Genomic DNA, 56,831 nt, shown 5'->3' with positions numbered 1-56,831 from the left:
AGAAACCCTATCGGGCAGGAACGGGGCCCCGCCAACAGGCGGGGGAAAATGCAGCCCGGCCAACAGGCCGGTCCGCCTGCAAGGCCGCCGCAGGCTCAGTGCGCCGTGCCGTGGCCGATCACCGCCGCGCCGGAGCAGGCATGGCCCGGGCTCTCGAATTCGAGCGTCGCATGCGCGATGCCGAACCGCTCGCTTATCCCGGTCTTGATCGCCGCCCGGATGCGGTCGGACTCGCTCCAGACGCCGGGCTCGATCACCAGATGCGCCTCGAGCGCCGCCTCGTGCTCCTGCATCTGCCAGAGATGCAGGTGATGCACGCTCCGCACGCCATCGACCCCGCGCAGCTCCGCCAGAACCTCCTCGACCGCGATCCCCGGAGGGCTCCCGAGCATGAGGATGCGGATCACCCCCCCGATCTCCGCGAAGGACTGCCAGAGGATGTAGCCCGCGATCATCAGTGTCACCGCCGGATCGATCAGCCGCCAGTCGTAGAGCAGGATCAGCGTGCCGGCGAAGATCACCGCCACCGAGCCCAGCGCGTCCGCGACATTGTGGAGAAAGGCCGCACGGATGTTCACGCTGCTCTTCGAGAGCGAATAGGTGAGCAGCGCCGTGACGAGATCGATCACCAGCGCCGCGCCCGCGATCCAGACAACGATCCAGCCATCGACCGGCTCGGGCGCGAAGAAGCGCCCGACGGCCTCGGCCGCAAGGTAAAGCCCGATCACGATCAGCGTCGTGTAGTTCACCAGCGCGGCCACCACCTCCGCGCGGGCATAGCCGAAGGTCATCTGCGCGTCCGCCGGGCGCCGCGCGATCTTGCGGGCAAAGAAGGCGATGACGAGCGAGAGCGCGTCCGAGAGATTGTGGATCGCATCCGCGATCAGCGCGAGGCTGCCAGAGACCACCCCGCCGATGATCTGGGCGACCGTCAGCAACAGGTTGACCCCGACGGCCAGCGCGACCCGCATGTCGCCCGCCTCGGGATCGACATGGTGATGATGATGGTGGTGATGGTGCCCGCCCAAGCCGCTGCCTCTCTGCCTTCGACCGCCGAAACCGCACCCTCGCCTCCTGCGCGCACCTTGGCAAGACCGCCCCGGCCGCGCGCCGCGCTGGCCGGAAATCGTATGCATGGGATGTGCATGGTTCGTGCATGGGTTGTGCAAGCCCCTCACATGGGCATAGCTACCCCCATTCCGCTGCGATCGAGGCCCCGACATGACCCGGACCATCTACATCCTCAACGGCCCGAACCTGAACCTGCTCGGGAAACGCGAGCCCGAGATCTACGGCCACGCCACCCTCGCCGACGTCGAGGCCAACTGCCGCACCGCCTGCGCCGAAGGCTTCACGGTCCGCCTGCTGCAGTCCAACCACGAGGGCGAGATCATCGACTGGATTCACGAGGCCCGCAACGCCGCCTGCGGCATCGTCATCAACCCCGCTGCCTATACCCACACCTCCGTCGCGATCCTCGATGCGCTCAACGCCTTCGAGGGCCCGGTGATCGAGGTTCATATCTCGAACGTCCACAAACGCGAGGCTTTCCGGCACAAGTCCTACGTGAGCCTGCGCGCCGACGGGGTCATCGCCGGGCTCGGAATCGAAGGCTACGAGGCCGCCGTCCGCCGGATCTGCGCGCTGCTCGGCTGAAGGTCGGGCGGCCCGCGTTCACGGCTTCTTGTACTCCGCCGTTTCGTCGCATTCCTGTCATCCACGGCCCCTAAGAGGTCGGGCGCCCCTTCCTCCGGGAGGGCGGCCAGCCAACGTGGCCATGCGTGTCCACGACGAGCCAGACGCAGCCGTAGCAACGCAGACCAGTGAGATATACCGGATGACCGACACTTCGCACCCGCGCGCCATCTTCAGAACACGCCAGCTCGAGGAAGCCGCAGGCGACGGCCACAACCCGACCGCAAACCCCACCATGGGCGAGATCATCGCCGCCCGCTTCTCGCGCCGGAGCTTCCTCAAGGGCTCCATGGCCGCGACCGCGATCTCGGCAACCGTCGCCCCGCTCGCGCTTGTCGCCGCCGATCGCGCGCGCGCCGACACCGCGCAGGGCTCGCGCTTCGGCTTCACCGAGCTCGAAGCGGGCGTCGATGCCGACCATCATGTCGCTGACGGCTACTCGGCCGATGTCCTGCTCCGCTGGGGCGATCCGGTCTTCGCCGACTCCCCGGCCTTCGATCCGGCGAACCAGACCCCGGAAGCCCAAGCCCGCCAGTTCGGCTACAACAACGATTTCATCGGCTACATCCCGATCGACGGCTCCTCCGAGCATGGCCTTCTGGTGGTGAACCACGAATACACCAACGAACACCTGATGTTTCCGGGCGTCGTGACGGTCGAGAACGGCGAGATGGTCGTGGCTCCGGCCGACCGGAACCGTGTCGATGTCGAGATGGCCGCCCATGGCGGCACGATCATCGAGATCGCGAAGCGCGACGGCAAGTGGCAGCCGGTGCTCGACGGCCCGCTCAACCGCCGCATCACCACGATGACGCCGATGGAAGTCACCGGCCCGGCCGCCGGCAGCCCCCGCCTCCGGACCGTCGCCGATCCGACCGGCACCGCGGTTTTCGGCACACTCAACAACTGCGCCGGCGGCGTCACGCCCTGGGGCACCTACGTGATGTCCGAGGAGAACTTCCACGGCTACTTCATGGGCACCCTGCCCGAAGGCCATCCGGAAGCCGCGAACTACGAGCGCTATGGCGTGCCGAACGAGAGCTATGAATGGGGCCGTTTCCACGACCGTTTCGACCTCTCGAAGGAGCCCAACGAGCCCAACCGCTTCGGCTGGGTGGTCGAGGTCGACGTGATGGACCCGACCTCCACGCCTAAGAAGCGCACCGCGCTCGGCCGCTTCAAGCATGAGGGCGCCGAGAGCATTGTCGCGCCCGACGGCCGCGTCGTCTTTTACCTCGGCGACGACGAGCGCTTCGACTATGTCTACAAGTTCGTGACCGCGGGCGCCTACAACCCCGATGACCGCGACGCGAACCGCGATCTTCTCGACGACGGCACGCTCTACGTCGCGCGCTTTGACGAGGAAGGCAGCATGGAGTGGCTGCCGCTCGTCTTCGGCGAAGGCCCGCTCACTGCGGAGAACGGCTTTGCCTCGCAGGCCGACGTGCTCATCGAAACCCGCCGCGCCGCCGACCTGCTTGGCGCGACCCCGATGGACCGCCCCGAGGACATCGAGCCCAACAGCTCGAACGGCCGCGTCTACGTGATGCTCACCAACAACACCAAGCGCACAGAGGCGAACGCGGCAAACCCGCGCGTCGATAACGCCTTCGGCCACATCATCGAGATCGCCGAGGAAAACGGCGATTTCGCGGCGACGACGGGCACGTGGGAAATCCTGCTCAAATGCGGGGATCCCTCGGTCGCGGACGTCGGGGCGACCTTCTCGACCGAAACCACCTCGAACGGCTGGTTCGGCATGCCCGACAACTGCTCGGTCGACAGCGAGGGCCGGCTCTGGGTCGCGACCGACGGCAATTCGCCCTCCGATACCGGCCGTACCGACGGGCTCTGGGCCGTCGATACCGAAGGGGATGCCCGCGGCACCTCCAAGCTCTTCTACCGCGTGCCGGTGGGCGCCGAGATGTGCGGCCCGCGCCCGACGCCGGACCTCGCGACCTTCTTCGTCGCGGTCCAGCATCCGGGCGATGGCGGCGAGGACTGGGAGGAGTTCGGCCGGGTTTCCTACTACGAGGATCTCTCGACCCGCTGGCCGGATTTCGACGATGCGATGCCGGTGCGGCCTGCGGTCGTCGCAATCACCCGGATCGACGGCGGCCCCATCGGCAGCTGAGTCTGCGCCCCGGCGGAGCGCCACCGCTCCGCCAACGGCCTCATCTCGCGGCGTGCCCGGCCCGGCGCGCCGCACGCCGTTCGGCCCAGGAGAAGGCATCATGCGCCAGCACCGCCATCGCGCCGACGACGAGGCCGCCCTGCAGGATGAAGGCGGGATTGTTCGAGAGCAGCCCCGCGATGATGACCTCGCCCAGCGTGCGCGCCGCGACAGTCGAGCCGATGGTGGCCGTGGAGATCGAGATCACCGTTGCGATGCGGATGCCCGCGAGAATGAGCGGCAGCGCCAGCGGCAGCTCAACGCGCAGGAGCCGCTGCCGCCCCGTCATGCCACTGCCCCGAGCGGCTTCCTCCACCGCCGGATCGAGGCCGGAAAGGCCGGTGAGCGTGTTCTCGAAGATCGGCAGCAGCCCGTAGAGCAGCAGCGCGACAAAGGTCGGCGCCGGGCCGAAACCGAGCGCCGGCACGGTGAGGGCGAGCACCGCAATCGGCGGAAAGGTCTGGCCGATATTGGCGATGGCGCGGGACAGCGGCAGGAAATCGGTGCCCGAGGGCCGCGTCACGAGAATGGCGAAGCCGACCGCCACGAGGCTCGCGGCGGAAACCGCCGCGGCCACCAGCGCGACATGGTTGAGCGCAAGCGAAAGCAGATCGCCTTGCGTGTAGATCGCGGGAGCATCGTTGCGGGTGAATGGCGCAAAGACCGGCGCAAAGGCCGTCGGCCGGGCCAGAAAGGCCAGGAGAAGCCCGACGAGCGCCAGCCGGATAAGGCGTCCTCCCGTCATCGCGGCCCCGCCGCACGGGCAAGCAGCGCCGAGAGCCGGACCTGGCCCAAGGGCGCGCCCTCCCGCAGGACGGGGGCCGCTTCCCGCCCCGACCAGAGCAGTTCGGAGACCGCGTCGCGGGCGGATGCCGCGGCGTCGATCGGCGTCCCCTCCGCCGTGCCCGGCTCGGCAACCTCGCCGGTCGAGATCAGCGACAGCATGCGGTAGGGCCGCTCGCCCGCGCCGACGAGCGCGCCGACGAACTCCGTGGCGGGCCGCGCGATGATCTCCGCGGGCGGGGCGTATTGCAGCAGGCGGCCCTCGTCCATCACCGCGATCGCATCGCCCAGCCGGATCGCCTCGTCCATGTCATGGGTCACGAGCACGATGGTGGTACCGATGCGGCGCTGGATCGCGGCGAGATCGTCCTGGGCCTTGAGCCGGATCACCGGATCGAGCGCGCCGAAGGGCTCGTCCATCAGCAGGACGCCCGGCTCGCCCGCGAGCGCACGCGCCACCCCCACCCGCTGCTGCTGGCCGCCCGAGAGCTCGTGGGGCATCCGGTCGCGGTATTCCGCCGGATCGAGCTGGAAGAGCTCGAGCAGCTCCCCGACACGCGCCGCGATGCGGGCCCGGTCCCAGCCCAGAAGCTCGGGGACGGTGCCGATGTTTTCCGCCACGGTGCGATGGGGGAAGAGCCCGTGACCCTGGATTGCGTAGCCGATGCGGCGGCGCAGGACATGCGGCGGAAGCGCCCGGGTATCCTCGCCATCGATGCGGATGGCGCCGGAGCTCGGCTCGACAAGCCGGTTTATCATCCTGAGGAGTGTGGTCTTGCCCGAGCCGGAGGTGCCGACGATGGCCGCGACCCGGCCTGTTTCCACGGTCAGCGACACGGCATCGACCACGGTGGTCTCGCCATAGGTCTTGGTGATGGCATCGATCTCGATCATGGCGCGGTCCTCCCGGTCATCGCGGCGCCCTGCCTCCGCTCCATTCGACGAGCGCATCGAGCAGGACGGCGGCGGCGAAGGCAAGGATCACCGTCGGCAGCGCGCCGAGCAGGATGAGATCGGTCGCGGTCTGGCCCATGCCCTGAAAGACAAACACGCCGAACCCGCCGCCGCCGATCAGCGCGGCGATGGTGGCAAGACCGATATTCTGCACGAGCACGATGCGGATGCCGGTCAGGATCACCGGAAAGGCAAGCGGCAGTTCGACGCGGAAAAGACGCTGGCGTGGGGTCATTCCCATGCCGGTCGCCGCATCGCGCACCTGGCCCGGCACGCCCTCGAGCCCCGCCACGGTGTTCGAGACGACCGGCAGCAGCGAATAGGCGAAGAGCGCCACCAGCGCCGGCGCCGCGCCGATGCCCGAGATGCCGATGTCCGACGCACCCGGCACATGCGCCGCCACCCAGGCGAGCGGCGCGATCAGGAGGCCGAAAAGCGCGATGGAGGGAATGGTCTGGATGATGTTGAGCCCGTTCAGGATCGGCCCGCGCAGCCGCGCCCGCCGCTGGCAGAAGATCCCGAGCGGGATGCCCGCGAGCGCCGCGGCGCCGAGCGAACCGAAGGCCAGCGCCACATGCCGCCGCCCTTCGCGCCAGAAGGCCTCCGCCCGGCTGCCGTATTCCTTGATGAGCGAGAGATCGTCCCAGAGGCCGGAGGCGGCAAACCCGAGCAGGACGGCAAGCGCCAGCGCGAGCAGCGCGACCCTGAGGAGCGGCCGGGGCCGGAGGCGCGTGAGGCTGTCGGCGGCAAGGAGGAGGAGCGCGAAGAGCAGGAGCCAGAAGCCGGAGGCGGGCGAAACCCGCGCATAAGGATTGTCATCGGGCGTGAGATGCCCGCCTGCGAGCCCGATGCCCGCCAGCAGCCCCGTCAGCACCGCACAGGCGACCGCAAGCCGCCAGGCGGGCGGGGGCGGCAGGAGCGCCACCGCGGCGGCAAGCGCGAGCCCGGCAAGAAGCAGCGCGGCTCCACCCCCGCCGAGCGCGGCCGGCAGGGCGTGCGGCACGCCAGGCAGGATGCGGTTCGGGCTGAGGCTCGCGAAGGGCAGCAACGCTGCGCCCGCGAGCAGAAGCGCGATCAGGAGCCCCATCCGGTCAAGCCGGAGGAGGCGGGCGGAGGCGGAGGCGCGCACCGGCCCGGGGTTACTTCAGGAAGCCGTTCGTGGAGAGAAAGTCCTTGGCGACGGCTGCGGCGGGTTCGCCACCCACCTGCACCCGGCCGTTGAGCTCCTGAAGGGTCACGAGGTCGAGCTTGCCGAAGACGGGCGCGAGCAGATCCGCGATTTCGGGATGCTCGGTGAGGACCTGGCCGCGGATGATCGGCGCGGGCTCGTAGACCGGCTGCACCCCCTGATCGTCGGCCATTACCGTGAGCCCCGAGGGAACGATGCCGCCGTCGGTACCGTAGACCATCGCGGCATTGACCCCGCTCGTGCCGCGCGCCGCCGCGGCGATGGTTGCGGCCGTGTCGCCACCCGAGAGAATGACGAGCTGGTTGGGCTTGAGGCTGAAGTCGTAGACTTCCTGGAACGCAGGAAGGGCCGCCGGCGAATTCACGAACTCGGCGGACGCCGCGAGCTTCAGGTCGCCGCCGTCGGAGACGAACATGCCGACCTCGGTCATGGTCTTCAGCGCATTTTCCATCGCGTAATCGGCCCGGAGCGCGATGGCCCAGGTGTTGTTGGCGGGCGCGGGGGCAAGCCAGATGATGTCGTTGGCTTCCTTGTCGAGCTCGGCGGCGCGCTCGTATCCGGCCTGCGCGTCCTTCCAGACCTCACTGTCGGCTTCGTTGAAGAAGAAGGCGGCGTTGCCGGTGTATTCGGGATAGATGTCGATCTCGCCCGCAAGGATCGCCTCGCGCACGATGGGCGTGCCGCCGAGCTGGAGCCGGTTTTCGGTCTCGATACCGTTCGCATCGAGCACCTCGAGGATGATGTTGCCGAGCACGCCACCTTCGGTGTCGATCTTAGACGAGACGACAACCTGGGCCGATGCGCCCGAGGCGAAGATCGCAAGCGCCGACGCCAGACCAAGAACGGTCCCAATCCCTGTCATGAAGTTTCTCCCGGTTCCGGTAGCCGCAGAGCCCCCGGCCCCGCCTTAGAGGGCATAATAGCCCGGGAGACACGGCTGTCGACCCGCGAGGCCCGATCATTCGGACCGGAGGGCTCAGGTTTCCTCCACCTCGACCCAGTCGACGCGGGGCGTGAAGACATAGCCCGCGCCATAGACGGTGCGGATGATCGTGGGCGTTCCGCTGTTGTCGCGGAGCTTCTTGCGGAGGCGCGAGACACGCACATCCATTGCCCGGTCGAAAGGCTCGAGATCGTCCTGGCTGCTGAGATCAAGGAGGAGCGCGCGGCTCAAAACCCGGCCCGGCGCCTCTATGAAGCTGCGCAGGAGCGCGGTTTCGGCCGCGGAGAGCTCCACCCGCTCACCGTCGGGCGCGAGCAGAGTGCAGGCATCGAGATCCGCCTGCCAGCCCTCGAAGAGTGCAAGCCGCCGCATGGCGCCCGGCCGTGCGCCGCGTGCATCGCCGCCCCGGCGCAGCACGGCGCGCACCCGCGCCACGAGCTCGCGCGGCTCGAAGGGCTTCACGATGTAGTCGTCGGCGCCGATCTCGAGGCCGATCAGCCGGTCGGTCAGATCGCCGCGCCCGGTGACGATGATCGCAGGGATACCCTGGCGCCGCAGGAGCTCGGAGACGAGGCTGAGCCCGTCGCCATCCGGCAGCTCGAGATCGACGAGGCAGAGGTCGGGCCGGCGCTTCTCGAGCGCGCGGGAAAGTTCGGCACGGCGCTGGAAGCGCTCGACGGTATAGCCCTGGGTCTCAAGGGCGCGGCGCATCACCTGCGCCACTTCGGCCTCATCCTCGAGCAGATAGAGGAGCTGCTTCATGCGGGCTGTCCGGTCTCCTGTCGTGCTGGCGCGGCCACTCGCCGCGCTCGTGCGATCGCGGCCTCGAGGTCGGCGCGCTCGAAGGGTTTGCGCAGAAGCGGGAACTCTCCGCCAGAGGCTTCCTGCTCGATCTCGCCGCCATGGCCGGTCATCAGCACGATGCCGACCGCGGGCGCACGGGCGCGGATCTCGCGGGCAAGCTCGATGCCGGAGAGCCCCCCCGGCATGCCCACATCGCTGAGCACGAGGCCGATCCCCTCGACATGGCCGAGAAGGGTCAGCGCATCCTCGGCATTGCCCGCCTCGATCAGCGGATGGCCGAGCGCGATGAGCTGACGGCGCAGCACCGAGCGCACATCCGGGTTGTCCTCCACCAGCATCGCAAGCGGCTGCGGCGCGTTGACCGTGCTGCCCGGCGCGGGGGCCGTCTCCTCGAGCTCCGGGGGGCGGGCGGCCTTGTCGGCGGCCGGAAGAAGGATCGTGAAGGCGCTGCCGCGGCCCGGTTCGCTCTCGACACGGATGGCGCCATTCGACTGGCGCACGAAGGCGTAGACCATGGTGAGGCCGAGGCCTGCCCCGACCCCGTCGCCCTTGGAGGTGTAGAACGGCTCGAAGATGTGGTCGCGCTGCTCGCGCGACATGCCGATGCCGGTATCGGCAATCCGCACGCGCACATAGCGGCCGGGGCGGATCTTGAAGGTTTCGGCCTCGACCGAACCGATGGTGCAGGCCTCGGTGCCGAAGCGCACCTCGCCCGCTCCGCGGATCGCATCCCGCGCGTTGATCGCGAGATTGAGGAGCGCCATCTCGAACTGCGCGGGATCCGCCCAGGCGGCGCGGGCCTGGCCGCGGGTCGAGCAGATGATCTCGACATTCTCCGGCATCGAGGAGCGCAAGAGCTTCACGATGCCCGCGATGGTTTCCTCGACCGCGATCGGTGCGGGCGCAAGGGGCTGGCGCCGGGCGAGCGCGAGCAGCCGACGGGTAAGGCTCGAGCCGCGCCGGGCCGCGGAGATCGCCGGCTCGAGAAACTCCGTGCGCAAGGCGGGATCCTCGATCCGCTCCTCCAGCGGCACGAGATTGCCGATGATGACGGTCAGGAGGTTGTTGAAATCGTGCGAGATTCCGCTCGAAAGCCGACCCAGGGCATCCATCTTGTGTGACTGGAGCAGGGCGGCGTTCGCGGCCTTCTGCCGCGTGATGTCGATCGAGAGGATGTAGAACCCGATCACGCCGCGCCGGGCGGGCTGCTCGGGGCGGAGGAAGGTGCGGATGTCCTTGCGGCGCCCGTCCGGCAGCATGATCGTCATCTCGAAATCGACGGCGACCCCGCGGCGCGCCTGCTCGAAATAGGGCGCGGCGATGCGGCTGGTCTCCTCCGCGAGAATATCCGAGCATCGCCGCCCGACGAGCTGCTCGGGCCGGTGGCCATAGGCCTTGGCAAAGCGGCTGTTGGCGTAGAGGATCACCATCGCCTCATCGAGATGGGCGATGCCGGCGGGCACGGCATTGGCGATGATCTTGAGCCGGGCCTCGCTCTGGCGCAGGGCCGCCGCCCGCTCGGCCGCCCGCTGCTCGAGCGCGGCCTCGCGCTCCTTCTGTGCGGTGACATCGGTATAGAGCGTGACGAAACCGCCGCGGTCAGGCAATGGGGCGCCCGAGACACGGATGACGGTGCCGTCGGGGCGAACCCGGTCGAAGCAATGAGGCTCGAAGCGCCAGGCATCGGCGACCCGCTGGGCCACCTGCTCCTCTGGAATGCCGGGACCATACTCGCCGCGCTCGGCATTATAGCGCACGAAATTCGCGAAATCAGCGCCGAGATGCGCGAGGTGCGGCGGAAATTCCAGCAGCTCCAAGAACTTGTTGTTCCACGCGACCATGCGCAGATCCCGATTGAAGATCGTGATCCCCTGATCGATGCGGTCAAGCCCGGCCTGGATCACCGGGTCGATCGCGCGCTGGATCTCGTCAGTCGTCATGCATCCTCAGCCGCCCGGCGCAGGCGAAAGCACTCCGCGCGCCCGCGTGATGATATCCGAACCCGCACGCCGCATTAACCCCTGTTACAATTGGCTACATTTGCGCCAACATCCTGAAACGCAGTTTTGCGAACGTCCCGCCGTCCAAGGAATATCGCAAAAAATGTCGGGGGGAAGACATGATGCACAATATCTATGAACAGGGTCTGGACAAGACGCCGGCCAACCATGTGCCGCTGACCCCCCTGAGCTTCATAGAGCGGACGGCCGCGATCTACCCCGACCGTCTCGCCGTCGTCCATGGCGCGGTGCGGCGGACCTGGGGCGAGACCTACGAGCGCACCTGCCGCCTCGCCGGCGCCCTCGCCGCACGCGGGATCGGCAAGGGTGACACGGTGTCGATCATCGCCTCCAACATTCCGGAGATGTTCGAGGCGCATTTCGGCGTACCGATGACGGGTGCGGTGCTCAACACCGTCAACACCCGGCTCGACGCCGAGGCGATCGCCTTCATCCTCAACCATGCCGAAGCGAAGGTCGTACTCGTCGATCCGGAGTTCTCCGAGGTCGTCCAGCGCGCCGTGCGCATCGCCGGGCGCAAGATGCTCGTGGTCGACATCGAGGATGCGAGCTTCGAATTTGGCGAGCGCGTCGGGCAGATGACCTATGACGAGCTTCTTGCCGAGGCGCCCGACGGCTACGACTGGAAACTCCCCGCCGACGAATGGGACGCGATCAGCCTCAACTATACCTCGGGCACGACCGGAGACCCGAAGGGCGTGGTCTACCACCACCGCGGCGCGCATCTGAACGCGCTCTCCAACATCCTCACCTGGGGCATGCCTCAGCATCCGGTCTATCTCTGGACGCTGCCGATGTTCCACTGCAACGGCTGGTGCTTCCCCTGGACCATCGCGGCGGCGGCGGGCATCTGCGTCTGCCTGCGTTCCGTCCGCGCCGAGCCGATCTACGAACTCATCCGCCAGGAAAAGGTCACCCATTTCTGCGGCGCGCCGATCGTGCTCAACATGCTCGCCAACGCGCCCGACGAACTGAAGCAGGGCATCTCGCACACGGTGAAGGTGATGACCGCCGGCGCGGCCCCGCCCGCCGCCGTCATCGGCAAGATGGAAGCGATGGGGATCGAGGTCACCCATGTCTACGGCCTCACCGAAACCTACGGGCCGTCGGTGGTCTGCGCCTGGCAGGACAAGTGGGACGGGCTCGACGGTGACGAAAAGGCGCGACTGAAGGCCCGCCAGGGCGTGAAGAACGCGGTGCTCGACGGGCTCATGGTCGCCCATCCCGGCACGATGGAGGCGCTTCCGGCTGACGGCAAGTCGATCGGCGAGATCTTCATGCGCGGCAACAACGTGATGAAGGGCTATCTGAAGAACCCCTCGGCCACCGGAAAGGCCTTCGATGGCGGCTGGTTCGCATCAGGGGATCTTGGGGTCATGCACCCGGACGGGTATGTCGAGATCAAGGACCGCTCGAAGGACATCATCATCTCCGGCGGCGAGAACATCTCCTCGATCGAGGTCGAGGATGTGCTCTACAAGCATCCGGCCGTGATGGAGGCCGCAGTGGTGGCGAAGCCCGACGAGAAATGGGGCGAGACGCCCTGCGCCTTCGTCGAGCTCAAGAAAGGCATGGATCTTCCAGAGGCGGAACTCATCGCCTTCTGCCGCGCCAACATGGCTCACTTCAAGGCGCCGAAGGCGATCATCTACGGCCCCCTCCCGAAGACCTCGACCGGCAAGATCCAGAAGTTCCTTCTGCGCCAGCAGGCGCGCGATCTCGAACCCGCGGGCTGAGAACGGGGGGTCACACCCCGCCAGCCACAAGCAGGCCGGACGGAAGCCCGTTCGGCCGCGACAACAGGGAAAACACATCACGATGACCGACCAGAACAACCACGTCCTGGAGACGCGGGGACTCACAAAGGAATTCAGGGGATTCACGGCGGTCGATGACGTGAACCTCCAGGTGCAACGCCATACGATACATGCGCTGATCGGCCCCAACGGGGCCGGAAAGACCACCGTCTTCAACCTGCTGACCAAGGTGCTGACACCGACGCGCGGCAGCGTTCTCTTCAATGGCCGCGACATCACCAGCGCCAAGCCTGCCGACATCGCGCGGATGGGGATGGTGCGCTCGTTCCAGATCTCCGCGGTCTTCCCGCACATGACGGCCCGGGAAAACGTGCGCGTCGCACTGCAGCGCGAGCTTGGCACCACCTTCCACTTCTGGCGCTCCGACCGGACGCTCAAGGTGCTGAACGAACGGGCCGATGCGCTTCTCGACATGGTGGGCCTCGCCCGCTTCTCCGACGCCACCGTCGCCGACCTGCCCTACGGCCGGAAACGCGCGCTCGAAATCGCCACCACCCTCGCACTCGAGCCCGAACTCATGCTGCTCGACGAGCCGACCCAGGGCATGGGCCGCGAGGATGTCGAACGCATCACCCAGCTCATCCTGCAGGTCTCGAAGAATCGCACGATCCTCATGGTCGAGCACAATCTCGGCGTTGTCGCGACGCTCTGCGACCGGATCACCGTGCTCCAGCGCGGTGCCATCCTGACCGAAGGCGATTACGAGACGGTCTCGAACGATCCGCGCGTCAAGGAAGCCTACATGGGGAGGGCCGCATGAGCATCGAGACCCGATCCCCCCATGTCGAGATCGGCGGCCAGTATGCCTCCGAGCGGATCGAGGAGATCCGCGTCGCCGACCTGCATGCCTTCTACGGCGAAAGCCATGTGCTGCACGGCATCGACCTCACGGTCTACCAGGGCGAACTCGTCACGCTCCTCGGCCGCAACGGCGCGGGCCGCACCACGACGCTGCGCGCCATTGTCGGGCTCATCGGCAAGCGTACCGGTTCGATCATGCTGAAGGGCGAGGAGGTCATCGGCAAGCCGCCGCATGTCATCGCCCATCTCGGCGTCGGCTACTGCCCTGAGGAGCGCGGCATTTTCGCAAGCCTCGACGTGGAGGAGAACCTCCTCCTGCCACCGGTGGTGGCGCCGGGCGGCATGTCGGTCGAGGAAATCTACGAGATGTTCCCGAACCTCGCCGAACGGCGCAGGAGCCAAGGCACCCGCCTCTCGGGCGGCGAGCAGCAGATGCTCGCCATGGCCCGCATCCTGCGCACGGGCGCCAACATCCTTCTGCTCGACGAGATCACCGAGGGCCTCGCGCCGGTGATCATCGACAAGCTTGCCGACGTACTGACCGAGCTCAAGGGGCGCGGCTACACCATTCTGCTCGTCGAGCAGAACTTCCGTTTCGCGGCACCGCTCGCGGACCGGCACATCATCATGGATCACGGCCATGTGGTGGAGAGCGTCCTCAAGGACGAGCTCGAACAAAAACAATCCGTGTTCGACGAATATCTCAGCGTCTGACGCTTCAATCCAACGGGAAACTTCAGGGGAGGTCCCACATGAAACTCGCAAGAACGCTCGCCGCCGGTGTATCCGCCGCCGCGATGATCGCATCCGCGGCATCGGCGCAGGGCATCAGCGACGACAAGGTCAAGATCGGTGTCCTGACGGACATGTCCGGCACCTATTCCGACCTCGCGGGCGCGGGTGCGGTGGCAGCCGCCGAGATGGCGATCGAGGACTTCGGCGGCACGGTCGCCGGCGCGCCCATCGAACTCGTCTCGGCCGATCACCAGAACAAGGCCGACATCGCCGCCAACACCGCGCGCCAGTGGGGCGACAGTGAACAGGTCGACACCTTCGCCGAGCTCGTGACCACCTCGGTCGCGCTCGCGGTGTTCGAGATCGCCAAGCAGCAGAACAAGATCGCGCTCGTGACCGGCGCGGCCTCGTCGCCGCTGACCAACGACGCCTGCATCCCGACGGGCTTCCACTGGGCCTACAATACCAAGGCGCTGGCGAACGGCACCGGTAAGGCGGTCGTGGCCGAGGGCGGGGACACCTGGTATTTCCTCACTGCCGACTACGCCTTTGGTGAAGCCCTTCAGAAGGACGTGACGGCTGTGGTCGAAGCCTCGGGCGGCACGGTCGTCGGCTCGATCAAGCACCCCTTCCCGGCCACCGACTTCTCGTCCTTCGTTCTCCAGGCCCAGGCTTCGGGCGCGAAGGTGATCGGGCTCGCGAACGCCGGCGCCGACACGACCAACGCCATCCGCGCGGCAAGCGAATTCGGCGTGATCGCGGGCGGTCAGCAGATCGCGGCGCTGCTCATGTTCCTCACCGACGTGAACGCGCTCGGTCTCGACGTTGCCCAGGGCATCCAGCTCACCACCGGCTTCTACTGGGATTACGACGAAGAGACCCGGGCCTGGTCGGCACGCTTCAAGGAGCGGACCGGCAACGAGCCCACCATGGTCCAGGCCGGCCTCTACTCGGCAATCACCCACTATCTCAAGGCCATCGAGGCCACCGGCACCGACGATACCGATACGGTGGCGGCCAAGATGCGCGAGATGCCGGTCGAGGACTTCTTCGCCAAGAACGGCGTCCTGCGCTCCGACGGGCTCATGCAGCACGACATGTTCCTCGCCCAGGTGAAGAGCCCCGACGAATCCGAGGGCGCCTGGGACTATTACAACATCGTCCGGGTGATCCCGGGCGAAGAAGCCTACGGGCCGCTTTCCGAAAGCACCTGCCCGACGAAGTGATGCAAGGCCCTGCCCGCGCGCTACGGCGCCCGGGCAGGGCCCCACCTCTCGGAGTTCGGGTGCTGACAAGGGGAGCTTATCCGAAATGATGATCCAGATTCTGGGCGTGCCGATCCAGGCATTGCTCGGGCAGCTGTTGATCGGCCTGATCAACGGCGCCTTCTATGCGGTTCTGTCGCTTGGCCTCGCGGTCATCTTCGGGCTGCTCAATATCGTGAATTTCGCCCATGGTGCGCTCTACATGCTCGGCGCCTTCGCGGCATGGTTTCTCGCGCAGCATCTCGGCATCGGCTACTGGGGTGCGCTGATCGTCGCGCCGATCATCGTCGGCGCCTTCGGCATCCTGATCGAGCGCTTCCTGCTGCGCCGTCTCACCGGTGTCGACCACCTCTACGGGCTCCTGCTCACCTTCGGGCTCGCGCTGGTGATCGAAGGGACGTTCGTGAAGTTCTTCGGCGCCTCGGGAATGCCGTTCCCGACCCCGGCAGCGCTCTCGGGCGGTGTCAATCTCGGTTTCATGTTCCTGCCCTGGTATCGCGGCTGGGTCGTTGTCGCCTCGTTGGCAATCTGCCTCTTCACCTGGTGGCTCTTCGAGCGCACGCGCATGGGGGCTTACCTGCGCGCCGGCACCGAGAACCCGAGCCTGCTGCAGGCCTTCGGGGTGAACGTGCCGCTGCTCACCACGCTGGCCTACGGCTATGGCGTGGCACTCGCCGCTTTCGCCGGTGTGCTGGCCGCACCGATTACCCAGGTGAACCCGCTCATGGGTTCGAACCTCATCATCGTGGTCTTCGCGGTCGTGGTGATCGGCGGCATGGGCTCGATCATGGGCGCGGTCGTCACCGGCCTCTCCATGGGCGTCATCGAGGGCCTCACCCGCGTCTTCTGGCCCGAAGCCTCGGCGACGGTGATCTTCGTGGTGATGGCGATCGTTCTGGTACTGCGCCCCGCCGGCCTCTTCGGCCGGGCAACGTGAGGGAGCAAGCCATGACACGCATTCTTGCCTATGGCGCCGTGATAGCACTCCTCCTCATCGCGCCGCACTTCATCTATCCCGTCTTCCTGATGAAGCTGCTCTGCTTTGCGCTCTTTGCCTGCGCCTTCAACCTGATCCTCGGCTATGGCGGCTTGCTGAGCTTCGGACACGCAGCCTTCTTCGGCGGGGCGGCCTATATCACCGGGCATGCGCTCAAGGTCTGGGGCTTGCCGACCGAACTCGGCATCCTCGTCGGCGCGGTCTCGGCCGGGCTTCTCGGCGTGGCCGTCGGTGCTCTCGCGATCCGCCGGCAGGGGATCTACTTCGCGATGATCACCCTCGCGCTCGCGCAGATGGTCTATTTCTTCTTCATCTCCGCCCGCTTCTCCGGCGGAGAGAACGGCCTGCAGGGCGTGCCGCGCGGCAGCTTCCTCGGCATGATCGGGCTGCAGGACAACATGGCGATGTATTACTTCGTGCTCGGGATCTTCCTGATCGGGTATCTCATCATCGCCCGGGCCGTGCATTCGCCCTTCGGTCAGATCCTGCGCGCGATCCGCGACAACGAGCCACGCGCCGTCTCGCTCGGCTACGATGTCGACCGCTACAAGCTGCTCGCCTTCGTGCTTTCCGCAACGCTCGCAGGACTTGCCGGCGCAACGAAGACCGTTGTCTTCCAGCTTGCCTCGCTCACGGATGTGCACTGGCACATGTCGGGCGAGGTGGTGCTGATGACACTGCTCGGTGGCCTCGGCACCCTGCCCGGCCCCGCAGTCGGCGCCGCCCTGATCGTGACGCTGCAGAACTACCTCGCCTCCGGGCCGCTCTCGGCCTGGGTGCCGGTGGTGATCGGCGTCATCTTCATCATCTGCGTGATCGCCTTCCGGCGCGGCATCGTCGGCGAGATCCGCGAGTTCCTGAAGCGATCCTTCTGACCGGCCTCTGCCCCGCCGCCTGTGGTGGGACAGAGGCAGTCAGGCAAGCTCCCGAACGAAAAGAGGCCCGGCGCGCCCTGCGCCGGGCCTTGTTCCATCCCGCGCCCGCCTTGCTCAATGCGCCGGGGCGCCGCCCGCAGCCGGCTCGGGCCGCTGCACGAAGGGCACCATCACGAGCATCGCGGAAAAGATCACCGCGAGAATGATGAAGATGTCGGCGAAGGCCATCACCGTGGCCTGCTGGTTCACCATGCCGGAAAGCTGCTGCAGGGCCGCCTGTCCTGCATTGCTGCCCAAGGTGGGGGTAAACGCCTGCGTCATCGTTGTCAGACGTTCCTCGGCGAGCGGCGCCCCCCATCGCAGGCTCTCGGCCAGCCGTTCTGCATGGAGATCGAGACGGTTCTGGAGCACCGTGTTGATCCCTGCGAGCCCGAAAGCCCCGCCGAGGTTGCGCATGAGATTGAAGAGACCGCTGGCGTTCTTGATCCGGTCCGGTGGCAGCGTGCCGAGGGCAACGAGATTGATCGGCACCATGCAGAACATGAGCGAGACCCCGCGCAGCGCCTGCGGCCAGAAGAGTTCGCCGAAGGCCCAGTCCGCGGTGATCGGGTGGAGCTCGACGCAGGAGATCGTGAAGCCGAGCAGCCCCATGAAGATCAGCCGCCGCGGATCCGTCTTGCGGGAGAGCATCCCCACCACCGGTGCGGCAAGGAACATGAAGGCGCCGCTCACGAAGACCGTTTCGCCGATTTCGAGCGCGTTGTAGCCGCGCACACGCGCCAGAAAGAGCGGATAGAGATACGTCAGGCCGTAAAGCCCGATCCCGAGCACGAAGGTCATGATCGAGCCGACCGCGAAATTCCGGTCGCGGAAGGCGCCGAGATCGATGATCGGGATCTTCACCCGGAAGGTGCGCCAGAAGAAGAGCGTGCCGGATACAATCGAGACGAGGGCGAGAAACGCGATCGTCGAATCCTGGAACCAGTCGTTCCGCTGGCCTTCCTCCAGCACGTATTCGAGACTTCCCAGGAAGATCGCCATCGCGGAAAGGCCAATCAGGTCAATGTTCCTGAGCAGGCTCATCTCCGGCTCGTCGAAATCGACCAGGGTCCAGGCGAGCACGGTCGCGGCGATGCCGGGGATCACGTTGACAAGAAAGAGCCAGTGCCAGGAGAAGAGCTCGGTGAGATAGCCCCCGATGGTCGGCCCGACAGTCGGGGCAAGTGTCACGGTCAGACCGACGAGGGCCATCACCGCGCCCTGATACTTCTTCGGGAAGACGGTATAGGAGGCCGCAAAGGCCGTCGGGATCATGCCGCCGCCGATGAAGCCCTGAAAGGCGCGGTAGACGATCATCTCGTTGATCGTCGTCGCGGTCGCACAGAGCACGCTCGCGAGCGTGAAGCCCGCCGCCGAGATGGTGAAGAGTACCCGCGTCGAGAGCGCGCGGGAGAGATAGCCTGACAGCGGAATCATGATGACTTCCGCGATCAGATAGCTCGTCTGCACCCAGGAGATCTCGTCCGGCCCGGCCGAGAGCCCGGCCTGAATTTCGGAAAGCGAGGAGGAGACGATCTGGATGTCGAGGATCGCCATGAACATGCCGAAGACGAGCGCGAGAAACGCGATGAGCCGCCGCGGCGTGACGGGCATTTCCGACTGCATGTCTGGGTATCCTTCCGGCGCGGGGATGTCCGGGCGGCGCTAGTGCTGCGCCGCCTCAGGTGTCGTGCGGGTGTCGGCCGTGACGGTGACCGAGAGGCCCGGCCGCAGCCAGCCCTCGGCGGCGATGTCGGCGGGCACGTTCACCCGGACCGGCACGCGCTGCACGATCTTGGTGAAGTTGCCGGTCGCGTTTTCCGGCGGCAGCAGGCTGAAGACCGCGCCGGACGCGGGCGAGATGCCCTCCACTTGGCCTTCGACATGGCGATCCGGGAACGCATCGACCGAAAGATCAACCTTGGTGCCGGGCGCGAGCTCGGCGATCTGGGTTTCCTTGAAGTTCGCCTCGACATAAATCTGCCCCATCGGAACGACCGCCAGCAGCCGCTTGCCGGGCGTGACGAAATCACCCTGCGCGACGGAAAGGTTGCCGACGATCCCGTCAACGGGCGCGCGCAACACGGTCGCATCCAGATTGCGCTGGGCCTGTTCGACATTGGCGTCGAGCTTCGGAAGCGCGGCCTCGGCCTCCGCCTTCTGTGCGATCACGACCTCACGATCGGCTTCGGCCGTGGCAATGCCGGCTTCCGCTTCGGTGACCGCAGCCCGTGCCGATGCATCGGAGGCACGGGCCGATTCGACCCGCTGTTCGGTCGCCACATCCGTTTTCACGAGCCGCTCGTAGCGGGCAAGGTCCGCCGCAGTCTGGACGGCATCGGCGCGCGCGGCATCGAGTTTTGCCTTGGCCTGGGTGATGGCGGCATCCGCCGCGCCAAGCTGAAGGCCGATCCGATCGATCGAGGCCTTCTGAGAGGCAAGGTCGGCCTGCGCCGATTCGAGAGCGTTGCGGTAGTCCCCGTCATCGAGCACGACAAGCGGGTCGCCGGCCTTCACCGCGCTGTTGGCCTTGGCCGGAACCGAGGCGACGTAGGCGGTGACCTTAGGAGACAGGATCGCGAAATCGGCCTCGACATAGGCATCATCGGTGCTCACCTCGAAGCGCCCGACCGTCCAGTAATCGTAGCCGAACCAGGCGATGCCAGCGAGGGCCACAAGCCCTATGACGGCCAGGACCGTGCGTTTACGTCTGCCACGCGAGGCCGGGGCCTCGCTGCTGTCGGGCGGCCCTCCCGCGGCTTCCGTCCGGCCCGCGCCGGGGGAGGCATCGTTGCGCAGAGCGGTCTCCGCGTCCGTGCGCCCATCCAGTCCCTCGCCGGTCACATGATCTCTCGGCATGTCCTGACTCCCCGTCACCGGCTCGTCAGAACCGGAATTTCATTATGACCGAACCGTTCGGTCAGGCACTTGACTTAATGCAACAGAGATACGAAATCAAGATGACCGAACGGTTCGGTCAATGCAGGCGCCAGGTGTGGCAGGATTGCTGGCAAGGCGGCCTGAGAGAACGAAGAGGAGGAGGCGGGAAGATGTTCGCGAAGCACAAGGGCCCCCCACCATCGGCCGGCCCCGACCAGGAGAACGCCAAACGCCAGCAGATCCTCGAAGGCGCGCGGCGCAGCTTCATGGCGCACGGCTTCGATGCAGCAAGCATGGGCGCAATCGCCCGAGAGGCTGGCGTCTCGAAAGGCACGCTCTACGTCTATTTCGACAGCAAGGAGGCGCTCTTCTCCGCCCTCATAAACGAAACGCGCCGCAAGACCGCCGAGCGGCTGCTTGCCTTCGAAAGCGACGGCCGCGCGGTTGAGGAAGTGCTTGAGGAATTCGGCAAGGCACTGATCGCGAAGCTGACCTCGCCCGAGAACATCGCGCTCCTGCGCATGGTGATCGGCGCCTCGGAGCGTTTCCCCGAGGTGGCCCAGGATTTCTACCGCGCCGGGCCAGCCCACGGCGCGAACCGTCTGAGCGCCTATCTCACGAGCGAGGTTGCGCGCGGCCGGCTCAGCATCGAGGATACCGATGCCGCCGCCTGGCAGTTTCTCGGCATGTGCAATCATCCTGTCCTCATCGGCACGCTTGCCTCCTTCGATCCGCCGGATGCGGAGCGGACCGAGAAGATCGCCCGCGCCGCTGTCCGGACCTTCATGGCAGCCTACGGTCCGGCCTGAACGCCGGGCGTGTTGAAGGCGATCAGCACCCGCAGTCCGGGCGCGTTGTCCTCGAGGCGCAGCGCGGCGCCATGCATCCGTGCCACCGCCGCGACGAGCGCAAGGCCAAGCCCCGCGCCATTGCCACCCCGGCTCGGATCGAGCCGCACGAAACGCTCCACCGCCCGCGCCCTTTCCTCCGCCGGAATGCCGGGGCCGCAGTCGGCAACGGCGAATTCCGCCTCCCCCTCGCCCGCCGTCACCGAGATCGTGACGGTGCTGCCTTCGGGCGCATGCTTCAGCGCATTGTCGATGAGGTTCGAGGCAGCCTGCGCCAGAAGCTGGGCGTGCCCCTCGACAACCGGGCCATCATCCCCGGCCGCAACCGCAATCGAGATGCCCTGCTCCTCCGCCACCGCGCCATAGAGATCCGCCATGTCGCGGGCGAGCGCCGCCAGATCGACCGGCTCGAACTGCTCGGCTCCGATGCCGGCCTCCACGCGCGAGATATCGAGCAGCGCCGTCGCGGTCGAAAGCACCGTTTCGGCCTCCGCCTCGGCCTGCCCGATCAATCCGATACGCGCCTCCCTGTCGAGCCCCTCCGCCTGGGCATCGCGCAGGTGCCGCACGAGCCGCCCGAGCGGGCTCCTGAGATCATGGGCCAGGCTGTCCGTCACCGTGCGGAGGTCGCGGACCAGCGTCTCGATCCGCTCGAGCATCGCGTTGAGCGTGTCCGCCAGCCGGTCAAACTCGTCGCCACTGTGGCGCAACGGCACCCGGCTGGCGAGATCGCCCCCCATGATCGCCCGCGCCGCGCCGTCGATCGCGCCGATCCGACGCCGCATGAGGCGGACCATTGCCCAGCCGGTCGCAAGCGAGAGCAGCGTCATCGCAAGAATGGCCCAGATCACCGCGCGCCCGAGTACCCGGTCGAACGCCGCCCGCGCCGCCACATCGCGCCCGACCAGCAGAAGCTCCTTTCCCGGCAGGCGCACCGCGAGCGCCGAGATCTCGGTTGGCCGGTTGCGGTCGAGCCGGAAGAGCGAGAGCGTCGACCATCCGGTATCGGGCGCGACGGTGGGCGGCCAGCCGGCAAGATTGCCCGCGATGCGCCGTCCGTGCGCATCCGCCAGCAGATAGATGGCATCACGGGTCTGGGGCTGGGCGAGCCGGGTGTCAATCGCGCGGGCGAGCCCCGAGATACCCGCCCGGTTGTAGTCGTCAGCCAGCCCCCGGATCTCGGCCTCGACCACCGCGCGCTGCTCGGTGTCGATCACGCCGCCCACCCGCCAGTAGAGAAAGCCCAGCACCAGCGCGGTCGATGCCGCGACCATCACCAGATGCGCGACGATCAGCCGCGCAGCGGCGGAGCGGCGCAGGCTCACTGATCCGACAGCGTGTAACCGCTGCCCCGCACCGTGCGAATGAGCGGCTTCTCGTCCTCGCCGTCGATCTTGCGCCGCAGCCGGCTGATGTGGACGTCGATCACGTTGGTCTTGGGGTCGAAACGATAATCCCAGATCCCCTCGAGCAGCATCGTGCGAGTGACCACCCGCCCCTTCCGGCGCATCAGGTATTCGAGCATCTGGAACTCCCGCGGCAGGAGGTCGATCTGCCGCCCGCCCCGCGCCGCACAACGCGCAATGAGATCGAGTTCGAGATCGCCGCAGACAAGGCGCGTCTCCTCCGGCTTCGTCTCGCCGGGCCGGCGGAGCACGGCCTCGAGCCGGGCCGAAAGCTCGGCGAAGGAAAACGGCTTCACCATGTAGTCGTCCGCCCCGGCGCGGAGACCGCGCACCCGCTCGTCGATCGCGCTCATCGCGGTCAGGAGGATCGCCGGGGCGCGTACGCCCGCCGCACGGGCCGAGCGCAGGAGCGAGAGACCGTCGAGATCGGGCAACATCCGGTCAAGCACCATCGCATCGAAGCCGCCATCGAGCGCGTGCATCAGCCCCTCGCGGCCGAGCCCCGTGGCCTCGACCGCATAGCCAGCCTCGCGCAGCCCCTTCGAGAGATAGTCCCGTGTCTCTCCGTCATCCTCGACAACCAGGATCCGCCGCGACATCGCTCCATCCTTTCCTTAAGTCAAAACGGGCGGCGCTGGCCCGCCGCCCGGTCTCATCCTTGTCTGCGCAGGTCGCGAAGAAAAGGTGTATTCCAGAGTGTTGGTTCCTTCCGGCCGCGGCCGGAAAAAGATCGGGGCAGCACCCGACCCGCAGAGGGGGAAGACAAGACCCTCCGGGGTGGCGGAGCCGGGCACTGCCCCGACGGTGGGGGATGCGCCGGGCGGGACCAGGGAGCAGGGGAGCGGTCCCGTCCGCGGCGCATCGGCTCGAAAGCCCTACCCCAGGCGCACACCCACAAACAGCCGTGCACCATTCCGTGCGATCTGGAAGAGGATCGCGTCGTGCTTCTGGTCCTTCAGCGCCTGATCGACATCGGCAGGCGTGTGGACTTCATTGTTGCCGACCTGAAGGATCACGTCGCCGACCTCGAGCCCGGCCTCGGCGGCCAGCCCGCTGCCATCGAGCGAGGTGATGACCACGCCGTCCATGTCGTCGGAAAGCCGGAGCTGCTCGCGCGCGGCAGGGGTCAGCGCCGAGAGGGTCGCGCCGAGCTGCTCGGAGGCCGTGCTGCCCTGATGCGACTGCGACGGGTCGAGCGACGCCATCTTCTCCGCATCGAGCCGGCCGAGCTTGAGCGTGATGGTCTCGGCCTTGCCGTCGCGCAGGATACCGACCGTCGCGTCATGATCGGGTGCGGCAGCCGCAACGAGCTTCGGCAGATCACGGCTCGAGTCCACCTGCTTGCCGTCAAAGGAGACGATCACATCGCCGGTCTTGAGCTTGCCCTGTGCGGGGCTGTCCTCGACGACTTCGGCCACCAGCGCGCCCTTCGGCTCGTCGAGCCCCACGGCGGCGGCGATATCCGGCGTCACGGTCTGGATCGACACGCCGAGCCAGCCGCGCTCGACCGAACCGCCGTCCTTGAGCTGCATCACCACCTGCTTGACGGTGTTCGAGGGAATGGCAAAGCCCACCCCGACAGAGCCGCCGTTCGGCGAATAGATCGCGGAGTTCACGCCGATGACCTCACCCTGGAGGTTGAGCAGCGGGCCGCCGGAGTTGCCGCGGTTGATGGCGGCGTCGGTCTGGATGAAGTCGACGTAGGGTCCGGCATTGATGTCGCGGCTCACCGCCGAGACAATGCCGCGGGTGACGGTGCCACCAAGGCCGAAGGGGTTGCCGACAGCGATCACATCCTCGCCGACCCGGATCGCGTCGCTGTTGCCGAGCGGCAGATAGGGCAGGTCCTCCGCATCGATCTTGAGCACCGCAAGGTCGGTCTGCTGGTCTGTGCCGACGACCTTCGCGTCGAACTCGCGGTCGTCGGAGAAGCGCACCTTCACCTTCGTCGCCTCGTCCACGACATGGTCGTTGGTCACGATGTAGCCGTCAGGTTCCATCACGAAACCCGAGCCGAGCGCCATGCCCTGCTGGTGCTGCTGCGGGCCGTTCGGCGATGGCATCCCCTCGGGCATTCCGAAGCGGCGGAAGAACTCCTCGAAGGGCGAGTTCGGTCCGAAGGCGAACTGCTCGGGCATCGCCTGATCGGTCCGGTCCTGGGTCGCGAGAACCGTGACCACCGCCGGGCTCGCGCGTTCCACCAGATCAGCCACTTCACCGGGTTGCGTCTCGGCTCCTGCGATCGGCGCCCATGCGAGCCAGGCCCCGGAGGCCGCAGCAAGAACGGTCGCAGCGACCGGCACCGGGCGCAGGAATGTCGCGTGTCGCGTCATGTCGGATAACACCTCTTGTCTCTCGCGCGCATCTTGCCGCGCGTCGAAGCTCAAGATCGTGCCGCGACATGAAAAGCGCCTCTCGGCAACATTAAGGATCTTTCATGTTCGCACACCGTGGCGCCTGCCCGGTTTGCGCCCCTTCAGGCAGGCCCCGCGACGACCGCCTTCGAGCCCGGTTTCCAGAGGCTCGAGCTCGCGACCACCGCACCGCCGACCACGAGCACACCGGACCAGAGCATGTCGGTCCCGAGCGTGCCGGAGGTGAAGGCCGCGACGAGCGCCGCGCCGATGAAGGGCTCGACATAGGAGAACGTGCCGAGCGCCTGGATGTCGCCATGCTTGCAGCCGTAATCCCAGAGATAGATCGCAAGCCCCATGGGAAGGATGCCGAGGCCCGCAATCGCGGCGAGCTCCGACGGATCCGGCGTCACCCATTCCTCGACCGAGAGATGCAGGCCAAGGCAGAGAAAGGCCGCCAGCATGTAGAAGACCCCGAGGGCCGAGGACGGCACGCCCGACAGCCCCCGTGTCGAGATCGAGTAGAGGCCCCAGAGGGCCGCGGCACCGCCGATCAGCGCGAGATAGAAGACCGCGCCGCCATCCACCGCCTCGTTCCCGCCGGTCTCGATCAGCATCAGAACGCCGAGGAAGCCGAGCCCGGCCCCGGCCAGATGCCACCAGCGCAGCCGTTCGCCCGGCAGGAAGGCCGAGCCGATGACGATGACGAGCGGCGTCGTGCCCTGCAGCAGCGCGGCCGGTGCGGGCGGCGCCTTCTGCGTCGCATAGTAGATGCAGGCATGATAGCCGACGAGCGAACCCACCATCAGCACCCAGACCCGCAGCGGCAGCCGGAACGCCTCCAGCGGATCATCCCCGGTGACCCACCAGGCAAGCGGCGACAGCAGCGCAGCGAAGGTGAACGCAAGGGCCACCGTCTCGATCGGCGGAATTGCCGTCGTATAGGTGATAAGCGTCGTTTCCGTCGCCCAAAGGGACACCCCGATTGCCCCCATAAGCGTCGGCAGCAAGCGGCCGCGCACAGGGTGGCTTCCCGTCATCGCTCTTCTCTCCAATTTACTGTCAAACCGGCCCCTCAGCCGGTCAGCCTCACCACATTGCTCGCATGAAACCCGTTGAACTCCGTACGCATGGCGAGGCTGTAGGCTCCCATCATTCCAACTTCCACCCAGTCTCCCTCCTGCACGTCATCGGGCAGTGTGAAGCTTGCTCCGAGAACGTCATTGGAGTCGCAGGTCGGGCCATAGATCTTGAACTCCGCCGGCCGCTTTTCGGGCCGGTCCCCGTTGCGCAGCAGCCGCACCGGCCGGCTCTCCTTCGGATGCCCAAGCTCCTGAAGCGTCCCGAAGATGCCGTCGTTGAGATAGAGGCTGTTGCCCCGGCGCACCACCACCTGGAGCAGCACCGTCCCCGAGGTCGCAACAAGGCTGCGCCCCGGCTCGCAGAGCAGCATGTAGCCCGGCGCAAGCGCGAGCTTCTGCCGCCCGTGGATGACGTGCGAGAAGTAGTGCTGGAGGCTTGCCGGACTGTCTCCCGGATAGGGCGCCGGGAAGCCGCCGCCGACATTCAGCACGCTGATCGGCACATCGGCCTTGCGCGCGACCTTGCCCGCCAGCGTCATCGCGGTGCCGAAGGCCCCGGGCGAAAGGCACTGCGATCCGACATGAAACGAGATGCCGGCCTTCACGCCACGGGCATGGACATGCTGGAGGATCCGCGCCGCCTCGTCGGCGCTCGCCCCGAACTTCGTCGAGAGAACATAGCGCGCGTCCTTGCCCGGCGTCGCGAGCCGCACGGCGATGATGAGCTCGTCGCTGAGATCGGCCTCCTGGAGGATCTTCTCGACCTCCTCGATGCAATCGGCGGTATAGAAGCGGATCCCGTGCAGCTCGCTCGCCTTCCGGATCGCCGGGCGCGTCTTGGCGGGGTTGTTGAAGAACTGCCCCGCAGCCTTGCCGAAGAGCGATTCGACAAGCTCGATCTCGCCAAGCGACGCCACATCGAAGTCACGGATGCCCGCGTCGAAGAGCGTCTCGAGCACGAAAGGGTGCGGATTGCATTTCACCGCATAAAGCGGACGGCCGGGAAAGTTCATGAACCGTGCGGCCGACGCCCTCAATTCGAAGGGATCGATGCAGAAGACCGGTTCGCTCGGCGCGAGGTCTTCGATGATCTCTTCCACACTGCCATACCCCCGCAGACCCGCGGCCGAAGGTGCAAGCGCCGGCGGCTGAAAGGGAGCAACGAACGTTTCGTCTCGGTAGGGCAGTGAAAGGTCCGCGATATACTCGGGGTCCAACGCCTCTGCTCTATTACGCATACTCTGATCCTGAATTGGGTAGCACAGGGCGCTACGCTGCTGCGATGGAGTCCCCCTCCTCGCCGAAACCGGTCCACCCCTTGAGGAATTCGGTCATCCTCCGGGCATTCATCGCTCCCCCGAAGAGATTCCCCTGAACCTGGTCGCACCCCTCTGCGAGCAGGAACTTGATCTGGTCCCGCGCCTCGACGCCCTCGGCGGTCGTGGCGATGCCGAGACTGCGGCCGAGGCTGATGACGGACCGCACGATGGCGTGCGACTTCTGCTCTTCCCGCGCATCCGCGATGAAGGAGCGATCGATCTTGAGCTTGTCGAACGGGAAGGCGTTGAGACAGGCGAGAGACGAGAACCCCGTTCCGAAATCGTCGAGCGCCACCTTGATGCCGATTTCCTTGAAGGAATTGAGCACCTCGAGCGCGAGATCGGTATCGCTGATGAGAACGCTCTCGGTGATCTCGAGCTCGAGCCGGCTCGGTGGCAGGCCCACATCCTGCAGGATGTGGCGTACGGTCTGCACGATGTCGCGCTGCCGGAACTGCACCGCGGACATGTTCACCGCCATCATCAGATCGGGCCATTCCAGCGCTTGCCGGCAGGCGGTCGCCAGCACCCATTCGCCGATCGCGCCGATGAGACCGGTATCCTCGGCAATCGGGATGAAAAGCTCCGGCGGCACCATGCCGCGGTCCGGATGCCGCCAGCGCAGCAGCGCCTCGACCCCGGTGATCTTTGCCCCGCGAATATCGATGAGCGGTTGGTAGTGGAGCTCGAACTCCTCGCCCGCGATCGCCTGGCGCAGATCGTATTCGAGCGCCTTGCGCTCCTGCAGTTCGAGATCCATCTGCACCTCGAAGAACCGCACGGTGTTCCGCCCGCTCTGCTTGGCGCGGTAGAGCGCGATATCGGCATTCTTCAGGAGCTTCTCCGGGCTGTCGCCCCGGTTCGATGACAGCGCGACGCCGATGCTCACGCCCACATGAAGCAGGTTCCCATCGACCTGGAACGGTTCCTCGATCACCTCGATGATCCGCGAGGTGAGCGCCTGCACGTCCGGCGGGCCGTTGATGTCGGTCTGGATGATGGCAAACTCGTCGCCGCCAAGCCGCGCGACCGTGTCGGTCGGTCGGGCGCACGTCTTGAGCCGCTCGGCAACCTCGTTGAGCAGCAGATCCCCTGCCGCGTGGCCAAGCGTGTCGTTCACTTCCTTGAAATGATCGAGATCGAGGCAGAGCACCGCGACGCGCGCCGCCTTCCGCCGCCGGCCGCCCAGCGCCATGTTGAGCCGCTCGGCGAAGAGCACCCGGTTGGGCAGGCTGGTAAGGCTGTCGTGAAGCGCCAGATGCTGCGCACGGGCCTGCGCCTCGACCTCCTCGGTGATGTCGGTCGCCGTGCCGCGGAATCCGATGAAGACGCCTTGCGAGTCGAAGATCGGCCGCCCGGCGAGGCGGCAGTTGCGCACCCGGTTGTTGGCATCGCGATAGCGGCAGCGGATGTCGCGGAAGGTGACCTGCTTGCGCAGCTCCGTCATCAGGTGCCGCTCGGCATCGAAGCCGTCGACCGGCGCGAAGCAGGCCTCGAGCGTCTTGCCGAGGAGTGAGGCGGCGGCAATGCCGGTGACTTCCGAGAAGCGGGTCGAAAGATAGATGAGCCGCAGATGCGGATCGCATTCCCAGATCCAGTCCGACGAGGCTTCCGCCACATCGCGGAAGCGCGATTCGCTTTCCTCGAGCGTCTGGGCATAGGCCTCGACCGTCCGGGCCGATTCCTGAAGCGCGCTCGTGGTCTTGCGTGCATTGCTCACCACCAGCCAGGCAAAGGCCACCAGCACGACGATCGACATCGCGAGCGGCGGCAGCAGCAGGCGGAGCAGCTCGAAGCCCGGCTTCTCCGGCGTCCAGTAGAGCAGCCCGAGCTGCTCGCCTTCCGGCCCGAGCAGCGGAATCGTTGCGCCGCCCTCTGCGGGCGGCTGGCCGAAGATGATGCGGAGATCGCGCAACAGGTATTCGCTGCCGATACGTGAGAGGAAACTCGCATCGAGCCGTTTGCAGAAGACGAGAACGGAACGTTCCGATGGCGGCAGACTTTCGGGATTGACCGAAGGCGGCATGATCGAGGTGGCGGCAACGAGCACCAGACCCTGGCTCGAACGCAGGACGCCGACCGCCGGCGTCGGCGAGGCGAGCCCCGAGGCGATGAGCTCCTGCAGCCCCTCCGGCACGATCGCAAAGGCGTCCGCCCGCTGCGGCACGCCTTCGAGCACGGAATAGACGGTCTCGCCAACCGGGTTGATGACGAAGGCCATCTCGTAGCCGAGCCCCTCGTAGATGTTGGCGCCGACATTGCCGTCTGTGGCGGCCCAGTCGAAATCGAGACTCACATGAAGATGGTTGTAGACGTCTTCCCAGACAGCGTAGTCGCGCAGGTTGCGCGCCATCTGCCGCTTGTTCACCGAGAGCGCGGTTTCGGCGAGTTTGGTCGACGACTCAACTTCGAGGCGATTCTGCCCCTGGGCGGTGAAGATGACGAATCCCACGACCATAAAGATGGCGCCGAGGATGGCACAGGCCATTGGCACCACAACGCGTCGCGTAAAAAGATCTCGCGACAAGGCCGACACGGAGATTCTAGCAGTATTCACAATACGCCCCCACCCTTCGTGGCCACGAACCTGCCGCAGACCTCCTAACCAAAGGTAACCGCAAAGCTGCTTTCCGTTTCAGGATATGCACTCCCTTAACGATTTGAAACTTCGCAACCTTTTAACAAAATTTGCGATTCCGTCAGACAAGCCATACCTCAAAAGCGAGGAGCTTGCCACAAAAATATACACGTATAGATTGAAATCACCACCCCTCAAGGGGTTGGCACCAGCCCTTCGCGCCAATTGTTGCGCTGCAGTGTGCTGATGCCGTCACAAAGGCGCGAATCCGACGGCGCACAACCTGCAGTCGTAGTCGTTAATACATATGCTCCGGGCTCGTTCAATGCTCGCGGCGCGACAGAATGAGCGCAATTTTCAATAAAAGCGACGCACTCTCCACCAGCCCGCACCGGCCTTCCGGTTCGCGAGAACTCGCCCCTCGCGCGACCATGGTCCGGGAGCGTGGGTGGCGTGTCCGCCCTGCCCCACTTGCTGCGGGCATGCGAAATTCCGGATGTCAGCGCTTCGGACGCATGTTAACGGAAGGCATGAACCGCTTACCCACCCCCGACGAGATCCTGAACTTCCTGCGCGACAATCCCGGCCAGTCGGGCAAACGCGAGATTTCGCGTGCCTTCGGCCTAAAGGGGACCGCGAAGGTCGAGCTGAAGCAGCTGCTCGCCCAGATGACCCGAGACGGGCTCATCGACAAGCGCCGCAAGCGGGTGCGCCCTTCCGGCGAGCTGCCCCCGGTTCTCGTCCTGCGCGTGACGGGGCCGGACGATGCGGGCGATCTCTGGGCCGAGCCTGCGGAATGGGATGAGGAGGAGCCCGCGCCGCGGATCCTCGTGCTCACCCGCAAGGACGACCCGGCGCTCGGTGCGGGCGACCGGCTGCTCGGGCGGATGACCGCGCTCGAGGGCGAGAACGTGCCGCTGGCGGCTCGGGTGATCCGCAGGATCGGGATGGGGCCAAAACGGGTGATCGGCATCTACCATGCCTCGCCCGAAGGCGGGCGGATCGCGGCGATCGACAAGCGGACGGACCGCGACTGGCTCGTGCCTCCGGGGCAGTCGGGGGGCGCGCGGGATGGCGAGCTGGTCGAGGCGGAGCAATCCGGGCCGGCACGCTCGCATCTCATGCCGAGGGCGCGGGTGATTGCCCGGCTGGGCGATCCTTCGGCGCCGCGCTCGGTCTCGCTCATCGCGATCCATGAACACGGCATTCCGGACGAGTTTCCGCAGGCCGTGCTCCGGGAGGCCGAGACCGCGAAGCCGGTCTCTCTCGGCGCGCGCGAGGATCTCCGGGATCTGCCGCTCGTGACCATCGACCCCGAAGATGCGCGGGATCATGATGACGCGATCTTTGCCGAGCCCGACAGGGATCCGAAGAATCCCGGCGGGCATGTGGTCTGGGTCGCCATCGCGGATGTGGCGCATTATGTCCGGCCCGGCAGCGCGCTGGACCGGGAGGCGCTGCGGCGGGGCAACTCGACCTATTTCCCCGACCGGGTGGTGCCCATGCTGCCCGATGGTCTTTCGGGCGATCTCTGCTCGCTCCATGAAGGCGTCGACCGGCCCTGCATCGCGGTGAGGATCACGCTCGATGCCGAGGGCGAGAAGATCGAGCATCGCTTTACCCGCGGGCTGATGCGCTCGCCGGCGAGCCTCACCTATACCCAGGCCCAGGCCGCGGCGGACGGGACGCCCGATGCGGCGACCCGGCCGCTGAAGGAAAGCGTGATCGATCCGCTCTGGGCGGCCTGGCGGGCGGCCCATGCGGCGCGGGCGCGGCGGGCGCCGCTCGATCTCGACCTGCCGGAGCGCCGGATCGTGCTCTCGGAGATGGGCGAGGTGCTTTCCGTTGCCTTCCGCGACCGGTTCGATGCCCACCGCGTGGTCGAGGATTTCATGATCCTCGCCAATGTCGCCGCCGCCGAGACGCTGGAGGCGAAGCGGGTGCGGCTGCTCTACCGGGTGCATGAGGAGCCGAACCCGGAAAAGCTCGAAAGCCTGCGCGAGACGGCGGCGAGCGTCGGGCTCACGCTCGCCAAGGGGCAGGTTCTGAAGACCGCGCATCTCAACCGGCTGCTCGACGGGGTCGCGGGCACCGAACATGCCGAGATGATCAACATGAGCGTGCTGCGCGCCATGACCCAGGCCTATTACGCGCCGGAAAACTTCGGGCATTTCGGGCTCAACCTCGCCCGCTACGGCCATTTCACCTCGCCGATCCGGCGCTATGCCGACCTTCTGGTGCACCGGGCGCTGATCCGGGCGCATGGCTGGGGCGAGGACGGGCTTACCCATGAGGAAGAGGCGGAGCTCGAGCGGACGGGCGAGCATATCTCGATGACCGAGCGGCGCTCGATGATGGCCGAACGCGACACCACCGACCGCTATCTCGCGGCCTATCTCTCGGAGCGGATCGGCTCGGAATTCGCGGGCACCATCGCGGGCATCGCGCGCTTCGGGCTCTTCGTGAAGCTCGACGAGACCGGGGCGGACGGGCTGGTGCCGATCTCGGCGATCGGGACCGAATATTTCCGCCACGACCCGGAGGCCCAGACGCTGACCGGGGAGAAATCCCGGCGGGTGATCGGCCTTGGCCAGCGGGTGCTCGTGCGGCTGGCGGAGGCCGCACCGATCACCGGCGGGCTGCTCTTCGAGCTGCTCGAGGTCGAGGGCAAGGGCATGCCCACGCCGCCCCGCCGCGGCAAGGGCGGCCCGCCACGCCGGAAGCTCGCGAAAGCGAAGATCCGGCATGTGAAACGGGCGAAATCCGAGCGCCGCAGCCGGCCCTGATGGCTACTTTCGGGGGGAGCGGAGCCCGTGAAAACGGGGCGTTTCACCGTGAAAATCGAAAAACGCCATTGGAATCATTGGATTTTCGTAGTTAACATATCATGAATCCCCAAGGGGCGCCGGCGTGCGGGCGCGCCCGTTTCTGAGCGCGTCGTGATCGGAAACGGCGCCGGGCTAGAGGCCGAGCCCGGCTTCGATCGCCTGGAGAACCATGGGATCGACGGGACCTGGCTCATGTTTCAGCCGGACCCACGCGCGCGCCCGGCTGTCCCATTGGTGGGTCGCCTTGCGGCCGCCCGGCGGCGGGCGCTGGCCATCGGCGCCATGGGCCGCCAGATAGACGTTGTATCGCGGGTCGAACCCGCTCGTGACCAGATTGATGTACCGTGCGACGACGGCAGGGTCTTCCATGTCGAACGCCCCGACCGACGGTTGCTCGACCACAAGTTCGGGCGGAAGCGTCCCGGCGAGTTCGCGGGCGCGTGCGGTCAGGCGATATTGCCGGAAGCTGTCCGGCGCCCAGAGATCGGGGGGAAGATTGAAGTAGAGGGCAAAGCCGCCCGGAATCGCGATGTTGGTGCCGGACGAATCCATCTGCTCGACAAGGCTGAGATCCATGAGGCTGTCCAGGGCGTGCCCTGGCATGATGGCGTCGAGGACATCGCGGCTTGTCGCCAGCACGACGCCAAACAGGCTGAAGACATCCGCGGCCCGGCGGAAGTTCACCACATCCTGCCGCTCCATCAGGCGCAGCGTGTCGAGCGCCCGCAGGGAAATCGGCCGCAGGCGCGCATCGGCGCGCGCCGCGAAGGCCCTCGCCCAGAGCTCCTGGAGCATCTCGTCCGAGACCGCCTCCGCCGACTGGAACCAGTTCATGAACCAGTCCTCGTCGATGGAGCGCTGCTGTTCCACGGGCGTCCGGCTCGCGAGGTCGAGCGCAAGCGCCGCCACTTCCTCGAAATTCATCTGCCGCTTGAGCGAGACATACCTGCGCCGCCGGGTCATGCGATCGGCGATCGCCGCCGGATCGGCCTCGGCGATCACGGTGGCGAGCTTGTCCGAGAGCGCCTTGGTGAGCGCGTCCCCGGCCGATGATCCGCCGGGCCGGAACGCGGCCTTCGCGCCCTGCTCCGCCAGCGGCCGGAACAAGGTCTCCGCCACTTTCAGCAATGCCGCGTCCACGTCTTCCCCCTTGTCCAACGGTCCCTCTCCCCTGCCCGCCTCCGATCCTGCAACGCCCCGGCGTTCGGGACAACACCGGTCTGACGCGGCCGGGGTGGACGCCGCGCGGTGGCCGCTCCGGCGCGGCCCGACCCGGATTGCCGCAGCACGGGCGGGTGTCAGGTCGCGATTCCCCTATCTTTCCGTCACACGCGAAGGTAGATTCGGCCAAAAAATGGCAAGACCGATCGAGCCGGAGGCATTTTCCCGTGAGACTATTTCCCCTAGCCGTTTCCATCTTCGCCCTGGTGACCGGAGGATGTGGCGTGAGCGCGAATTCCACGGTGGAGCGCAGCGCGCCGCCCCTTTCCCGCGCTGTCGCCTCACCGCAGCCCGAGAGCTTCCAGGTCTGGCGCGACGGGTTCCGCCGCAAGGCCATCGCGCAGGGCATCCAGCCCGCGGTGTTCGATGCGGCCTTCCGCGGCGTCGGCGTCAATTCCGAGGTCATGCGGCTCGACAGCAAGCAGGCCGAGTTCACCAAGCCGATCTGGGAATATCTCGACAGCGCGGCCTCCCCCGACCGGGTGTCGAACGGCCGCGCCCAGCGCGCCGCGCTCGCCAACACGCTCTCGGCCATCGAGACCACCTATGGCGTCGATGGCGAGACGGTGCTGGCGATCTGGGGGATGGAGACCAATTACGGCACCTATCGCGGCAGCATCCCGGTGATCGAGGCCCTGGCGACGCTGGCCTATGAGGGCCGCCGCAAGGCCTTCGCCGAGGAGCAGCTGATGGCGGCGCTCAAGATCCTGCAGGCGGGCGACACCACGCCCGACCGGATGGTCGGCTCCTGGGCCGGCGCGATGGGCCACACCCAGTTCATGCCGACGAGCTATCTGAGCTATGCGGTCGATTTCACCGGCGACGGGCATCGCGACGTCTGGTCCGACACCCCGACCGACGGGCTCGCCTCCGCCGCGAACTATCTCGCCCGCGCCGGCTGGCAGCACGGGCGGCCCTGGGGGGTCGAGGTGCGGCTGCCCTCGGGGTTCGACTATTCGGTGGCCGACGACCGGCACCGGCGGCCGGTGGCGGAATGGCGCGCGAAGGGCGTGACGACGGTTGCCGGCGGCACCCTGCCCGATCACGGCTCGGCGGCGATCATCGCGCCGGCCGGCGCGAGCGGCCCGGCCTTCGCGGTCTACCAGAACTTCTATGTCATCAAGAAGTACAACAACGCGACCTCCTATGCGATGGGCGTGGGCCATCTCGGCGACCGGATCGCGGGCGGCGGGCCCTTCGTGCATCCCTGGCCGCGGGGCGAACGCGCGCTCAGCCGGACGGAGAAGATCGAGCTGCAGCAGCGGCTGACGGCGGCGGGCTACAACACCGGCGGCGCCGACGGGATGATCGGGCCGGACACCGCGACGGCGATCCGCAGCTACCAGCGCGCGAACGGGATGACGCCGGACGGGTTTGCCACCGCGAGCCTCCTGCAGGCGCTGCGCTGATGGCGGGCGAGGAGCGGGTGAAGCGGCTGGCGGTGCTGATCGATGCCGACAATGCCTCGCCGAAGATCGCCGACGGGCTCTTCGACGAGGTGGCGAAGATCGGCGAGGCGAGCCTCAGGCGGATCTATGGCGATTTCTCCGACAACCATCTCCGGGGCTGGGCGGAGATCCTCGCCCGCCACGCGATCCTGCCGCAGCAGCAGTTCGCCTATACCACCGGCAAGAATTCCTCGGACATCACCCTGGTGATCGATGCGATGGACCTGATGCATTCGGGCCGGTTCGACGGCTTCTGTCTCGTCTCCTCCGACAGCGATTTCACCCGGCTGGCGGCGCGGCTGCGCGAGCAGGGCATGGATGTCTACGGCATCGGCCAGCAGAAGACCCCGGAGGCGTTCCGGCAGGCCTGCACCCGGTTCATCTTCACCGAGAACTTCGTGACCGGCGATGCGGCGGGGGCGAAGGCGAAGAAGGCAACGCCGGTGACCGAGGCGCTGCCGCTGCTGGAGAAGGCGATCGGCGAGCTCGAGGAGGATGCCGACGGCTGGTTCCGGCTCGGGACCGTGGGGCAGCGGCTCAACAACCTCTCGCCCGAGTTCGACGCGCGCACCTTCGGCCATGGCAAGCTGAGCGATCTGGTCGCGGCGATCCCGCAGTTCGAGATCGACCGCCAGGGGCCGCAGGGGCCGCGGATGCGGCTGAAGCGCAAGCCCGCGCGCCGGCGCAAGCCCGCCGCGAAGACGCCGAAGGCGGCGAAGGCCGCCGGCTGAGAGCTCAGGCGGTGTCCGGGCCTGCGCCCTTCGCGGGCGCGTGCGCGCGGAGGAAGGTCGTGACGGCGACGCGGGCCTTTTCCTCGAGCTCTTCCTCGGGGAAGGCATCCACCACCCCGAAGAGCGATTTGTAGAACACCTCCGCCGCGCAGAGCGCGAAGAACTGGTTGGCGGCGAAATCGGCATCCTCGATCGCGATCTCGCCGCGCTCGGCGGCGGCGCGCAGAATCGGGGCAACCATCATGCGGCCCTTGTCGGGGCCGGAGGCGTAGAAGTCGCGACCGAATTCCGGGGTGCGGCCCGACTCGGCGACCGCGGCGCGGAACACGTCCTGCATGAAGGGCGAGACGATGAGGTGGAGGTAGCGCCGCGCGTGCTCCATGAGGTGTTCCTCGAGCGGCAGGCGCTGGGTGCAGGGCTCCATCAGCATCGCCTGGCGCTGACAGTCCCGGCGCAGCACCTCGGCATAGATCGCCGCCTTGTCCGGGAAGTAGCGGTACATCGTCGCCTTGGAGATGCCGGCGCGGCGGGCGATGTCGTCGACGCTGGCGCCGCCGAAACCCTGTTCGCAGAAGACGGCGCGGGCGCCGTCGAGGATCTGGGAGAGCTTGCGCTCCGCGCGGGTCGCTCCGGCGGTGAGATCTGGCTCGACGGGGTCCCGCGGCCCTCGGTCTGGCTGGTTCATGGGTTCAAACACATCATTGTTCACGAGCAAGTTACCGACACTCCACGGCATTGTCCACAATCGGGCGCCTCCTTTGCGCTCAAGAAGAAACAAAACCGTTTCGTTTTGTCTTGCACGATCCGCGACGCAGCGCTACAAAGAATCAAACGAAACGGTTTCGTTTATATATAGGGCCGGCCCACCGGCTGGCCAAGCGAAGGAGACTTCTCATGAAGACCATTGCACGCAGCCTCGCACTTGCCGCCGTTCTCGCCGCCGGTACCGCCTCGATCGCCGGAGCGGAAACGCTGGGCCAGAAGCTCGCGAGTGGCAAGATCTCGGAAGCGGCGTTCACCCAGCTGATCGCCCACACCGGCCTGACCCCGGCGGAAGCCTCGGGCAAGACGGTCAACGAAGTGCTGCATATCCGCGCGGACAACGACTGACCTGCGGCGCGGTGGCGAAAGCCGCCGCACCTGTCCCCTGCGGAAAGGGATCGCCGGCCCTGCCCCGGCGATCCCGACTTTTCCCGGCCTGCCACGGCGGAGTTCCAGCTCGGTTTGCCCACCACAGGAAGGCAAAATACGTTGTCTGCACTCGAGACACGGGTGCGCCGCTTCAGGAAACCCTAAAGGTCGGCCTGGAGCCCTTCTTGACGTTGCTGGGAGCCATGCGGGCGCCAGCAATGCGCGGCTTTCAGGTCGTTCGGCCCCGAGTGGCCAACTGGCACGACCTGCGCAAAGCGGTCAGTCACGATGCATAGGGGCTTGGCTCGTGCAGGATCTTCCCCGACCCGGAAGCAGCTATTCACCGTTGGCGCGTCGAAGGGCGGTGACGAGCTCTTTCTGCACTCTTGCCCAGGATACTGCAAAGACCACGTCAGGTCATTGCAGCCGCAAAGGCGATAGCGATCAGGATCATGTGAAGAATGATGATCGCTGCCCCTGCCCGATGGTCGACACGCTGTGCAACCTCGAGCCGACGCCTCTGGCAAAGGTTATGCGTTACCAGAGAGAGAACGAGAATCTGAAGGATTGCGCTGAAGGTTAGCAGGGAGATTTGATCGGCGATCCCGAATACGGCATCGAACCCAATCGCGTCTTCCATTCTGTAACGATTGAATACCGCAGCGAAGACCGAGCCTGTCGTCATGCCGACCCGCGTGCCAAGCTCCTGCACGGGAACAATGAGCACCAGCGCAGTGATGGCCAACGCCACGAAGAATCCCGTGAACTTCTCCAGCAGGAAGGGCGAGAGATTTCTCTGGATACCGATCCCGATTTCGAGCCGGGAGAAGACCGGTTTCTCGGTCCGATATCCGAAATCCGTATCATAAGTCTCGAGACTGTCATCGAGGAGTAAGGACTCGACGCGCCAACCGGGGGCCCTGACGAACTGGGCTATCTGTGAACTCTCTCGATCCGGCACAAAGATCCGTGTGGCAGTGCTTCGCGCAGATTCGACGTGGAGGGTCAGGGTTTGCGCATCGAACGGGTAGTTGCGCACGTTGAAGGCATGATCGACGACCGCATCGAAAGAAATGGCTGTGTAGATCTCTCCTCCAGGGAGGATCTTACGAGCGAAGGTTTCATGCGTCGCAGTGCGCGCGAGAAACTCGAAATCTCTCTCCGTATCGAACGTGCCAGATGGATCCACAAACCAAAGGTAGCCGGCAATGCGGAAGCTGCCGTCGCGCGGCTCTATCGCCGAGATGGACGTCACGAAAATCCCGACGCGAACCTCATCTGGCGTGGATTGCGCGTGCGTCATTTTGGTGGACCAGACGCAATCCATCAGCATGATTGCCGTGAACAGCAAGGCGGACCCTAGTCTTCGACGAGCAGTGAACGGGCATCTCACGGAAATTATCCGATGCTATTCGAGTGCACCGAAGTCCGATGTGTCCACACCGTCGACCGCCTCCTGTCCCGCGCGCCTGATATCGCTGTCCATTTGCTGCTCCGGCGTCGGACCGGACGGCGCCAATGCCGCGTTGGTATAGGCAGTGGTGAACTCTTCAGTTGTGCAGCCAGCCATTATCGCAAGGCTGCCACAGATAAGAACGGTCTGAATGAGGCGCATGTTTCGATTTACTCCCTGCCAGGACCCGACGCGAAGGGTGCGGTCCTGTCAACGACTACCCTCGGTTCTCGGTTGTAGGCAGATGTAGAGCAGGACCAATATACCGACTAGCGGAAACAGCCCCGCAAGCAGCCAATAGCAACTCCGCCCGGTGTCATGCAGCCGCCGCTCCCCGACAGCACGCGAGGTCAGAAGCGCGACGAGCGCAGCCACCACGTTCAACGGCTGGCTGTTCCGGCGCTGAGCCTCGGTGCACTGAACAGCGGCATGATCACGGCATAGTCGCCCAGGCGTTTCAGAAAGAGAAGAAAGGACACAAACAAGACCCACCACCACTTCTCGGGTCGTTTGGCGCACCCAGAACAGTTTGCGTACTCATGCAGGACGCCTTCAACCGCATTTCTCATTGCCTCCCCCGATTGAGCCCGGGCACTAAACCTGAGTATGATTCCGATCTGTTGCCGATCGCAACTTCCTTGCAAAATTCCGCTTTGGTCATCGACTCGCCATTCATCGGTGGCACCGCAAAGGTCCGGCCCACATCCGAACGGATGGGTTGCCGTGAGAGAGAGCTTCAGGGCATGTTGCGCCCGCAACGAACGGCAGCAAGGTCGGCATTGCTGCCCTTCGGGCTGTATCTTCCCAGATCAAGCTTTTGACGGAAAGGGTATTTTCGTTGCCGATCCCAGATCAGTCCGCATGCTTTCGAGGGGCTGGCGAGGGCCGGACGTACAAATCAGATCGACTCTCAATACTGCGGAACGGGATCGCCGGCCTGCTCCGGCGGCGCCGGGCTTGGCGGATGACGGCGCCCTGACAATCGCATAGCGTGCTCCCGGAGATGAACCGATCCGGGGAGACACCGATGGAGCTCAGGGGCCTGCGCCTGCCGACACTCACCCTCCTTGCCATTGCCGCCGCGCCTGCGGCCTTTGCCGAGACCGCCCCGCCGGAGGCCTGTGCCGCGCTCGGCGGCGTCGTGCTCGACGCGGCCCATGTCACCTCCGCGCGCGAGATCGCGGCGGCGGGCGGGCTTCCGGCCTATTGCGAGGTGCGCGCGACCGCCCTGCCCGCGATCTCGATCGAGGTGCGGCTGCCGCTCGAGGGCTGGAACGGAAAATACTACCAGACCGGCTGCGGCGGGTTCTGCGGCATTCTCGGCCGCGCCGATGCCTCCGGCGGCTTCATCAACGCCATGGGGCCGGGGCTTGCGAAGGGATACGCCACCGCGACCTCGGACAGCGGCCATCACGGGCTGTCGGTCATCGACGCGGACTGGGCCGATGCCAATCCGAATGCCGAGCGCGACTGGGGCTGGCGCTCGATCGGCGAGACGCACCGGGTGGCGCAGGCGCTGATCTCGGCCTTCTATGGCGAGGGATCGGGCGGCGCGATCTTCCAGGGCTGCTCCACCGGCGGGCGCATGGCCAACATGGCGGCGCTGAAATACCCCGATCTCTTCCAGGGCATCATCTCGGGCGCCCCCGCGCTCGACTATACCGGGCTGGTCGCGACGGCGATGTCCTGGGTCACCCAGGCCAATACCGCGCCCGACGGCACGCAGATCCTGAAACCCGGCAAGGTCGGGCTGATCGGCGATGCGGTGATGGCGCAATGCGATGGTGTGGACGGGGCCGAAGACGGGCTGATCGCCGATCCGCGCGCCTGCGAGGTCGATCTCTCCCCGCTCGCCTGCGGCGCGGAGGGCGGCGGCAACGAATGCCTCACCCCGGAAGAGCTCGACGTGGTGGCGGCCTGGCGGCAGGGGCCGGTCAACGGCGCGGGCGAGCCGCTCTATCCGGGCGGCATTCCGGAGGGGTCCGAGCCGTTCTGGCCGACCTGGCTCACCGGCTCCGAGGCGGGCGCGCCCGCGCTCGTGCCGCTCTTTGCCAAGGGATTCGGCAGCTACATGGCGTTTCCGACCGATCCGGGCCCGGAATGGACGCCGCTCGATTTCGATTTCGACACCGATCCGCCGCGGCTCGCGACCATGGCGGCGGTCTACAATTCGGATGACCCGGATCTCGGCGCCTTCCGCGCCGCGGGGGGCAAGATGATCGTCTGGCACGGCTGGGCCGATGCGATCGTCACCCCCTACAAGACCATCGCCTGGCACGAAGCGGCGGAGGCGGCGGCCGGGGGCGCGGACGCGCTGGCGGAGCATGTGCGGCTCTACATGATCCCCGGCATGGACCATTGCGGAATCGCGCCGGGGCCCGGCGGCATCAGCCAGGCGAGCCTCGACCCGCTCGGGGCGCTCGAGAGCTGGATGGAAACCGGCGCGGCTCCGGAGAGCCTGCGCGCCGGGAAGTAAGGGCGGCGCGCGGGCGGGGCCTCAGCCGCCGCCCGCCTGCCAGATGCGCGGCCCCGGCGCGTCGGCGGCGCGTGCCAGCACCCCCTCGACCTCGGTGCGCGGCAGCTCGAAGCGCGATGTCCCCTGCCCGACATGGATGCGGCCGACCGCATCGCGCGCGAGCCCCGTGGCGTTGCAGATGAGGCGGAGCACATCGCCCATGTCGGCCCGGGTGAGCGCGCCGGTCTCGATCGAGAGCCAGGCGAAGGCATGGCGGGGCAGAGCGCGGGCCGGACTCGCGGTGCCGGTGCCGAGATCCTCCGCCAGCGGCTGGACATGGCGCCAGAGCTGGGCGCAGGCCAGCGAGATGGCCTCGTCCGAGAAGCGCGTGCGAAGCGCCTCGGCGACGCTGCGGTCGTAGTCGCCCGCCTCGCCGGAGAACACCGGGTCATGCCCGAGGCGCTCGAGATCGGCATCGCGGATCGCGGCGACACCCGGCGGCACCAGCCAGTCGACGCTTCGGCCGAGGCCGCGCGCGAACCGCTCGGCCCGGCGGCGCTCGGCCGGTGCGACGACGAGAACGGCGCGTCCCGACTGGCCGCCCCGCCCCGCCCGGCCCGAGCGGTGCAGCAGCAGGCGCTCGTTGTCGGGCAGGCCCGCATGGATCACCAGCTCGATATGGCGCACATCGAGCCCGCGCGCCGCGACGTCCGTCGCCACGCAGACCCGCGCCGCCCCCTGGTTGAGGCGGGCCATGCCGGCCATCCGCTCGGCCGGCCGCAAGCCGCCGGACAGCGTCACCACCTGAAAGCCGCGGCGCTGGAGCTTGGCCGCGAGCCGGCCGGCGCATTGCCGGCGGTTGCAGAACACGATGGCGCTGGCCGGGTGGTGCAGGCGGAGGAGCCGGGCGATGGTCTGGTCGCGCTCGACCGGCGCGACGGCGATCCCCTGAAGCTCGATCTGCGACAGCCGCTCGCCCGCGCCGGCAAGGTCGATCCGGAGGGGATCCTCGAGCACCGTGCGGGCCAGCGCCTCGATGCCCGGCGTGATGGTGGCGGAGAAGAGCAGGATCCGGCGCGCCGCCTCACGGTTCCGGGCGAGCAGCGGCTCGATATCGGCCTCGAATTCGGCGGCGAGCAGCTCGTCGGCCTCGTCGAGCACGAGGCAGGCGCAGCGCGCCGGATCCAGCGTGCCGCGGCGGATCTGTTCGCGGACCCGCCCCGGGGTGCCAACGAGCACATCGACGCCTTCCTGCAGGGCGCGGCCCTGCGCCTCCGGGTCCTGCCCCCCGGCGCAGAGCAGAAGGCGCAGCGCGGTATGGCGGTAGAGGCCTGCGAGTTCCTCGGCCACCTGTGCGGCGAGCTCGCGGGTCGGCGCGAGCACCACGGCGAGCTTCCCTGAACCGTCGGCGGCCGGAGCGTCCCCGCCAAGCAGGATCTCTCCGAGCGCAAGGCCGAAGGCGATGGTCTTGCCCGAGCCGGTGCGCGCCAGCACGAGGAGGTCGCGGTTTCGCGCCTCCGTGGCACAGACCGCGTCCTGAACATCGGTGAGCTCGCCGAATCCCCGGTCGGCAAGCGCCCGCGAGAGTGCCTCGTGGAGGCGCCCTTCTCCTGCAATCATCACTCATTCCCTGGAAACGGGTCGGCACGCGCATCGCTCGCGGCGCCGGACCACCCATTGACGCCGCGGATATCTCACCGCCGGCGCACCCGGCTCCCGCGGCTTCTTGCCAGGGGAGCAGCCACTCTCTATAGCGGCGCAAGCTTTCAATCTGATGAATGGATCGGGAATTGGCATGCCCAAGATAAACGGAAACGAGATCCGCCCCGGGAACATCCTCGAGCATGACGGGGGCCTCTGGGTCGCCGTCAAGGTCGCGCACGTCAAGCCCGGCAAGGGCGGCGCCTTCGCACAGGTCGAGATGAAGAACCTGCGCAACGGCTCGAAGCTCAACGAACGCTTCCGCTCGGCGGACAAGGTCGAGCGCGTGCGGCTCGAGCAGAAGGACCAGCAGTTCCTCTACGAGAACGACGGCATGCTCGTCTTCATGGATGCCGAGACCTTCGAGCAGATCGAGATCCCGGCCGACATCCTCGGCGAGCGGCGCCCGTTCCTGCAGGACGGCATGACCGTGAAGGTCGAGTATTACGACGCCGAGGCGCTCTCGATGCAGCTGCCCGACAAGGTCACCTGCACCATCACCGAGACCGAACCGGCGGTGAAGGGCCAGACGGCGGCCAACAGCTTCAAGCCCGCGATCCTCGACAACGGCATGCGCGTCATGGTGCCGCCCTTCGTCGGCGAGAACGAGGCGATCATCGTCTCGACCGAGACCATGGAATACGTCGAGCGCGCCTGAGCCGACGGATCTCAGCCGAGGGCATATTCCGCGAGATCGTCGTAGATCGCGCCGCTCTGACCGAGCCAGGAGCGGATCAGGAAGAAGCTCTCGACCAGGAACGGCCCGGCCCGAAGGCTTGCGCCGCGCGCGGTGAAATCGCGCAGGCGCTGGCCGTCATCGCCGCCCGGGATGCGGGCGAAGCGGGCGAGCGTCACATGCGGCGTGTAGCGCTCGCGGCCGAGTTCGATCCCGGCCATCCGTGCGGCCTGCCGGACACGGCCGTTGAGCGCGGCCAGCTCCGGGTTCGGTTCGGCGAGAATCCCGAGCGCCTGCGCGCGGCTCCCCCCCATCAAGTCGAGCCCGTGGAGCGAGACCTCGAAGCGGGCGCTGCGGATGCCGCTGAGCGCGTGATGGGCATCCTCGATCACCGGCTCCGGGTGCTCGCCGAGAAAGGCGAGCGTGAGGTGCAGGTTCTCGGGCGGCACCGGGCGGCCGGCCGGAAGCCCTGCCTGGAAGGCGACCAGTTCGCGCGTGACCTCATCCGGTATCCTCAGACCGACAAAGGCGCGGATCATGGCGTCCCTCCTGCAAAGCGGTGCAACAGAAGGGCAGTTCTGCCGCATCGCCTGGGCAAAGGCCAGCCCATCCACTCGCGCGGAACGGGTTTCCGCGCCGCCTGTCTCCTACCGCGCGATCTCGAAGCGGGCCTCCGGCACGAGCGCGCCCTGCGTGCGCACCTCACCGCGCGCCGCGAGGTCGATGAGATGGGCCAGCACATTGCGGGCCGCCGCCGGATGGAGCCGCGGATCCACGTCGCCATAGAGCCTCGCCACCAGGTCCGGGATCGCCGCGGGCGCCTCGGCCAGCGCGCCGACGATCTGGCGCTCGCGCGCGGCCCGGTGCTCGAGGAGATGGGCCAGCAGCCGCTCGGGCGCCTCGACCGGCGCGCCGTGGCCGGGATAGAGACGGGCCGGCGCGAGCGCGCGCAGGCGGCCGATGCTGGCGCGGAAGGCGGCGAGATCGCCATCGGGCGGTGAGATGAGCGTCGTCGCCCAGCCCATGGCGACATCGCCCGAGAACACCGCCTCGCCCCAGCGGAACGACAGGTGGTCCGAGAGATGGCCCGGCGTCGCGATCGCGGCGAGCGTCCAGCCCGGCCCGGAGATCTCCGCCCCTTCGCCGATGCGGCTGTCCGGCCGGAAGCCTGCGTCTATCCCCTCGCCGCCGCCGAGGCCGCCGCGCGCCGCCAGCCCCGCCATCAGCGGGCTGCGCGCGCCCGTCGGATCGCCATGGGCCAGAACCGGCGCGCCGACCCGCTCGGCGAAGGCGCGCGCGCCCTCCGAATGATCGCGGTGCGCGTGGGTGACAAGCACGGCCGCGACGCGCTCGCCGCGGACCGCCCCGGCCAGCGCCTCGAGATGCCGCGGATCGGCCGGCCCCGGATCGATCACCGCCACCTCGCCCTCGCCGACGATGTAGCTCCGCGTGCCGGTGAAGGTCATCGGGCCGGCATTCGGGGCGGTGACGACCCGCAGCCCCGGCGCGAGCGGCTCGACCGCGCCGATGGGCGGGGCATGACGGCGCTCGAAGGGATCCTCCGCCATCGGGATCAAGCCGCTTGCGCAGGCCAGCGCCCGCGCCTAACTCTGGGCCTCACCATGACCGCCGCCGCGCCCCGCCTCAAATCCCTGCTGCCGCGCAGCCTCTTCGGCCGGTCGCTTGTCATTCTGCTCGTGCCCATCGTCGTGCTCCAGCTCGTCGTCGGAACCATCTTCTTCCAGCGGCACTACCAGCGCGTCACCCAGCAGATGACCTCGAGCTTTGCCGTGGGCCTTCAATATGTGACCCGGCACGTGGAAGGAACAGACGATTCAGCCTCCGTCCATGGCTGGCTCGCGAGCATCGCCCCGGTGCTCGACGCCACGGTAACCCTCGTTCCCGGCGCCACCGTGAAGCCGGAGGTCCGGCGGGGCCTCTTCGACCTGACCGGCCAGACCATCGCCGACACCCTGCGCTCGACGCTGTCGGCGCCCTTCTCGATCGACCTCGCGAGCGACAGCCGCTCGGCGCAGATCCGCATCGCCACCAGCCACGGCGTGCTGGCCACCGATGTGCCGCGCTCGCGGCTCTCGGTCTCCAACCCGCACCAGCTCCTCGTGCTGATGATCCTCGCCGCGATCCTGCTCGCGACCATCGCCGTGCTCTTCCTGCGCAATCAGGTAAAGCCGATCCGGCGGCTCGCGGAGGCCGCGGAAGCCTTCGGCAAGGGGCGCTCGCTCGCCTACCGGCCCGGCGGCGCCGAGGAGGTGCGGCGGGCCGGCACGGCCTTCCTCTCGATGCGTGCCCGGATCGAACGCCAGATCGAACAGCGCACCCAGATGCTCTCGGGCGTCTCGCACGATCTGCGCACGCCGCTCACCCGCATGAAGCTCACGCTCGCCCTGATGGAGGAAGACGAGGAAACGGCGGATCTGCGGGAGGACGTCGACCAGATGGAGCGGATGCTCTCCGAATTTCTCGACTTTGCCCGCGGCGACACGACCGAGGTTTCCGAAAGCGTCGATGCCTTTGCGCTCGGGCGCGGCATTGCCGAACAGGCGGAGCGCACGGGCCATGCGCTCGAACTCGTCGAGCAGGACGAATCCCCCGGCCATCATCTCGTGGATCTCCGCCCCGTCGCGGTCTCGCGCGCGGTGCTGAACCTCACCTCGAATGCGGCCCGCTACGGCAGTCGCGCGCGCCTGACGGTACGGCTCACGCCGCGCGCGCTCATCTTCGCGGTCGAGGATGACGGACCCGGCATTCCGGCGGAGATGCGCAGCGAGGCGGTGCAGCCCTTTGCCCGGCTCGATCAGGCACGCAACCAGAATGCCGGCGGCAATGTCGGCCTCGGCCTTTCCATCGCGATGGATGTCGCGCGCAGCCACGGCGGCGCGCTCGCCCTTTCCGAGAGCCCCGATCTCCACGGGCTTCGGGCCGAGCTGCGCCTGCCGCGCTAGACCGGCAGACCCATATTGCCGCGGGACGTGGCGTCAGACGGACGCGCCACCGCCGCAGACCGGGCAGCCGGGGCTCGGCCGGAGCCGGATCCGCCGCATTTCGGCGTTGAGCGTGTCGTGGATCAGCATCACGCCATGGAGCCCGGTGCCTGCGCGCGCGATGTGCTTGATCGCTTCGAGCGCCATGGTCGTGCCGATGAGCCCCGGCAACGCCCCGATCACGCCGGCCTCGGCGCAGGGCGGCACGAGGCCGGGCTCGGGGGATTCGGGGAAGATGCAGGCATAGCACGGGCCGCCGCGGGCCGGATCGAAAAGGCTGATCTGCCCCTCCCAGCGGCCGATGGCGCCGGAGAGCAGCGGGATGCCTTCCGCCACGCAGGCGGCGTTGACGATGCGGCGGGTGGCGAAGTTGTCGCAGCCGTCGATGACGAGATCGTGGCCCGCGACGATGCTGCGCGCGTTCTCCGCATCGAGGCGGAGGTTGTGGCCCTCGACGCAGACATGCGGGTTCACCCGCGCAATGGCGCGCGCGGCACTTTCGATCTTCGGCGCGCCGACCTCGTCGGTGCCGTGGATCACCTGACGCTGGAGGTTCGAGAGGCTCACGACATCATCATCGACGATGCCGAGCGTGCCGATGCCCGCCGCGGCAAGATAGAGCAGCACCGGGCTGCCGAGCCCCCCCGCGCCGATCACAAGCACGCGCGCCCGGCCGAGGCGCTGCTGGCCGGGGCCGCCGATCTCGCGCAGGACGATGTGGCGCGCATAGCGCTCGAGTTCCTCGGGTGTCAGGCTCACGGCAGGTTCTTCTCCATCTGAAACCAGGCGGCCCCGCCGCCGATGGCGCGCTCCCGGGCGGTCGTGTATCCGGCGCGGGCGAAAAGGCCCGGCGCCTGCCAGCTTCCGGCGCGCGCGATCATCACCCTGGCGCCCTCCTCCCGCGCGATCTCCTCCGCGGCCGCGAGCAGCCGGGTGCCGATGCCCGCACCGCGATGCGCCGGATCGACCCGGAGCGCGTGAATTTCGCAGACCTCCCGCAGCACCGCAAGCCGCAGATGGCCCGCAAGGCTGCCGTCCTCCGCCCGCCAGGCCAGCGAGCGGAGACGGGGTGCGGTGCCCAGCGCCGCGGCGGTCTCCGCCGCCAGCCGGGTCTCCGTCTCGGCGGCGAGCTGCGCGTCCCCGGCGATCTGGACGAGGCCGACGGGGTGCCGCGGCTGATCCGCCGTGCCGCCCGCCTGTCGTGCCGCGACGCCCGTCCGCCGCCGGAGACGGGCCAGAAAGACGGCATAGATCGCCACGGGAACGAGGCCGAGCCCGACCCAGCCGAGATTGCGGGCCGATTCCGCGACATCCGTGCGCAGCGGGTGGCCCGGGGGCAGAAGCTGGGTTGCGAGCGCCACGGCCGCCGCGCCTGCGAGGACATAGCGCCAGGTGCCGCGCGGCAGGCGAAGGATGCGCGCGAAAACCATGGCCGCGAGCGCCAGAAAGATGATGCTGGCCAAGGCCCTACTCGAGATCGAAGAGCGGCGTGGAAAGATAGCGTTCGGCAAAGCTTGGCAGGATCGTGACGATCCGCTTGCCCGCCATGCCGGGCTCGCCGCCGATCTCGAGCGCGGCCGCCACCGCGGCACCCGAGGAAATTCCGCCCGGGATGCCCTCGAGCGCGGCGAGGCGGCGGGCGGTCTCGTAGGCGGTCTCGTTGCCGATGGTGATGACCCGGTCGATGAGCCCGGTGGCGAGCACGGAGGGCACGAAGCCCGCGCCGATCCCCTGGATGGCATGCGCCCCGGGCTCGCCGCCCGAGAGCACGGCGCTGTCCTCGGGCTCGACGGCGATGACCTCGACCTGCGGCAAGGCCGCCTTCAGCACGCGGCCCACACCCGTGAGCGTGCCACCGGTGCCGACGCCGCAGAGAAACACATCGAGCGCCCCGCCGGTGTCCTCGAGGATCTCGCGCGCGGTGGTCTCCTCGTGGATCTGCGGATTGGCCGGATTCTCGAACTGCTGCGGCATGACCGCACCGGGCGTGTCCGCCAGCAGTTCCTCGGCGCGCGCGATCGCTCCCTGCATGCCGAGCGCGGCATCGGTCAGCTCGAGCCGCACGCCGAGAAGCGCGAGCATCTTGCGCCGCTCGGACGACATGCTCTCGGGCATGGTGAGTATGAGCCGGTAGCCGCGCGCCGCGCAGACGAAGGCAAGGCCGATGCCGGTATTGCCAGAGGTCGGCTCGATCACGGTGCCGCCGGGCCGAAGGCGGCCGGAGGCCGCGAGGGCATCGATCATCGCCACCCCGATCCGGTCCTTCACGGAATGGGTCGGGTTGAAGAACTCGAGCTTGCCGAGGATCTCCGCCTCGACACCCGCCGCAGCCGCGATCCGGGCAAGACGCACCAGGGGCGTGCCGCCGATCGTCTCGGTGATGTCGCCGTAAATGCGGCCGCGCGGTGGTGTCGGCATGTCGCCTCCCGAAGCTCGTCTCAGATCGAATAGTCCGGCACGGTGCCGTCCGCCCGCCTTATGCCCTTTTTGCTGGCCTGCTGACAAAGCTCTTCCATCGTGATCTGGTCGAACCGGGCGAGAATTTCCTCGTTGATCCGGTCGCAGAGCGGGCCGACCACCTGCGTGCCGAGATCGGCCGACGAGGTGGTGACGTCCTCCTCGGCATCAAGCGCGTTCACTACCCGCAGCACGTCGCCGACGGTGATGCGCCGCCGCTCGCTCGCGAGCGTGTAGCCGCCGCGCGGGCCGCGCACGCCGCGAAGGATGCCGGCACGAACGAGCTGCTGCAGCACCTGCTCGAGATAGCGGCTGGGAATGCCCTGGCGCTCGGTGATCTCGCGCGACTGCACCGGGTTCGGGCGCGCGTTGTAGGCGATGTCGAGCACCGCCTCGAGCGCGAGCACGGATTTGCGCATGAGCCGGATCATGATGCGGCCTCCCGGCGTGCGCCGGTGCCGGTCGAGCCGAAGCCGCCGGCACCGCGCGCCGTCTCGCCCAGCTCGTCCAGGAGCTCGAGGCTGGCGTGGATGACCGGCGCGACGACCATCTGGGCGATGCGCATGCCGTGTTCGATCACGAAGGGCGCGCTGCCGTGATTGATGAGGATCACCCCGACCTCGCCGCGATAGTCGCTGTCGATGGTGCCGGGGCTGTTGAGCAGCGTGATGCCGTGACGGAGCGCGAGGCCCGAGCGCGGCCGCATCTGGATCTCGAAGCCGGGCGGGATCGCCAGGGCGAGCCCGGTCGGAACGAGCGCGCGCCCGCCCGGGGCCAGCAGCAGGCCCGCCGCCCGGTCGTCCGGGCAGAGATTTGCACAGATGTCGAGCCCCGCGGCCCCCGCACTCGCATAGGCCGGCAGCGGCAGCGCCGGGTCGCGGCCTTCGAGGGGCCGCAGCGCGATCGTCACGCCGCTCATGCCAGGGCCTCCGCGACGCGCGCGGCAAGCCGGTCCGCCGTCTCGTCCTTGCTCATCGCCGGCCAGTCCTCGGCGCCTGCATCGGTGATGAGCGTCACCGCGGTATGGCTTCCGCCCATGATGCCGGTTTCGGGGCGCACATCGTTTGCCACCAGCCAGTCGCAGCCCTTGCGCAGGCGCTTTGCCGTCGCATTGGCGAGCACATCGTCGGTTTCGGCAGCGAAGCCGACCACGAGCCCTGGCCGCGACATCTCCCTCCGGGAAATCGTCTTCAGAATGTCGGGGTTCTCCGTAAGCGTGAGCGGTGCCGGTTCGGCACCGGGTTGTTTCTTGATCTTGGAACGGGTCTCCGCCGCCACGCGCCAGTCGGCCACCGCGGCGGCGAAGATCGCCGCATCGGCGGGCAACGCCGCCTCGACCGCCGCAAGCATCTCGCGCGCGGTCTCGACCTCGCGGATCTCGCAGCCGAGTGGCCGCGGCGCCGTCGCGGGCCCCGTGACGAAGGTCACCCGCGCGCCGCGCCGGACCAACGCCTCGGCAATCGCCGTGCCCTGCCGCCCCGAGGAGCGGTTGGCGATGTAGCGCACCGGATCGATCGGCTCGTGCGTCGGGCCGGAGGTCACGATGACGTGACGGCCTGCGAGGGCGGTATCGGTGGTGAGCGCGGCATCGATCGCGGCGAGAATCGCCGGAGGCTCGGCCATCCGGCCCGGCCCGAACTCGCCGCAGGCCATCTCGCCCGCATCCGGGCCCACGACCAGCGTGCCGAACCCGCGCAGCGTTTCGAGATTGCGCTGCGTCGCCGGATGCTCCCACATGCGCACGTTCATCGCGGGCGCGAGCAGAACGCGCTTGTCGGTCGCGAGGAGAAGCGTGCTCGCCAGATCGTTCGCAAGCCCGCTTGCGAGCTTGGCCATCAGATCGGCGGTCGCAGGGGCCACGACGACGAGATCGGCGCTGCGGGAGAGCTCGATATGCCCCATTTCCGCCTCGGCGGTGAGGTCGAAGAGCTCGCCCTGCACGCGGGTCCCGGCGATGGCCGAGACCGTCAGCGGGGTCACGAACTCGCTCCCGGCCCGCGTCAGGACCGGCACGACCCCGGCCCCGGCCTTGCGGAGCAGACGCATGAGCTCGATGCTCTTGTAGGCGGCAATACCGCCGCCAATGATGAGGAGGATCTTGCGACCGGCAAGCATTTTACGTCCGATTTAGAGGGGGGATCCGACCAGCGACGAGCCAGTTTGTAATATCGCGTGACAAATTGCGCAACACTTGCGCCAGTCACAACGCCGCATCCGTGACTATTTCGCCGCAAATCCCGCGCAGGGATCGTCGCGCTCGGCAGGATCGGCGGTGATGACCGCATCGAACATGCCCGGCTCCGGTTCCGGCGCCTCGAGCAGGCCGAGCGTCCGCACCGTCACCTCCTTCGTTGCGAGAGAGATGAGATGCGGCACCGCCCAGCGCCGGTCGGCGTGGCCGCTGCCGGTGATGACGACCACCTGGCCATCGCCGCCGGTCAGCGTCCGCGCCCAGAGGGCGGCATCGGCGAGCCCCGCATCCCGGAAACGCTGCACCTCGACCATGCCGGGCAGGGCGGCGGGCGGAAGCGCATTGCAGTGGGAGATGGCCATGAGCTCCTCGCGCTCGGTGAGCTCGCCCGGCGCCAGCGGCTTGTCGAGACCATAGGTCGCGGCATCGGCCCCGAACGCGCTGGCCGCGCCATCCTCCGCAGCGATCCGGATTTCCTCGGGCGCCTGCCCCGCACCGAAGATGCGCGCGCCGGGGGCCGCCTCGAGGATCGGGGCATAGAAATCGAAGGACGGCCAGCCGCTCTCCGACCAGTCGAGCGCCGCGGCGATCTGCGCACGATCCGCGCCTTCGGCCCGCAGCGCGTTCACCTCGTCCTCCATCGCCTGCGGGATCATCTCGAAGACGATGGCCGCGGGTTGGAGCGCCTCCACGATCTCGGCCTGGATCTCGTGGTGGCGCGGATTGTCGTGGATCTCGCCGAGGACGACGATATCTGCCCCACGTGCGCTGTCGATGAACGATGCGAGTGCCGCATCGGAAGCAGCAGACGGAAAGACCAGCCCGCAAACGGCCAGCGCAGCAATTGGGGATCGGAACAAGACGGCCTCCGGACGACAGCGATGGAGGGAGTATCGCATGGCCCGGAGGGCAAGGTCACGCCTGTTTCAGCCCGCTGCGACGAGTTCCGCCGCTCCGCCCGCAACCGACTGAATATGCGAGCGCATCTTGCCGAGCGCCTGCACCTCGAGCTGCCGCACACGCTCCTTGCTCACGCCCAGATCCTGACCGATGCATTCGAGCGTCCGCGGCTCGTCGCTGAGCTTGCGTTCGATGATGATCTTGCGCTCGCGGGAACTCAACGAATCCAGTGCCCCCGCGATCCAGCCACGCGCGGTGGCGAGATCGGAGTCGCGCTCGACGGTTTCGGCGGCGGCGGGCCCCTCGTCCTCGAGGGTCTCGAGCCATTCGCGCGCGCCGGAATCGTCGGACTGCTGCGCATTGAGCGAGAAATCGGCGCCCGAAAGGCGCGCCTCCATCATCTCGACATCCCGGAGCGACACGCCGAGCTCCGAGGCGACCATTTCGCGCAGCCGCTGGCCGTCGAGCACCGCGCCATCGGCCGCACCGTCGCGTTCGAGGCGCGCGCGAACCCGGCGCAGGTTGAAGAAGAGCGATTTCTGCGAGGAGGTCGATCCGGTGCGCACGAGGGACCAGTTGCGCATCACGTAATCCTGGATCGAGGCCTTTATCCACCAGACCGCATATGTCGAGAAGCGGACACCGCGGTCGGGGTCGAACTTTTCCGCCGCCTTGAGCAACCCGACGCCCGCCTCCTGCACGAGATCCGGCATCGAGGCACCGTAGCGATGATACTTGCCCGCCATCGACACCGCGAGGCGGAAGTAGGCGTTCACGAGCCGGTGCAACGCGCGTTCGTCGCCCTCCTCGCGCCAGGCCCGCGCCAGCGCGAGCTCGGTCTCGGCGTCGAGCATCTCGGCCCGCATTGCCTGTCGTGTGACTCTCCGGATGCCGTTGTCGTCGAGCGCCATGAAACTATCCCCTTTAGCTGCGCATCGGTCAGCACGTTCCGGAGAGAGAACGCACGCGCGGGGCGAGCGGTTCACTTTTTCAGGTTTTTTTTGCGCATAGATAACGAACGGTTTACGTAACCGCCCATTTCTTAACCAAAACGCAAGGCGGCCAGCGGCAAAGCTCGGAGGAAGTCGTCGGGAGCGGACATGGTTGCGCGTGCCTACACCGTTGCGTTTCAGGGGATCGAGGCCCGGATTGTCGAGGTCCAGTGTGCGATCGTTGCGGGGCTTCCGGCGTTCAATCTCGTCGGCATGCCGGACAAGGCCGTCTCGGAGGCGCGCGAGCGGGTCCGGGCCGCACTGACCGCGATGGGGCTCGCGCTGCCCGCGCGCCGGATCACGGTGAACCTCTCGCCCGCCGACATGCCGAAGGAGGGCTCGCATTTCGATCTGCCGATCGCGCTTGCCGTGCTCGCCGCGATGGAGGCGCTGCCCGCCGATGCCGTCGCCTCGCAGGTCGCGCTGGGGGAGCTCTCGCTCGATGGCTCGCTCGTGCCGGTGATCGGCGCCCTTCCGGCCGCCCTGGCGGCGGCGGAGGCCGATTGCGGGCTGATCTGTCCGGCCGGCTGCGGCGCGGAGGCGGCCTGGGTCGGCGCCGTGCAGGTGCTCGCGCCGAAAACGCTGCTGGAGCTCGTCAACCATCTCAACGGCCGCGCGGCCCTCGCGCCGGCCAGCCCGGGCACCGTGATCGAGCCTGCCTCCCCGAAGGATCTCGCGGAGGTGAAGGGGCAGGAGAAGGCCAAGCGGGCGCTCGAGATCGCGGCGGCCGGGCGGCACCACCTGCTGATGGTCGGGCCGCCCGGCAGCGGCAAGTCGATGCTCGCGGCGCGGCTGCCCGGGCTTCTGCCGCCGCTCGATCCGGCCGAGGCGCTCGAAACCTCGATGATCCATTCGCTTGCGGGGCTGCTCGACGAGGGCGGCATCAGCCGCACCCGGCCGTTCCGCACGCCGCATCACACCGCCTCGATGGCGGCGATCGTCGGCGGTGGACGGGGTGCGAAGCCCGGCGAGATCAGCCTCGCCCATCATGGCGTGCTCTTTCTCGACGAACTGCCCGAGTTTTCCCGCGCCGTGCTCGAGACCCTGCGTCAGCCGATCGAGACCGGCGATGTGGTGGTCGCCCGCGCCAATGCCCATGCCCGCTATCCCTGCCGGTTCATGCTGGTGGCGGCGGCCAATCCCTGCCGCTGCGGCCATCTCACCGATCCCGACCGCGCCTGCGCCCGCGTGCCCGAGTGTGGCACGGAGTATCTCGGGCGGATCTCCGGGCCGCTGATGGACCGGTTCGATCTCCGCGTCGAGGTGCCGCAGGTCCGCGTGGAGGATCTCGCCACCACCGGCCGGGGCGAGCCGAGTGCGGCGGTGGCGGCCCGCGTTGCGGCGGCCCGCGCGCGGCAATCGGAGCGCTTTGCCGGGCTTGAGGGGGTGAGCGTCAATGCCGATGCGGAAGGCGAGCTTCTGGAGGCGATCACCACGCGCAGCGACGGCGCCGAAGAGCTGCTCGGAAGTGTCGCAACCCGCTTCCGGCTCAGCGCGCGGGCCTATCACCGGATCCTGCGGGTGGCCCGCACCATCGCCGATCTCGAGGGCGCCGAGATCATCGACCGGCCCCATATCGCCGAGGCGGCCGGCTACCGGCTCGCGCTCTGAGCCGGGACGGGTCTCAGGCCTTTCCGGCGGCGAGCCGGGAGCGGATCCAGGTCGCGGCGTGATCGAGCGCCTCGTCGGCTTCGGGGAGCCAGCCCTGGTAGATCTGCCAGACATGGGGCAGGCCATCGGCGAGATCGAGGGTCGCGTCGACATCCTGGTCGGTCATCCGCCGGGCCAGACGGCGGGCGTCGTCGAGCAGGATCTCGGTGCGGCTGGCCTGGATGAAGACCGGCGGCGCGCCCTCGAAATCGCCGAAGAGGGGCGAGGCGCGCGGATCGCGGGGCTCGGCGCCCTGGAGATACATGGTGCGGATCTCGGGCAGGCGTTCGATCGGCAGCAGGACATCGCGGGAGGAGAGGCTGAAGAGCGTGTCGCCCGAGAGCGTGAGATCGGCCCAGGGGCTGAAGGACACGACGCAGGCCGGAAGCGGGCGGCCCTCGGCCAGAAGCTCGTGCAGGAGGGCGAAGACAAGCCCGCCGCCCGCGCTGTCGCCGCCGAGCACGATCCGGGAGGGCGCCACGCCTTCGGCGATGAGCGCGTCCCAGGCCGCGCGGCAATCCTCGAACGCGGCCGGAAAGGGATGCTCGGGGGCGAGCCGGTAGGCGGGGAGCACGGCCCCGAGCCCCGCCCGCCGGGCAAGGGCCGCGACCATCGCGCTGTGCGTCCTGGGCGAGCCCATGATGTAGGCCCCGCCATGGATCCAGAGCAGCAGCCCGCCCCGCGCATCGGCCTCGAGCCGGAGACCGCCCGCGCCGAACTTGCCGAACTTCGCCCCCGCGGGCATCGGAAAGAGCGTGGCCTGGTTCTCGAGCCGCTCGCGGGCGCTGACCGGGTTGGGCATGCGGGCGAGCAGGGCCTTTTCGGCCGTGCGGAGATAGAGGTTGAGGGTGGAGAGCTGCCAGGACATCAGGCCCGCCTTGCCTCGATTGCCTCCCAGATCTTCGCGGCCACGTTGATCCCGTCGAAGCGTTCGAGCTCCTGGATGCCGGTCGGAGAGGTCACGTTGATCTCGGTGAGCCAGCCGCCGATCACGTCGATGCCGACGAAGAGCTGGCCCTTCTCGCGCAGGAGCGGGCCGATGCGGGCGCAGATCTCGCGGTCGCGCTCGGTGAGGTCGATCTTTTCGGGCCGGCCGCCCACATGCATGTTCGAGCGCGTCTCGCCCTTCTGGGGCACGCGGTTGATGCCGCCCACCGGCTCGCCATCGACGAGGATCACCCGCTTGTCGCCGGCGGAGACGTCGGGGAGGAACTTCTGGGCGATCAGGGGCTCGCGGTTGAGGCCGGTGAACAGCTCGTAGAGCGCGCTGAAGTTGCGATCGTTGGCATCGAGACGGAACACCCCTGCCCCGCCGTTGCCGTAGAGCGGCTTGAGGATGATGTCGCCGTGGCGGTCCTTGAAGGCGCGGAGCGTGGCGAGATCGCGGGCGACCGTGGTGGGGGGCGTGAGATCGGGGAAGCCGAGCACGAGGAGCTTCTCGGGGAAATTCCGCACCCAGAACGGATCGTTCACCACAAGGGTCGCGGGGTGGATGCGCTCGAGGATATGGGTGGTGGTGATGTAGCTCATGTCGAAGGGCGGGTCCTGGCGGAGCCAGACCACATCCCAGTCGGAGAGGTCGATCACGGTTTCTTCCCCGAGGGTCGCGTGATTGCCCTTCTCGCGCCGCACCGTCACCGGCCAGCCGCGGGCGGTGACGCGGCCTTCCTCGAGGGCGAGCTTGTCGGGGGTATAGTAGAAGAGCTCGTGGCCGCGGGCCTGGGCCTCCTCCATGATGCGGAAGCTCGAGTCCGCATTGATGTCGATATTCTGGATCGGGTCCATCTGGACAGCGACTTTAAGGCCCATGGGCGTCCTCGGCTCGTGTCTTCTGCCGGGTCAGTCATGGCGGGGCCGGGCAGCCTTGGCAAGAGAGGCCGGCAGCCGCGGCGGGCCGGAATGAGGGGTATCCCGGCCGTGAAAACGGGGCGTTTCACCGTGAAAATCAAAAAATGCCACTGAAATCATTGGATTTTCGTAGTTAACATATCATGAATGCCGCCCGGGACGGCCTTCGTGGAACTCACGGGGCTGTGGTCGGGCGCCGGGCGCCGATGCCGCTGCGGAAAGGCCGCGGGGTGGCGGGACGCGGGCGACCGGGGCCTCAGGACAGGCGCCGCAGGTCCCGCGCGCGCCGCGCCCAGAGGTGGGTGAGCCCGATGAGGATGAGCCAGAGGGCGAGGAGGAGCGGCTGTCCGGCGAGGGCGAGCGGGAACACGAGCAGGCCGAAGGCGACGGCGATGAGATCGCCCATGGAGAAGCCGTCGGCGAGGAGATCCGGCAGGAGCCCCACGGCGCTGCCGAGAAGGCCCGCGATGAGGGCGGTGACGATGCCGCCGAGCAGCGCGAGGAACCAGCCGCGAAGCCCGCGCCGCCCGAAGAGCCCGGCCAGCAGCCAGCCCGCAAGCGCGCCGCCGATCGCCATGGCGAGGATGTA

51 protein-coding genes (1 of these 51 cut by a window edge) are annotated in these 56,831 nt (G+C 67.6%); 17 read left to right on the top strand and 34 right to left on the bottom strand.

The window, feature by feature from the left end; genetic code table 11:
• Positions 1–95: 95 nt before the first annotated feature.
• Positions 96–971 carry a cation diffusion facilitator family transporter gene (locus tag ACF66B_RS17865; protein ID WP_392664904.1) on the bottom strand — a complete coding sequence of 292 codons (876 nt, stop codon included), beginning with the start codon at positions 969–971 and terminating at the stop codon, positions 96–98.
• Positions 972–1,221: 250 nt separating this feature from the next.
• Between ACF66B_RS17865 and aroQ the strand changes: the two genes are divergently transcribed.
• Positions 1,222–1,656: a type II 3-dehydroquinate dehydratase gene (gene aroQ / locus ACF66B_RS17860; protein ID WP_111429646.1), complete on the top strand. Its 435-nt coding sequence runs from the start codon at positions 1,222–1,224 to the stop codon at positions 1,654–1,656.
• A 181-nt stretch (positions 1,657–1,837) separates the two neighbouring features.
• Positions 1,838–3,829 carry a PhoX family phosphatase gene (locus ACF66B_RS17855; protein ID WP_111429647.1) on the top strand — a complete coding sequence of 664 codons (1,992 nt, stop codon included), beginning with the start codon at positions 1,838–1,840 and terminating at the stop codon, positions 3,827–3,829.
• Positions 3,830–3,869: 40 nt separating this feature from the next.
• On the opposite strand, the gene ACF66B_RS17850 is transcribed toward ACF66B_RS17855, so the two are convergent.
• The 6 genes from ACF66B_RS17850 to ACF66B_RS17825 form a co-directional block, all read right to left on the bottom strand.
• Positions 3,870–4,613, bottom strand: a complete 744-nt coding sequence (locus ACF66B_RS17850; RefSeq protein WP_111429648.1) for an ABC transporter permease — start codon at positions 4,611–4,613, stop codon at positions 3,870–3,872.
• Positions 4,610–5,545: an ABC transporter ATP-binding protein gene (locus ACF66B_RS17845; RefSeq protein ID WP_111429649.1), complete on the bottom strand. Its 936-nt coding sequence runs from the start codon at positions 5,543–5,545 to the stop codon at positions 4,610–4,612. The genes ACF66B_RS17850 and ACF66B_RS17845 overlap by 4 nt, the downstream gene beginning before the upstream one ends.
• A 16-nt stretch (positions 5,546–5,561) precedes the next feature.
• Positions 5,562–6,734, bottom strand: a complete 1,173-nt coding sequence (locus ACF66B_RS17840) for an ABC transporter permease (protein WP_392663481.1) — start codon at positions 6,732–6,734, stop codon at positions 5,562–5,564.
• 10 nt (positions 6,735–6,744) lie between these two features.
• Positions 6,745–7,656, bottom strand: a complete 912-nt coding sequence (locus tag ACF66B_RS17835; RefSeq protein WP_111429650.1) for an ABC transporter substrate-binding protein — start codon at positions 7,654–7,656, stop codon at positions 6,745–6,747.
• 114 nt (positions 7,657–7,770) lie between these two features.
• Positions 7,771–8,499, bottom strand: coding sequence for a response regulator transcription factor (locus tag ACF66B_RS17830; protein WP_111429651.1), 729 nt, complete (start codon positions 8,497–8,499; stop codon positions 7,771–7,773).
• Positions 8,496–10,481 carry a PAS-domain containing protein gene (locus ACF66B_RS17825; protein WP_111429652.1) on the bottom strand — a complete coding sequence of 662 codons (1,986 nt, stop codon included), beginning with the start codon at positions 10,479–10,481 and terminating at the stop codon, positions 8,496–8,498. The genes ACF66B_RS17830 and ACF66B_RS17825 overlap by 4 nt, the downstream gene beginning before the upstream one ends.
• Before the next feature lie 179 nt (positions 10,482–10,660).
• On the opposite strand from ACF66B_RS17825, the gene ACF66B_RS17820 reads away from it, so the two are divergent.
• The 6 genes from ACF66B_RS17820 to ACF66B_RS17795 all read left to right on the top strand — a co-directional run bounded on the left by ACF66B_RS17820 (position 10,661) and on the right by ACF66B_RS17795 (position 17,052).
• Entirely contained in the window at positions 10,661–12,298 is a 1,638-nt protein-coding gene (locus ACF66B_RS17820; protein WP_111429653.1) for an acyl-CoA synthetase, read from the top strand.
• 82 nt (positions 12,299–12,380) lie between these two features.
• Complete coding sequence (locus tag ACF66B_RS17815) at positions 12,381–13,139, top strand: ABC transporter ATP-binding protein (protein WP_111429654.1); 759 nt, start codon at positions 12,381–12,383, stop codon at positions 13,137–13,139.
• Positions 13,136–13,894 (top strand): ABC transporter ATP-binding protein, encoded by a 759-nt coding sequence (locus ACF66B_RS17810; protein ID WP_111429655.1) that lies wholly within the window; start codon positions 13,136–13,138, stop codon positions 13,892–13,894. Before ACF66B_RS17815 ends, ACF66B_RS17810 begins: the two co-directional genes overlap by 4 nt.
• A gap of 38 nt (positions 13,895–13,932) precedes the next feature.
• On the top strand, positions 13,933–15,141 hold the full coding sequence (locus ACF66B_RS17805) for an ABC transporter substrate-binding protein (RefSeq protein ID WP_111429656.1): 1,209 nt from the start codon (positions 13,933–13,935) through the stop codon (positions 15,139–15,141).
• 88 nt (positions 15,142–15,229) lie between these two features.
• Positions 15,230–16,117, top strand: a complete 888-nt coding sequence (locus ACF66B_RS17800; RefSeq protein ID WP_111429979.1) for a branched-chain amino acid ABC transporter permease — start codon at positions 15,230–15,232, stop codon at positions 16,115–16,117.
• Positions 16,118–16,128: 11 nt separating this feature from the next.
• Entirely contained in the window at positions 16,129–17,052 is a 924-nt protein-coding gene (locus ACF66B_RS17795; protein WP_111429657.1) for a branched-chain amino acid ABC transporter permease, read from the top strand.
• A gap of 114 nt (positions 17,053–17,166) precedes the next feature.
• On the opposite strand, the gene ACF66B_RS17790 is transcribed toward ACF66B_RS17795, so the two are convergent.
• Complete coding sequence (locus ACF66B_RS17790) at positions 17,167–18,717, bottom strand: DHA2 family efflux MFS transporter permease subunit (protein WP_111429658.1); 1,551 nt, start codon at positions 18,715–18,717, stop codon at positions 17,167–17,169.
• A gap of 39 nt (positions 18,718–18,756) precedes the next feature.
• On the bottom strand, positions 18,757–19,950 hold the full coding sequence (locus ACF66B_RS17785) for an HlyD family secretion protein (RefSeq protein ID WP_111429659.1): 1,194 nt from the start codon (positions 19,948–19,950) through the stop codon (positions 18,757–18,759).
• A gap of 191 nt (positions 19,951–20,141) precedes the next feature.
• Between ACF66B_RS17785 and ACF66B_RS17780 the strand changes: the two genes are divergently transcribed.
• Positions 20,142–20,780, top strand: coding sequence for a TetR/AcrR family transcriptional regulator (locus ACF66B_RS17780; protein WP_111429660.1), 639 nt, complete (start codon positions 20,142–20,144; stop codon positions 20,778–20,780).
• Here the strand turns inward: ACF66B_RS17780 and ACF66B_RS17775 are convergent.
• The 6 genes from ACF66B_RS17775 to ACF66B_RS17750 form a co-directional block, all read right to left on the bottom strand.
• A complete protein-coding gene (locus ACF66B_RS17775; protein WP_111429661.1) occupies positions 20,765–22,144 on the bottom strand; it encodes an ATP-binding protein in 1,380 nt (459 codons plus the stop codon). The genes ACF66B_RS17780 and ACF66B_RS17775 overlap by 16 nt on opposite strands.
• Positions 22,141–22,824 (bottom strand): response regulator transcription factor, encoded by a 684-nt coding sequence (locus ACF66B_RS17770; protein ID WP_111429662.1) that lies wholly within the window; start codon positions 22,822–22,824, stop codon positions 22,141–22,143. The genes ACF66B_RS17775 and ACF66B_RS17770 overlap by 4 nt, the downstream gene beginning before the upstream one ends.
• A 276-nt stretch (positions 22,825–23,100) precedes the next feature.
• Positions 23,101–24,558, bottom strand: a complete 1,458-nt coding sequence (locus ACF66B_RS17765) for a DegQ family serine endoprotease (RefSeq protein WP_111429663.1) — start codon at positions 24,556–24,558, stop codon at positions 23,101–23,103.
• Positions 24,559–24,701: 143 nt separating this feature from the next.
• Entirely contained in the window at positions 24,702–25,619 is a 918-nt protein-coding gene (locus ACF66B_RS17760; protein WP_111429664.1) for a DMT family transporter, read from the bottom strand.
• 35 nt (positions 25,620–25,654) lie between these two features.
• Positions 25,655–26,761: a type III PLP-dependent enzyme gene (locus ACF66B_RS17755; RefSeq protein ID WP_392663471.1), complete on the bottom strand. Its 1,107-nt coding sequence runs from the start codon at positions 26,759–26,761 to the stop codon at positions 25,655–25,657.
• 169 nt (positions 26,762–26,930) lie between these two features.
• Positions 26,931–29,468 carry an EAL domain-containing protein gene (locus ACF66B_RS17750; RefSeq protein ID WP_392663468.1) on the bottom strand — a complete coding sequence of 846 codons (2,538 nt, stop codon included), beginning with the start codon at positions 29,466–29,468 and terminating at the stop codon, positions 26,931–26,933.
• 620 nt (positions 29,469–30,088) lie between these two features.
• Here ACF66B_RS17750 and rnr point away from each other — a divergent pair.
• On the top strand, positions 30,089–32,344 hold the full coding sequence (rnr, locus tag ACF66B_RS17745) for a ribonuclease R (RefSeq protein ID WP_111429667.1): 2,256 nt from the start codon (positions 30,089–30,091) through the stop codon (positions 32,342–32,344).
• Positions 32,345–32,518: 174 nt separating this feature from the next.
• Here the strand turns inward: rnr and ACF66B_RS17740 are convergent, their stop codons facing one another.
• Positions 32,519–33,544 carry a DUF2806 domain-containing protein gene (locus ACF66B_RS17740; protein ID WP_162683244.1) on the bottom strand — a complete coding sequence of 342 codons (1,026 nt, stop codon included), beginning with the start codon at positions 33,542–33,544 and terminating at the stop codon, positions 32,519–32,521.
• 287 nt (positions 33,545–33,831) lie between these two features.
• Between ACF66B_RS17740 and ACF66B_RS17735 the strand changes: the two genes are divergently transcribed.
• Together ACF66B_RS17735 and ACF66B_RS17730 are read left to right on the top strand one after the other, a co-directional pair.
• The gene (locus ACF66B_RS17735) at positions 33,832–35,016 is read left to right on the top strand and encodes a lytic murein transglycosylase (protein ID WP_392663466.1); all 1,185 of its coding nucleotides are present in this window, start codon (positions 33,832–33,834) and stop codon (positions 35,014–35,016) included.
• Positions 35,016–35,786 (top strand): NYN domain-containing protein, encoded by a 771-nt coding sequence (locus ACF66B_RS17730; protein WP_111429670.1) that lies wholly within the window; start codon positions 35,016–35,018, stop codon positions 35,784–35,786. Before ACF66B_RS17735 ends, ACF66B_RS17730 begins: the two co-directional genes overlap by 1 nt.
• A gap of 4 nt (positions 35,787–35,790) precedes the next feature.
• Here ACF66B_RS17730 and ACF66B_RS17725 read toward each other — a convergent pair whose 3' ends face one another.
• Complete coding sequence (locus tag ACF66B_RS17725; protein ID WP_162683245.1) at positions 35,791–36,471, bottom strand: TetR/AcrR family transcriptional regulator; 681 nt, start codon at positions 36,469–36,471, stop codon at positions 35,791–35,793.
• A 209-nt stretch (positions 36,472–36,680) separates the two neighbouring features.
• Here ACF66B_RS17725 and ACF66B_RS17720 point away from each other — a divergent pair, with 209 nt between their 5' ends.
• Positions 36,681–36,896: a hypothetical protein gene (locus ACF66B_RS17720; RefSeq protein WP_111429672.1), complete on the top strand. Its 216-nt coding sequence runs from the start codon at positions 36,681–36,683 to the stop codon at positions 36,894–36,896.
• Positions 36,897–37,329: 433 nt separating this feature from the next.
• On the opposite strand, the gene ACF66B_RS17715 is transcribed toward ACF66B_RS17720, so the two are convergent.
• The 3 genes from ACF66B_RS17715 to ACF66B_RS17705 are packed head-to-tail and all read right to left on the bottom strand — an operon-like array spanning position 37,330 to position 38,898.
• The gene (locus tag ACF66B_RS17715; protein WP_111429673.1) at positions 37,330–38,268 is read right to left on the bottom strand and encodes a hypothetical protein; all 939 of its coding nucleotides are present in this window, start codon (positions 38,266–38,268) and stop codon (positions 37,330–37,332) included.
• A 57-nt stretch (positions 38,269–38,325) separates the two neighbouring features.
• A complete protein-coding gene (locus ACF66B_RS17710; protein ID WP_111429674.1) occupies positions 38,326–38,532 on the bottom strand; it encodes a hypothetical protein in 207 nt (68 codons plus the stop codon).
• A 48-nt stretch (positions 38,533–38,580) separates the two neighbouring features.
• Complete coding sequence (locus ACF66B_RS17705) at positions 38,581–38,898, bottom strand: DUF805 domain-containing protein (RefSeq protein ID WP_111429675.1); 318 nt, start codon at positions 38,896–38,898, stop codon at positions 38,581–38,583.
• A gap of 499 nt (positions 38,899–39,397) precedes the next feature.
• Between ACF66B_RS17705 and ACF66B_RS17700 the strand changes: the two genes are divergently transcribed.
• Positions 39,398–40,846, top strand: a complete 1,449-nt coding sequence (locus ACF66B_RS17700; RefSeq protein ID WP_111429676.1) for a tannase/feruloyl esterase family alpha/beta hydrolase — start codon at positions 39,398–39,400, stop codon at positions 40,844–40,846.
• Between the two features lie 21 nt (positions 40,847–40,867).
• On the opposite strand, the gene ACF66B_RS17695 is transcribed toward ACF66B_RS17700, so the two are convergent.
• Complete coding sequence (locus ACF66B_RS17695) at positions 40,868–42,445, bottom strand: DEAD/DEAH box helicase (RefSeq protein ID WP_111429677.1); 1,578 nt, start codon at positions 42,443–42,445, stop codon at positions 40,868–40,870.
• Between the two features lie 175 nt (positions 42,446–42,620).
• Between ACF66B_RS17695 and efp the strand changes: the two genes are divergently transcribed.
• Positions 42,621–43,184: an elongation factor P gene (gene efp / locus ACF66B_RS17690; RefSeq protein ID WP_111429678.1), complete on the top strand. Its 564-nt coding sequence runs from the start codon at positions 42,621–42,623 to the stop codon at positions 43,182–43,184.
• Positions 43,185–43,195: 11 nt separating this feature from the next.
• Here efp and thpR read toward each other — a convergent pair whose 3' ends face one another.
• Positions 43,196–43,741, bottom strand: coding sequence for an RNA 2',3'-cyclic phosphodiesterase (gene thpR / locus ACF66B_RS17685; RefSeq protein ID WP_162683247.1), 546 nt, complete (start codon positions 43,739–43,741; stop codon positions 43,196–43,198).
• Positions 43,742–43,849: 108 nt separating this feature from the next.
• On the bottom strand, positions 43,850–44,770 hold the full coding sequence (locus ACF66B_RS17680; RefSeq protein ID WP_111429680.1) for an MBL fold metallo-hydrolase: 921 nt from the start codon (positions 44,768–44,770) through the stop codon (positions 43,850–43,852).
• 54 nt (positions 44,771–44,824) lie between these two features.
• Between ACF66B_RS17680 and ACF66B_RS17675 the strand changes: the two genes are divergently transcribed.
• A complete protein-coding gene (locus ACF66B_RS17675; RefSeq protein ID WP_111429681.1) occupies positions 44,825–46,165 on the top strand; it encodes an ATP-binding protein in 1,341 nt (446 codons plus the stop codon).
• A 33-nt stretch (positions 46,166–46,198) separates the two neighbouring features.
• On the opposite strand, the gene ACF66B_RS17670 is transcribed toward ACF66B_RS17675, so the two are convergent.
• From ACF66B_RS17670 to ACF66B_RS17635, 8 genes are all read right to left on the bottom strand, one after another.
• Complete coding sequence (locus ACF66B_RS17670; protein ID WP_392663459.1) at positions 46,199–46,963, bottom strand: HesA/MoeB/ThiF family protein; 765 nt, start codon at positions 46,961–46,963, stop codon at positions 46,199–46,201.
• Positions 46,960–47,667 carry a GNAT family N-acetyltransferase gene (locus ACF66B_RS17665; RefSeq protein WP_392663456.1) on the bottom strand — a complete coding sequence of 236 codons (708 nt, stop codon included), beginning with the start codon at positions 47,665–47,667 and terminating at the stop codon, positions 46,960–46,962. The genes ACF66B_RS17670 and ACF66B_RS17665 overlap by 4 nt, the downstream gene beginning before the upstream one ends.
• A 4-nt stretch (positions 47,668–47,671) precedes the next feature.
• On the bottom strand, positions 47,672–48,622 hold the full coding sequence (gene cysK / locus ACF66B_RS17660; protein WP_111429683.1) for a cysteine synthase A: 951 nt from the start codon (positions 48,620–48,622) through the stop codon (positions 47,672–47,674).
• A 20-nt stretch (positions 48,623–48,642) separates the two neighbouring features.
• Positions 48,643–49,092, bottom strand: a complete 450-nt coding sequence (locus ACF66B_RS17655) for an Rrf2 family transcriptional regulator (RefSeq protein ID WP_111429684.1) — start codon at positions 49,090–49,092, stop codon at positions 48,643–48,645.
• The gene (dut, locus tag ACF66B_RS17650; RefSeq protein WP_111429685.1) at positions 49,089–49,580 is read right to left on the bottom strand and encodes a dUTP diphosphatase; all 492 of its coding nucleotides are present in this window, start codon (positions 49,578–49,580) and stop codon (positions 49,089–49,091) included. The genes ACF66B_RS17655 and dut overlap by 4 nt, the downstream gene beginning before the upstream one ends.
• On the bottom strand, positions 49,577–50,776 hold the full coding sequence (gene coaBC / locus ACF66B_RS17645; RefSeq protein WP_111429686.1) for a bifunctional phosphopantothenoylcysteine decarboxylase/phosphopantothenate--cysteine ligase CoaBC: 1,200 nt from the start codon (positions 50,774–50,776) through the stop codon (positions 49,577–49,579). The genes dut and coaBC overlap by 4 nt, the downstream gene beginning before the upstream one ends.
• Positions 50,777–50,881: 105 nt before the next feature.
• Positions 50,882–51,712 (bottom strand): ChaN family lipoprotein, encoded by an 831-nt coding sequence (locus ACF66B_RS17640; RefSeq protein WP_162683248.1) that lies wholly within the window; start codon positions 51,710–51,712, stop codon positions 50,882–50,884.
• Between the two features lie 66 nt (positions 51,713–51,778).
• Positions 51,779–52,663 (bottom strand): RNA polymerase factor sigma-32, encoded by an 885-nt coding sequence (locus ACF66B_RS17635; RefSeq protein ID WP_111429688.1) that lies wholly within the window; start codon positions 52,661–52,663, stop codon positions 51,779–51,781.
• 189 nt (positions 52,664–52,852) lie between these two features.
• On the opposite strand from ACF66B_RS17635, the gene ACF66B_RS17630 reads away from it, so the two are divergent.
• The gene (locus ACF66B_RS17630; RefSeq protein WP_111429689.1) at positions 52,853–54,355 is read left to right on the top strand and encodes a YifB family Mg chelatase-like AAA ATPase; all 1,503 of its coding nucleotides are present in this window, start codon (positions 52,853–52,855) and stop codon (positions 54,353–54,355) included.
• 13 nt (positions 54,356–54,368) lie between these two features.
• Here ACF66B_RS17630 and ACF66B_RS17625 read toward each other — a convergent pair whose 3' ends face one another.
• From ACF66B_RS17625 to ACF66B_RS17615, 3 genes are all read right to left on the bottom strand, one after another.
• Positions 54,369–55,262, bottom strand: coding sequence for an alpha/beta hydrolase (locus ACF66B_RS17625; RefSeq protein WP_111429690.1), 894 nt, complete (start codon positions 55,260–55,262; stop codon positions 54,369–54,371).
• A complete protein-coding gene (gene gshB, locus ACF66B_RS17620; protein WP_111429691.1) occupies positions 55,262–56,203 on the bottom strand; it encodes a glutathione synthase in 942 nt (313 codons plus the stop codon). Before gshB ends, ACF66B_RS17625 begins: the two co-directional genes overlap by 1 nt.
• 295 nt (positions 56,204–56,498) lie before the next feature.
• Positions 56,499–56,831: the 3' portion of a hypothetical protein gene (locus ACF66B_RS17615; protein ID WP_111429692.1), read on the bottom strand. It continues 156 nt past the right edge of the window; the window shows 333 of its 489 coding nt (coding positions 157–489); its start codon lies beyond the right edge, outside the window — the gene reads right to left on this strand; it ends in the stop codon at positions 56,499–56,501.

This window comes from Amaricoccus sp. B4, from assembly GCF_043226085.1.
Taxonomy (GTDB): Bacteria; Pseudomonadota; Alphaproteobacteria; order Rhodobacterales; family Rhodobacteraceae; genus Amaricoccus.
Note: the sequence above shows the minus strand (reverse complement) of the source record. Positions and strands in the feature narration are given on the sequence as shown.

Coding starts and splice junctions, on each gene's coding strand:
- ACF66B_RS17865 (WP_392664904.1), bottom strand. CDS start 971: ATGCGGGTCGCGCTGGCCGTCGGGGTCAACCTGTTGCTGACGGTCGCC.
- aroQ (WP_111429646.1), top strand. CDS start 1,222: ATGACCCGGACCATCTACATCCTCAACGGCCCGAACCTGAACCTGCTC.
- ACF66B_RS17855 (WP_111429647.1), top strand. CDS start 1,838: ATGACCGACACTTCGCACCCGCGCGCCATCTTCAGAACACGCCAGCTC.
- ACF66B_RS17850 (WP_111429648.1), bottom strand. CDS start 4,613: ATGACGGGAGGACGCCTTATCCGGCTGGCGCTCGTCGGGCTTCTCCTG.
- ACF66B_RS17845 (WP_111429649.1), bottom strand. CDS start 5,545: ATGATCGAGATCGATGCCATCACCAAGACCTATGGCGAGACCACCGTG.
- ACF66B_RS17835 (WP_111429650.1), bottom strand. CDS start 7,656: ATGACAGGGATTGGGACCGTTCTTGGTCTGGCGTCGGCGCTTGCGATC.
- ACF66B_RS17830 (WP_111429651.1), bottom strand. CDS start 8,499: ATGAAGCAGCTCCTCTATCTGCTCGAGGATGAGGCCGAAGTGGCGCAG.
- ACF66B_RS17825 (WP_111429652.1), bottom strand. CDS start 10,481: ATGACGACTGACGAGATCCAGCGCGCGATCGACCCGGTGATCCAGGCC.
- ACF66B_RS17820 (WP_111429653.1), top strand. CDS start 10,661: ATGATGCACAATATCTATGAACAGGGTCTGGACAAGACGCCGGCCAAC.
- ACF66B_RS17815 (WP_111429654.1), top strand. CDS start 12,381: ATGACCGACCAGAACAACCACGTCCTGGAGACGCGGGGACTCACAAAG.
- ACF66B_RS17810 (WP_111429655.1), top strand. CDS start 13,136: ATGAGCATCGAGACCCGATCCCCCCATGTCGAGATCGGCGGCCAGTAT.
- ACF66B_RS17805 (WP_111429656.1), top strand. CDS start 13,933: ATGAAACTCGCAAGAACGCTCGCCGCCGGTGTATCCGCCGCCGCGATG.
- ACF66B_RS17800 (WP_111429979.1), top strand. CDS start 15,230: ATGATCCAGATTCTGGGCGTGCCGATCCAGGCATTGCTCGGGCAGCTG.
- ACF66B_RS17795 (WP_111429657.1), top strand. CDS start 16,129: ATGACACGCATTCTTGCCTATGGCGCCGTGATAGCACTCCTCCTCATC.
- ACF66B_RS17790 (WP_111429658.1), bottom strand. CDS start 18,717: ATGCAGTCGGAAATGCCCGTCACGCCGCGGCGGCTCATCGCGTTTCTC.
- ACF66B_RS17785 (WP_111429659.1), bottom strand. CDS start 19,950: ATGCCGAGAGATCATGTGACCGGCGAGGGACTGGATGGGCGCACGGAC.
- ACF66B_RS17780 (WP_111429660.1), top strand. CDS start 20,142: ATGTTCGCGAAGCACAAGGGCCCCCCACCATCGGCCGGCCCCGACCAG.
- ACF66B_RS17770 (WP_111429662.1), bottom strand. CDS start 22,824: ATGTCGCGGCGGATCCTGGTTGTCGAGGATGACGGAGAGACACGGGAC.
- ACF66B_RS17765 (WP_111429663.1), bottom strand. CDS start 24,558: ATGACGCGACACGCGACATTCCTGCGCCCGGTGCCGGTCGCTGCGACC.
- ACF66B_RS17760 (WP_111429664.1), bottom strand. CDS start 25,619: ATGACGGGAAGCCACCCTGTGCGCGGCCGCTTGCTGCCGACGCTTATG.
- ACF66B_RS17750 (WP_392663468.1), bottom strand. CDS start 29,468: ATGGCCTGTGCCATCCTCGGCGCCATCTTTATGGTCGTGGGATTCGTC.
- rnr (WP_111429667.1), top strand. CDS start 30,089: ATGAACCGCTTACCCACCCCCGACGAGATCCTGAACTTCCTGCGCGAC.
- ACF66B_RS17730 (WP_111429670.1), top strand. CDS start 35,016: ATGGCGGGCGAGGAGCGGGTGAAGCGGCTGGCGGTGCTGATCGATGCC.
- ACF66B_RS17725 (WP_162683245.1), bottom strand. CDS start 36,471: ATGAACCAGCCAGACCGAGGGCCGCGGGACCCCGTCGAGCCAGATCTC.
- ACF66B_RS17720 (WP_111429672.1), top strand. CDS start 36,681: ATGAAGACCATTGCACGCAGCCTCGCACTTGCCGCCGTTCTCGCCGCC.
- ACF66B_RS17710 (WP_111429674.1), bottom strand. CDS start 38,532: ATGCGCCTCATTCAGACCGTTCTTATCTGTGGCAGCCTTGCGATAATG.
- ACF66B_RS17700 (WP_111429676.1), top strand. CDS start 39,398: ATGGAGCTCAGGGGCCTGCGCCTGCCGACACTCACCCTCCTTGCCATT.
- ACF66B_RS17695 (WP_111429677.1), bottom strand. CDS start 42,445: ATGATTGCAGGAGAAGGGCGCCTCCACGAGGCACTCTCGCGGGCGCTT.
- efp (WP_111429678.1), top strand. CDS start 42,621: ATGCCCAAGATAAACGGAAACGAGATCCGCCCCGGGAACATCCTCGAG.
- thpR (WP_162683247.1), bottom strand. CDS start 43,741: ATGATCCGCGCCTTTGTCGGTCTGAGGATACCGGATGAGGTCACGCGC.
- ACF66B_RS17680 (WP_111429680.1), bottom strand. CDS start 44,770: ATGGCGGAGGATCCCTTCGAGCGCCGTCATGCCCCGCCCATCGGCGCG.
- ACF66B_RS17675 (WP_111429681.1), top strand. CDS start 44,825: ATGACCGCCGCCGCGCCCCGCCTCAAATCCCTGCTGCCGCGCAGCCTC.
- cysK (WP_111429683.1), bottom strand. CDS start 48,622: ATGCCGACACCACCGCGCGGCCGCATTTACGGCGACATCACCGAGACG.
- ACF66B_RS17655 (WP_111429684.1), bottom strand. CDS start 49,092: ATGATCCGGCTCATGCGCAAATCCGTGCTCGCGCTCGAGGCGGTGCTC.
- dut (WP_111429685.1), bottom strand. CDS start 49,580: ATGAGCGGCGTGACGATCGCGCTGCGGCCCCTCGAAGGCCGCGACCCG.
- coaBC (WP_111429686.1), bottom strand. CDS start 50,776: ATGCTTGCCGGTCGCAAGATCCTCCTCATCATTGGCGGCGGTATTGCC.
- ACF66B_RS17635 (WP_111429688.1), bottom strand. CDS start 52,663: ATGGCGCTCGACGACAACGGCATCCGGAGAGTCACACGACAGGCAATG.
- ACF66B_RS17630 (WP_111429689.1), top strand. CDS start 52,853: ATGGTTGCGCGTGCCTACACCGTTGCGTTTCAGGGGATCGAGGCCCGG.
- ACF66B_RS17625 (WP_111429690.1), bottom strand. CDS start 55,262: ATGTCCTGGCAGCTCTCCACCCTCAACCTCTATCTCCGCACGGCCGAA.
- gshB (WP_111429691.1), bottom strand. CDS start 56,203: ATGGGCCTTAAAGTCGCTGTCCAGATGGACCCGATCCAGAATATCGAC.